A 57,671-nucleotide genomic window follows, 5' to 3' on the forward strand; every position below is an offset into this window, starting at 1 on the left:
TGCCGCTGTCTTCACCCAATCAGCTGGTTTCACTGGATTCTTCTCCTCTCATGCCGTTTCACTGTCTCTATCCGCCAGATGCCAACAAGGACCGACAGAGCTCAGCGCCTCCAACGGTCCTTGATGAGGCTCACCTGTCGTTGACAGTCAGCTTCCAGAATGCAATTCATCCCTTATCGTGATTTTTGTTATTTTCGTTATCATAAAAATGTTATTATTATATTCATAAACAGTCTAAGACGTTGTGAATAAAACGTCAATACGCAAAAAAGACACCCCTTAAGGGTGTCTCTCGCTTGGACCATATTTCAACCTATCCCACTATTTCCGCTTTGCCTTTGTCATTCGATTAAACATGATCAGAGCAGCAATCAACATGGCTACAATCGCGATATTACTTGCTGCATCATGCGACATGCCGAACAGAACGCCCAGATTGGTAACAAGGCCTCTCACAATCAGCGCCACCGCAATCAGCAGAATGGGGCTCCAAAAATTATACCTTCTCATCCTTCGCAACACTCCTGACCAGATTGTTCAGAAATTCCGGATCTCATAACACAATCATAACAGTCGTCCTGTTCAGTTACAACAGATCAGATGACTTGTGCGTTATACTTGTTTAAATTCGATCCAGTCGATCTGCAGACCCGGTTTGGTGAAGTCCAGCTTCAATTCGTACAATCCTGCTTCCAACTCTACTTTCACAAGTTTCTGTCTGATCCATTTGCCTTCAGTACCGTTCGTTTGAATGGTCGTCATCAATTGATCGTTAAGAATGACATTACACGCACTTTGAGCCAGCTCCGGCTCAGGAGACATGATCTGTACAATAATCCGGTACTGCCCAGCCTCATCTACCTTCATATAGACGGGTTGGCCCACAACGGGTTTGACCTGTGCATTGTCAGCCAGCACTTGTGCCTGTTCAGTGGAAAGTGAAGCATTCGCTTGGAATGAAGCGACGTTCTCTACAATCTCATGTTTTCTGGAGAAGACCGGCGCATTCATGATGAACTCACAGATATTCATGGCGGACCGCTGAAGCTCTCCACGTGTCAACGTCCCATTTTCCAGAGATTCGATGGTATTGTCATCCCAACCGTTAATTTCTGCACCATAGTTAGGTACAACCATGTACAGATCGTTCTGGGCACGAACCATCCAGTTGGTGTTTTTCCGATCTGCTGGTCCACCTTCAACGCCATCGTTCATAATAGCCCACCAGTCGGTCATCACGATACCTTGGAAGCCCCATTCTCCACGAAGAATGGTCGTGTTCAGATCATAGTTCGAAGCTGCCCAATGTCCATTAATCGGATTGTAGGACGTCATGATTGAATTCGCACCGCCTTGTTTCACGGCAATCTCGAATCCTTTCAAATAGATCTCACGCAATGCACGCTCGGATACAACCGCATCCACTTTACTGCGGTGTTTCTCCTGATTGTTGCAGGCAAAGTGTTTCAACGTGGCATTGGAGCCACCTTTCATAATCCCTTTGGTGCAAGCTGCAGCAAATACACCAGAAACCAGCGGGTCTTCAGAGAAATACTCAAAGTTCCGTCCGTTCAGCGGGCTACGACGAATGTTCAATCCAGGCCCGAGAAGTGCATCCACCTGATTTCTCAGCAATTCCTGGCCTTCCATCACATATAGCTCTTCGACAAGCTCTGCATTCCATGTTGCCGCGAGCAATGTTCCGATGGAGACTTGTGTCGCTTTCTCCCCGCTATCCATACGAATACCGGACGGGCCATCTGCGGTACATGCAACAGGAATTCCGTAATTAAACAGACTGTCGCTCACGCCGCCAAATGCGGAAGCTGTACCCGATGTAACGAGTGGGCTGCTCATGCCTTCGCCTCTCACGATTGCCGCCAGATCCTGATCACTCAGTTGGGCGATAAAAGCTTCCAGGCTGACTTTGCCTTCCTTCACGTCTCTCAGCTTGTAACCCTGATTGCCGGTCTGCTCCAGCGTTTGCGGCAAGCATTGTTCAATTCGTTCAGCCATGGATACTTGGCGTGTCGGTACATCTGCAAAGATCAACTCATACGAACCATCTTCCTTGCGCGCTCCCGGCTTCATTCTCGTAAAGCCTTCTGTCGGTGCCATTGCCTCCTGGAGCTGTTCCACGAGTTGAATCGTTTCTATGACATAACCATCCTGACCATCAATACGGACGTGTTCCACATTTTTGACACTGGTTCCCACGTATATGCGGTACGTGCCTGCCTCCAGCACATACGCCGATGCATGGCCCGTTACGCCAGCATCATCATACGATGCCATGGAATCCACAGTGAAGCTTACGGTCAGACGCTGAGACTCACCTGGCTGAAGCAGATTGGTTTTGCCAAATGCCACCAGAGCTTTCGCCGGTTTACCTAATTGGCCTTGTGGGGCTTCATAATAGATCTGTACCACTTCTTTACCAGCATAGGTTGTGCCCGTATTGGTTACGGTTACATTCACCTTAATACTGTTTTCTCCATCTTGCGAGATCCATTTTGCGTCTTCAGCCTTGGTTGTGAATGTGGTATAGGACAAACCATATCCAAATTCAAATTGTACTTTTCCAGGTCGAAACGTTTCGAAATAACGATAGCCTACGTAGATATCTTCTTGATAAAGGTTCTTGAACTCATTCCCGTAATTGCTTGTGGATGGATAATCTTCGATGGAATATGCAATCGTATCGGTTAATTTCCCGCTTGGTGTAACGTCTCCGGCCAGTACATCAGCAATCGCGTTACCACCCTCCATACCGCCATGCCACGAGTAGATGACACTTTGGATCGGATGAACGTAGCTTTCGTTATTCAACCAGCTCATGTCCATAATGTTTGATACATTCAGCACCACGATCGTTTGTTCAAAATGGTTCGTGACCTGCTTCAGCATTGCTTTCTCATCTTCTGTCAACTGGTAGCTGCCTGGGGCATCAACGTTGTCCTGATCTTCACCTGCTGTGCGTCCAATGACCACAATTGCTTTGCTGGATTTCGTTCTGGCCCGGGAGACCAATTCATCCGTTAAAGGCATCTCCTTCTGGTTCCAAGGCTCTGCCGCCCATACTTTTCCACCATCATCGAACGGATTTTCCTCAATCCACTTTTCATAGACAGCTGCAAGCTCTTCATTGACCGTAAGTCCCTTTTTGCTGCGCAGACCATCCAGCAAATTGGTCGTATACGCCACATGTACACTACCGCCCGACCCTGTACCACTCCGATAATAGTTCACTTGAATTCGGCCAAACACTGAAACGTTTTCGTTTTGTCGAATCGGCAGAGCTTGTCCTTCGTTCTTCAAAAGCACTGCGCCTTCAGCGGCAACCGTGCGGCTAAATTCTGCAAACCCTTCCAATGGAACTCCAATTTGATGTGTGCTCAAAGCTTCCCCTCCTGATTGTCATCTCCATCCCCACGAATCGCTATGTATATTCGTTAATCTGGTAGATTCACTGGTATCTAGTCTCATATTAACAGATTCTATAGTAGAAAATAAATCAGGTTAAACGTTTTTTCATATTGTGGACATGATTTTACAAATATCCAACTTAAAAAGCCACGAACGTTATCCGTTCGTGACTTTTATTCTTGTTCAACCCATGCATCAGGTCGTTAATTTGGCATAGACAAGGAAAAACACCATGTTCTCTCCCACAATTGCATAATTAGGCACCTGATAGATGAGATCCACAAGGACGAACGCGGCCAGTAGTCCCAGCATGATCGCCAAGTGCCGAGGACGAAGCCGCATATGGGCATGTCTGTAGCGATGGAACACAAGTGAGGTCGACAAGAAATACAGCAGCACGGATCCAAACATAAACCCGATCATGAACACATAGTTCAATTGATTCTGATACAACAACTGGATCGAAGCAGCGATCATGCTCATAGATATGTAGATGAACAGATGACCATAAATAATCGCTTGCCCGGCAGTCTGAATTTCCTTGCTTACCTTTTTCTCTACATTTTCGAAGTACTGCCACCACATCGCAATGACAAATATCGAAGTAAAAACGGCAAACAGGATCGACTTCATATCCCAATGGTCCGCTTGCAGCACAGCGATAATACTAACGACAGATTCACCCAGCAGAATAAGTGTAAAAAGTGCGAAACGCTCCAGCAAATGATGTGTCTGAACGGGTACTTTCACCAGATTCTTGCGTCCAATCAACGGAAGGATGATATCCACGGCAATTCCCGCATACAAAATCACATAGCGCAGCCAGGAATCGAAAAACAGAGAACCCGATGAAATCAATATACCAATGATGAAACAGGTGCCCAGGTAACGGGCTGCTTGTTGTTGATGTGTGCTTTTGGATTTATGAACAGTCAGGTACTGAATGGCCGTAAACGCCCTCGATCCAATATACCCGATAAAGAATGACAGGTAGTATTGATCAAAATGAGTCGAGAGGCTTGCTGTCATCACCAGAACAGACAAGAGCTGAAGGATGAGGAATATTCGATGGCTCATTATATCCTGACCATAACGGTTAATGAATAGGGTCTGACCGACCCATGCCCACCAGACAGGAATGAAAATCAACACAAATTTCATCAGATATTCAAACGTAATCACGCCATGTTCGGCATGCAGCAGGACATGCCCCGCTTTGGAAACTGCCGCAACAAAGAGCAAATCATAGAACAGCTCCAGCCAGGTAACCTTTTTCTCCATCATCCTTCAATGCTCCTTTATTTTCCTCATAATACAACACTGTTGCTTGTACCTTTACCTACCCGCTGGCTTGATGACGCGCCCAGAGTAAAACTCTGAGCGCCATCCACCTTACTCCATCACTGCTGTTGCAGGTACTAGCGTTCTTACCTGGATCGGCTGCAAATTGCCTTCGATTTGGGCACGATATGGTTCAAACCATTCAGGCAGCATGAGTTTTTGTCCAAGCGACTCCGCCGGCTCATCTTTTGTGAATCCAGGAGGATCGGTAGCAATTTCGAACAGGATACCGCCGGCTTCTCTGAAATAGATTGCGTTAAAATATTGACGGTCCCGAACCGGGGTCGGCTGATAACCATACTGTTGCACAGCCTCTCTCCATTGTGCATGCTCTGCAAAATCTTTGGCACGCCACGCGATATGGTGGACCGTTCCTGCTCCGCCAGCGCCCAGAGCCATGCGGGTCATCGGAACATCCACCACATTACCGATATCGCCGCTGGACCGGAAACGTACATATTCCTCGTTTTGATCTACTTTTGTGAATCCGAGTATTTTATCCAGCGCATCCATCGTTCTCTGCGGATTTACGCTGAACAGCACGGCACCTCCAAACCCTTTGATGGCTTTGTCTGCGGGAATTCCTTCATGCACCCAGGTGCTGGCTGCGCCCTCTTCACGTTCAACCAGTTCAAGACGCAAGCCCTCGCGGTCTTCGAACTGCAGCAGCTCTTCGTTAAAACGATTCGTTTTGGTTACCTCAATGTTATACTGTTCCAGCCGATCCTGCCAGAAGCCAATAGTCCCAGGCGGAATTACATATGAGGTTATGCCAACCTGACCGCCGCCAATTTTGCCTCGTGGTGATCCGGCTGATGGGAAGAATGTAATGATGGTGCCCGGACTTCCGTTCTCATCCCCAAAATACAGATGGTACACATCAGGTGCATCGAAGTTAATCGTTTTTTTCACGAGACGAAGTCCCAAAACTCCAGCATAAAAGTCGACATTGGCCTGTGGATCTCCCGCAAAAGCTGTAATATGGTGAATACCTGCAGTTTGAATAGTCATCATTATTTCCTCCTTGGTTTATCAAACATGTATAGTGGTCAAATATTATCTTTATATTAAGATATTTATTCGGAATAAGTTAGTTATTGTTCTGGTTAGATTGTTCCTGTTTCAATCGATCTGGAGTGACGTCGTCGCCGTTCGGATCATAGATGGTCACATTCAGCAGAATATCATTGATCGAACCGCGAAAGGTTTGCAGATATTCCTGGCGCAGACGAATTTGTTCCGCTCTCTCCATCTCCGTCAACCCTGCAGCTTTGGCTTTTCTTGAAAGTTCATTTATTCTGGTCAATGTTGGGATCATCATCTTGATCTCTCCTCGTAAATCGGATTTAAGATATTTACTTGTTCTCGGCTTTATTTATATTCAAATTAAATATCTTAATTTAAAGATAAATCATTAGAGCTCCGTTGTCAACCCTTTATCTGATATAAAAATCAAATACAAAAAAGGCTCACTCAAAAGTAGTTCACTTCTAAGTAAGCCTTCCTATATTTCAGTGCATTAAGCCAACTTCTGACCACAGTTTGGACAGAAATTTGCTCCTTCATTCTTGGCGCCACAGTTCGGACAGAAGTTCGGTTTTTTGTTGTCTCCCGAGGAAGAAGAAGCACCTGCATCACCGTTTTGGTTTACTGAAGGCTTTGAATCCGAGTTCTGGTTCTGACTGTTCTGATTCTGATTCATGTTTTTCATCATTTCATTTGCCATGTTCATGCCCATCATCATGCCCGCCATATCTGAAGCAGCCCCGCCACCCTGAACTTTACCAGATGAGATGCCGTCCGTCATGCTGACCTGCTGATATTTTTGCAAATTACCAATCATCTCATGTGAAGCTGTCTTCGTAATCATATCCTGGATTTCCTGCGGGTAATTGAAGCTCATCACCTGGAAACCTGTGATTCCGATCCCGATGTCCATCATTTGCATATCCAGATCTTCCTGAATGCCTTTCGCAATATCCGAAGCATTCGCCTGCAGGTTGAACATGTCCTTGCCCTCACGACTAATCCACTTCATCAGCAGCTGATCCAGCACAGACGTAATCCGGATTTTGACATCCTCAACCAGATAACTCTGTTTGATACCCGCGATTTTATCGATTAGCGTGACATAGTCACTCACTTTAAAATTAAACGTCCCATTCGCACGAATCGGCATCCCGCCTGGGAGTTGAGGAGTCGGAATCAGTACCGGGCTTTGCGTACCCCAGCGAACCGTAAACTCCTTCGTATTCACAAACAGCACTTCGACGCGCATACCGCTGTTGAATCCGAACTTGAACCCTTTTGAGGTAGACAAAAACGGTATAATCTCGGAATCAATATTAAACGATCCTTCGTCCTCGAAAATCCCTTCCACCTTGCCGTTATTCAGGAAGATCGCATCCTGCCCTGAACGAATAATCAGCTTACTTCCCTTCTTGATCTCCCGGTTACTCCACTTCCAGAAAATCATATCATCTCTGAACTCTTCCCATTCCACCACATTCGAAAATTGATTTTTGAAAAATCCCATACTCGTTCCCATCCCTTCTATAGTAAGCATTTTGCATCATCATGATATAAGCTGAATCGTTATTTCTCCTACTAGAAAGATCCTCTACTACCACTATGCGAATGACCGCCTCGGCTGGTACCTCCGCCCCCGCCGCCTCCGCCACCATTGTTGTTGTTCTTCTCAATTTTGCGTTTGGTTACGGTAGTACGGATATACCGATCCTGACGATCAATGACGCTGGAAGTACTCGAATCCTCATAGGTCGCCCGGTTGACCGTCACACGTCCGCCAGAACGGTAAGCCATAATCCCAACAGCAATGCCTCCGATCACTACAGATACGCCCAATTGGAACCAGCCATTAAATAAAATATTGTTCGGGTTTACACCCGGTTCATACCCCATATATTTGTAGGAAAGCTTAATATACTTCTCAAAAGCGAGCTTATAATCCCCATTGGATAATTCAGATGTAATCCTGCTTCGGATTGATTGCAGCCGATCATTGTCCAAATAATCTTCGGCTTTATAGAATCCAGCCAGATAGACTTCCCGATTATTCATGTCCATCGTCAGAATGACCGCATTTCCATGCGCTTTATCATACCCAAGAGCGTGTTCATCATAAAAATCCTCGGTCAGCAACTGTACATCCTGATTCTCAAAATTATTTGTTGTCAGAATAACGAAGTCCGTTTGCCTCTCCGCCCCATACTCATTCGCCAATGTGTTCAGTTCACTTTTCTCCTGCTCGTTCAGCAGATTAGCCTCATCGTAAATCAGATTTTTGCTATCTGCTGCCGATACCACTAGTATTGGCATCCATGGAGAACTGAGGGTGATCAGAAATAAGATGAGCGTCGCCATCCATGCCAGATGTATTCTTTTCCTCACAGGAATCCACCTCCCATCATCCAGGAGACCAGTTTCAATGACAACAAGGAAACCGCTGAAATTCCTGCGAACCATCCGGCAACTTTAGCTTTGCTAATGGGCGGTTTGCCCACCACTTTACCCGTCTGCCCATTCATCGCAAAGGTATACTGCGAACGGTTAAAGTCATAGTAAACCATCCACACCGGAAGCAGCACATAGTCCGCATTTTTCATCGTGGTATCAATCTGTTTGTCCGTGTAGCTCACACTGTTATAACCCGAAACTGTTGATGCAATATAAGAATCAATATAAGAGCTCGTTTTTTCTTTGGCGCGCGGGTATAGCTCCTCGTCGGTATAACTATACTTTTCCGCAATATACCCGGCGAGATACGGTGTTTTGAAAAGCTTCAACTGGTTATAAGGAAATGGCTCCAGCTTATCCATCAGTTCATCTTTCATCTTCTCCGAAGCATCAATGGGCAGATTCACATAATTAAGCCGAATCCTCCGGTAAATATCAAAATGCTGTGTTTCCGTATAATGATAATCCCCCTGAGTGTAGGTTCGGATCTTCGTGGCACGGCCGTGAACTTCGATTTTGTTATGTAACTCATATAGCCAAAAAGGTACGTATATCCCGGTAATACTCTGGACCCGGTCAGCCGTCATGAACCCGCTTGGCGTCAGCAGACCGTTTCTGCACCACTTTTTGAACGCCTGCTTGGCCTCATCCTTGCTGATCGAAAAGGGAAGAACCATGGCCGGTGCCAGATCTCCTGTCAACCGGTCACTTAGTACAACGGCAGCTCCGCAGAAGCTGCATGTCGTTGCACTTGTCTCCGGCTCAGTCACGATGTCCGCGCCGCAGCTGTTGCAGTGATACTCCTTGACCTCATTCTCCGTGAACACCTGTTTCTTCAATGGATCGGGGATCTGTTCAATATTATCCTGTCGTCCACAGCTAGGGCAGGACAACGCTCCAGTTGCACTATCAAAAAGCATTCCACTGCCGCAGTTGGGGCACTTGTATTCGATTACCGGCATTTGTTCACCTCCATGTTTAACGAAATGGGATTAAAATCGCATCGCTTCTCCGGCTTATTTCTGCCCTCTTCATAATTGTATATATTTCAACCTTCACCCTTCAATTTCTCCTGTATTGCCGCCAGCTCTTCCTCTGGATTCAGCGACACCTGCCCTTTATTACCCGCTTCAGCATTCATTTGCTGCTCCAACTGCGCAATTAGCACATCCAGATCATCGTCCTGTGCCCCAGCGCGCAGTTCAGCCAAAGCCTCAGCTTCGTTAAGCGCCTGATTTGCTTTGTCTTCCATAGCCTTAAAGGCAGCGTTCGCATTGGCAGCCGAGGCATTCCGTTCATTGGCCTGTTGCTGCGCATGGGCAGCCGCCATTCTGCCCTTCAGCTCCGCATGGCGAGCTTCCAATTGCCCCATATCTGCAACCAGCTTCTCATGCATATGCTTCATCATTTTCGCTTTGGCGGAGGCCCGGTCATAGGCGGCTTGCAACTCGTTCATTTTCTCCGCCTGTTTCACTTTTTTCTCAAGAAAACCACGTGCCTTGTCTTCATCACCGGACTCCGCAGATTTCTCTGCATATCGCTGTAACTTCTTAAGCTCGGAGCTGCATTCATCCAATGCCCGCTTCGCCCGGTTTTCCTCTGACAGCACTGCAGCCGTCTCTGCCTTCACCTGACCCAAATCACTGCTCAAGCTCCGCATATATTCATTCACCGTCTTCTCCGGGTCTTGCGCACGAGCCAGCACATGGTTCACATTGGCTTTCATTACGTCCCTAAACCTCGATAAGATTCCCATCATCCGTTCCTCCTTCGATCAGTTTATATGTACTATAATACATGAATATGAGGTTGAAGGTTTCATTTCCCTTATCCCTGTAAGTAGGGAGACAAATTCACACGCATACCATATCGGCGCCCCCCGCTTGCGGAGGACGCCATCTTTATAACGCAATTATAATTAGCTTGGATTAACTGATGAAGGAGCATCTTTGGCGTTCGTGCAGGAAAACATCCCGGAAGCCTTGCTGATGTGTATCTTCCCATTTGATTCTTTCATTTTCCCTTCCAAAAAAACTTTAAAGGATTGAGCGTCCTGAGGACTCATGACGTGCTTATCCTCTTCCAGCCCATTCATGGATAATACATATTCGACGATGGCATCCGAGTCTGTTATGGAAAGAGAATCTTCGTACACATGTAATTGCACATCCGTAAAGGCATGTTCAAGTTGTTGCTTTCCGTTCTCCATGGAAAATTTCGACTCAATCATGCCAAGAATACTGTCATATTGGCTATCAGGATTAAAGACTTTTACCAACTCTTTCATCTCGGCCATATTTCGTGAACCGATGGTACTGGCGTAAAAGGTCCCGTTCTTCTTAAGCACTCTCCCGATTTCGGACAATGCCCTCTCCAGATTCCCGATATGATATAACATATGATTAGCGATTACGATATCAAAGCTTTCTTCGGGATAATGAATTTTCTCTGCATCCATGACACTCCATTGGATATGTTCCCCAAGATGAGTAAGATTGCGTTGGGCATCCTGAAGCATCCCCGACGATTTGTCCGTAATGGTTATGTTCCAATGATTAGGAATGCGCTCGGCATTGGCCATCCACAACAATCCGTTTCCACCACCCAATTCTAAGACCCTGAGATGATCCTTCTTTGGAAATTGATCAAAGACCCAAAGAGGCCAGGGGTATGGATTCGTACTGTATGTTTTATGCAAATGAATTCTCGCATTGAATTTGCCCGAATTAGCATATTGCTTACTTTGGTCAGGGTTTTCTTTTTTGGCCGACATTTGAGTCCGCTCCTTTAGCCAGACGCCACGTACGCATGGAGTCCGCATAGTTTAATAACTGTTCGGCAAACGTCTGGATCTCACTGTCGTTCCAATCGCGCAAGATATGTGCCAAACCATCAATACTCACTTTCAGGAAATTAGACAATTCCTCTTCTCCCAATGGAGATAAGGTAACCAAACTGGACCGTAAATCATTCGGATCTGAGACCGCTACGATATGACCAGACTGTTTTAACACCTGAATTCTCCGGGTGATTGATGAGGGATTCAAATCTAGTTTGCTCGCAATATCCGTGATCCTCACAGCTCCCTGTTCCTTGACAAACAACAGAATCTCAAACGTTAAGCGGTCCAGATCTGATCGAAGATTTTGTGCATGCGTAAATTCTTTAACTATTCTTAACGTACCGTAAGCCAACTTCTCCAGCTCATCTCGATTGCTTGCCAAAAGTGATCACCTCCAATCTGATCATAATTTATTTGTTTGCGCAAAGCAAATAAATTTTCAATGCTATTTTCGTTCCTGAAGAGGTTTCGGTTATCTCCTTATAGCGAGCTCTACCGGATCCGACATGAGCCAAAGATGCCATTCCTCTGCAAGTTGGCTATAATAAGGGAAGTCTTCTCATTCCGCAGCACCCGAGATGACCAATGAACGATTTTTATAAAAGGCAGGAAAATGATGCGAACACGAGTCCATATTATCGCTCCTTATGAATCCATGACTACGATTATAGAAGAATCCATTCCGTTATTTCCGCAATTAGCCATTCAGTGTGAAGTAGGCGACTTAGTAAAAGGGGCCGAACTGGCGGCCCAAGCCGAACGAAATGGTGCGGATATTATTATTAGCCGCGGGGGAACCGCCCAGCTGATTAAGGAAGCTGTGACCATTCCGGTTATTGATGTGCAATTAACTGGATATGACATGATTCGCTCCCTTACGCTGGCCAGCCAGTTCAACGGCCTAACAGCCATCGTTGGCTTTTCCAACATTACTTCAGGTGCACAATCCATTATTGATTTGATGGACTTACCTTTAAAGGTATACACCATACGCAGTTCCGAAGATGTGGCACGATTGCTGCTGGAGCTCAAAGCTTCCGGGTACCGGCAGATTGTTGGAGATGTCATCACTGTAAATACGGCTAAAACTTATGGAATGGAAGGTTTATTGATCCAATCCGGTAAGGAATCGATTCTTAGAGCCCTTGAAGATGCACAGTTGGTATATCGTTATTTGAGCAAAAACCATGCGATATCGATCATCTTGAATGATCTGGTTACCAAGGAGCATCCTAATCTCATGATCCTGGACGATCAGAACGAAGTTGTATTCGAGAACTTGACGGATTTCGAGCAGAATCCACTGACGGATAATCACATCTATCTTACCAATACCAACCTGGAGTTCCACCAGTCCCAAGTTCAAAATGTGTTCATCGTTGACGATTACCAGCTGACGGTAACAGCCTACGAAACTGCGTTGGATAACAAAAGGTTCAAAGTATTTTTTCTTGAAAAAGGACAGCCTTATGCTTTTGCACAATACGGCATAACAGCGTATAACGACATATCCATGGAGCCGATTGTTGCCGAATCTCCTGCCATGCAGGCCGCATTGAGGAATATACGTACCCTGTATGAAAACCACGAACCCATTTATCTGCTGGGCGAAGCGGATTCGGGCAAATCTTTTCTGGTAAAACATATTCATCAGATGTACTCTGGCGGCGGGTTGCTTTTACAAATGGATCTGACACAAATGCCTCCAGGTCATTTGCACAGAATACCACTTTCCAAGGTTCGAAATGTGGAGATTAACCAGATGGAAAATCGCCTGGAGGATGAGGAATTAATCTCTTTTATCCAGAACTGCCTACAAAGGCAAATCGGTGTGTTTATCCTCGGTGAGCAGCGATTGAATCCAGATCGAACCCTCCATATTGAGCTGAATACGATCATTATGCCGAGCTTGGTGGACAGACAGGAGGATCTTGAACCTCTGATCCAGCATTTCCTTAGTGATTACTATCAGAAGTATGGTACGGTTGCCGTGAAAATGAAAGAGGACGCACTGCGGCTGATCAGAGATCAAGTCCCGTATATGACAGTCAACCAATTGAGGCATCTCATCAAACAGGCTGCACTGAATGAACAGGAATACGTGATCTCCGCTTCAACCGTGTCACTTCTGCTCGGTCAACATCCCTCATCCAATACGATGAAGTTAAATGGTACATTGAAAGAGATCGAAAAAGAGATTATTCAATACGTACTGCAAGAGGAAAACAATAATCAATCCAAGGCAGCCGAACGTCTGGGGATTAACCGGGCCACGTTATGGCGTAAACTTAAAGAGTAACTTTAGGTTTACGCTTTTTTTACAGCTTCATGTGTTGCATTATTAAACACTTAAACGTATTACTTAAAATTTACAATAAATAAGTGTTGCTAAAATAAACAATATGGGATAACATAGTCCCTGCAAGCGCTTTATAAAAACGATTACTTCATAAGGAGCCACTACTATGAACATTAAAGCAACATTAGATCGTATTCCTGGCGGTATGATGGTTGTTCCCCTGCTGCTCGGCGCAACCATTAACACATTCTTTCCGAATGCTTTGCGGATCGGCGGTTTCACCGAAGCCCTGTTCGTAAATAGCTCAAGCACACTGATCGCCCTGTTCCTGTTGATTGCGGGTACGCAAATCACGTTCAAGACGGCCGGTTCTTCGGTTGGTAAAGGCGTTACACTGCTTGTGTTCAAGTGGGCAGTTGGTGCAATATTAGGTTTGATCGCCATCTATTTTGCGGATTCCAATGGTTTATTCCTTGGTTTGGCACCGCTTGCCATTATCGCTGCAATGACGAATTCCAATGGTGGACTGTACATCGCGCTGGCCGGACAGTACGGCAAAGAAGATGACAAGGCGGCTTATCCGTTCCTCGCACTCAGCGATGGACCGTTCCTCACCATGGTTGCTCTTTCCATTTTCGGTGCGATGGGCTTTGCCAACGGCATGTTCTCCCCGATGTCTTTTGTAGCCGTTCTGCTTCCGCTTATCGTCGGCGTTGTTATTGGTAATCTCGATAGAAACATGGCTGATTGGCTGCATAAAGGCAGTGACAAGCTCGTTCCGTTCTTCGCCTTTTCACTGGGTATGGGCATCAACTTCTCGTCGATCATTCAAGGTGGATTAAGTGGGATCCTGTTGGGTGTCCTGACTGTACTGATCACGGGCGGCGTTGGATTCCTGCTGTTCAGAGCCATTGGCTGGAACCCGATTGTTGGAGCTTCCGAAGGTTCTACGGCCGGTAACGCTGTAGGTACGCCTGCTGCCATCGTGGCTGCAAACGCTTCTTTTGCCCCGATTGCCGAGATTGCTACGGTGCAGATTGCTGCAAGTGTGGTCACCACTGCCATACTGCTGCCGATCTTCATCGGATTCCTCTCCAAAAGGCTGGAGAAATCAGGCGGGGTCGAGAAATACAATCAAAGACCGTCCACATAAATGCACGGAATTTAATTGACCGGAATTATAACTATTTTGCTTTCCAAGGAGGGATGACTGCATGAAATTAGCCATTATTGCAGATGATTTGACCGGCGCCAATGACAGCGGGGTGCAGCTTGCCCGTCATGGATTGAAGACCAGTGTCCTGTTTAACATAAATGAGGATAATCTTACCGAATACGATGCGGTCGTATTTGATACCGATAGCCGTTCCATCACACCGGAGGATGCGTATCAGCGCGTAAGCAGAGCAGCTGAGCTGCTGTTGAAGAACGGATTTGGCACTATTTTCAAAAAAATGGACTCGACCATGCGCGGAAACATCGGCAGCGAGATCGATGCTTTGTACGACGTGGTCAAACCCGACTTCATGATGATTGCCCCGGGCTATCCCAAGAACAATCGCACCATTCTTAATGGCACGCATTATCTGAACGGCGTTCCACTGGCCGATACCGAGATTGCGAATGATCCGAAGACACCTGTGACCCTTTCGTATCTTCCGGATTTACTCAAACTCCAGACCAAGTATGAAGTGGGCGGGATTACGGTGCGGGATCTTGAATCGGGTAGGGATCATATGAAGACGCAGCTGGAATACTTTAAAGCTAACGGCATTCCCTATATCCTCGTCGACTCGACGGATGAGCAGCACTTGGAGCAGATTCTACGTATCACCAGTGAGCTGGACTATACCTTTGCCTGGGCAGGTTCAGCGGGAATCGCGAACTACCTGCCTACCCATTATGGCTTGGGAGCCAAGTCCTCGGAATTGACTATCCCAGCGAATCCGGGTCCAATCCTCACCGTTGTGGGGAGCGTAAACCGAAACTCGCGCGAGCAGCTCAAGCAGCTACTACAGAAAACCAATGTATCATCCATTCCATTCCACTCCTTCAAAGCCGTATCGGATTCGGCAGATCGTGAGCAAGAAATCGATCGTGTGTATGAGGAAGTGAAGGCCAAAGCGGTGGAAGGCAATGACGTTGTCCTCTATTCCACCGCCGAACAGGTCGATATTGAACTGGCACGTGCCACGGGCGAAGTCCGAGGGCTTAATCACACCGAGGTCAGCAATGAAATTGTACGAGCCATAGGTGAAATCTGCGCCAAACTGCTGGAGAATGGGTATTTCAAAGGGGTGTCCATGACAGGTGGAGATACAGCGAAACAAATCTGTATGAAGTGGAATATCAGCGGTTTTGAACTGCTCGATGAGCTTGAAATTGGCGTACCCATATCGAAATTTATTGGAATTGAGGATCTGCACGTGATCACCAAAGCGGGCGGATTCGGCAAGCCCGACGTCTTCATCCATGCGATTGAAAAATTAAAAGGAGGAGTTCCCGTATGAAACCAACCGTTGGAATTACAATGGGCGATGCAGCAGGCATTGGACCCGAGATCATTATGAAAGCACTGGGTCATCAGGAGGTCTACAACAACTGCAATCCACTCGTCATTGGCGATGCCAAAATATTGGAGCGTGTTCTGCCTGTCATCGGATCGAGTCTGAAGGTAAATGCTATTCATGAGCCATCCGAAGCCTTGTATGAATTCGGTACTGTAGACGTTATTGATCTGGACCTCGTTCCCGCAGATTTGGAATATGGTAAAGTATCTGCCGTTGCGGGAGATGCAGCCTTTCAATTTCTGGCGAAAGCCATTGATCTGGCCAAAAAACAGCAAATCCACTCCATCTGCACGGCGCCCCTGAACAAGGAAGCCTTGCACCTCGGTGGGCACCTGTATCCAGGTCACACCGAGATTTTGGCCGATCTCACCGATACCGAGGATTTCTCCATGATGCTGACGACGCCCAATCTGCGAGTGATTCACCTTACGACGCATATGGGCCTGATTGATGCCATCGCGAGCATCAACCCGGAAAGAACCTACACCGTGGTTAAACTGGCTCATGATACGTTAAAAAAAGCCGGCTTCGACAATCCGCGTGTAGCTGTTTGCGGGATTAACCCGCATGCAGGTGAGAACGGATTGTTCGGTAATGGTGAAGAGGAAGAAAAACTGCAGCCCGGCATCGAACGTGCACAGCAGGAAGGCATTAACGTCGTTGGTCCACTTCCGGCGGACACATTGTTCTTCCGAGCAGGGCGAGGCGATTTTGATATCGTTGTTGCCTGCTACCACGACCAGGGACATGCTCCGATCAAAGTTATGGGCATCGAAGAAGGCGTAAATATTACAGTAGGTCTTAAAGGTGGTATCATCCGTACCTCTGTAGACCATGGGACAGCCTTTGACATCGCTGGTAAAAATATTGCTGATGACAAGAGCATGCTGGCCGCCATCCGTTCTGCCATTGAACTTGCGCCAAAAACGCAAATTTAACATACGTATTCTCAGAAAAGAAATAAAAGCAGCGATTCTTCTGTAATGGCAGAATCGCTGCTTTTTATTTGTGGTCAACATGGTTTAATTCATCAGCAAAGGAATTTTTTCATGTACATTCTATTGGCGGTCATACCAATAGCCAGGAATGCCCCGTTCCAGCCGCATCAGTGCTTCAAGATAAAAATAATCGCCCCAGATCGTGTAGTCATCCGGTGAATCTCCACCTCTTACAGAGTAGGAACCATGCTTCAGCAGACCCTCCGCTGTATCGGAGCCTTGCGTAGAGTAATGACGAATTAGGGATTTCATGGACGATTCGGCTGCCTTTTGAAAAGCCTCCCGCTCTGGGTCGGCTTCATTTAGCTGTCCGGCAATCTCCAGCAGACCACAGGCAACAATGGCAGATGCAGAGCTGTCCCGTTTCGTGTCGGGCGCCTGCGGAGCATCAAAATCCCAGTACGCTACTTCATCCTCCGGAAGATGGGCAATGAAATAACGGGCGAGCCGCTTGGCTGTCTCCAGCATCTCTGTACTTTGCAGATAGCGGCTGCACAGTGCAAAACCATATATCCCCCATGCCTGTCCACGAGTCCAGGTAGAGCCATCATTGTATCCTTGATGCGTACCGCCTCGAATGGCCTCCCCGGTAGCCTGGTCAAAATAAAACGTATGATAACTGGAGTCGTCTCCACGAACGAGGAAACGGCGGCTTTTCAGCGCATGCAGCTCGGCAACGCGGCGATACTCCTCGTTATTTGTCTGCTCATACGCCCAGAACAGCAGCGGAAGATTGAGCAGGCAATCGATAATGATTCGCCCTCCGTTGTTCACATCGCCTTTCCGTCCCCAAGCCTGGATGAGTCCTGCTTCCTCCCGCCAGCGTTTCATCAGCATATCTGCAGCTTCCAACGTGAGTTTCCTTGCTGCGGCGTCATGCTCCACAATCCACTGCGCCTTGGCAGACAACGAATAGAGAAAGCCAATATCATGATGATCGAAAATGATTTTTTGCTCCATTCGTTTGCGGAAGTTATCGACGGTGCTTGCTGCTGCCTTACGAAACAACGGGTCTTGCGTGTACTCCGTGCATAACCACAGGATCCCCGACCAGAATCCGGCCGTCCACTCTGTATTGTCGTTCAACATATAATGCTCATCCCCGTTACTAACATGGGGAAAGCGCCCCTCGAATCGATCTATATTACGCCGGGTGACATGGAGTGCATCATCAATAGCCTTTTTCCACATGGAACTGTTCCTCCTCTAAGCAAGTAATATTCTTCAATCCTCTTGCTGGACCAGCCTGCTGTTTTGCTTATATTGGCCGGGTGTAATTCCCTCATATTTTTTGAAGACACGAATGAACGAATTGCTGTTCAGGAAACCCACCCGCTCGGATACGTCCTGGATCGTCAATTCCTCTGCCTGCAGAATTTTCTTGGATTGCTCAATTCGATATTGGTTGATGTAATCAATCACGTTGACTCCAGTCTGTTCCTTGAAGTACTTGGAGACATAGGTTGGATGAAAACGAAAACGTTCGGATAAGTGGGTCAAACCGAGATTAACATCGGCATAATTCTCATGGATAAATTCCACCAGTTGATCCCTCAATTCCTCACTGCGGGATCGCTTGCGCTCATGCACTGTCTGGCATACCGTCTCCAGTATCCGCAGCAATTCAGCCTCAATTTCCTCAAACGTCTCACATGCAAACAATTGCCGTACCAGCTCATTGCGCTGCGCCATCTCGTTCTGATCATCCGTCTTGATCTGTTCCGTAGCTTTCAGAAAAGTACCGATCAACTCAAACATCAGACAGCGAGCCAGTTCAACAGACAGGGGCTCTCCCGCAAAATTAGTCATGAGAATTTCGTTCATTACTTCCGTGGAACGGGCATAATTCCCTGTAGCGATATAATTGATGAGCTGTCTCTCCAGATCAAGAGGGTAATACAGCTCCTCCTTGGGCCGACGAATTCGGTTCGGATCAATAATTTGACCGATCCCCAGAATCAGCCTGTATTCCAGCGCTTCTTCCGATTCCCGGAAACAATCTGAGATCTCCACAATACGGTGATGAACATGGCTAACACCAACAGAGAAGTACACGCAGAATCGAGAGCTGATGAAACGCTGGGCTTCTTCGACTGCACGAATTAACCGATGACTGGTATCCGCCTCACACTCCCGAATATTAATAAGGAATGCAATTCTTCCATCAATGTCGGCAGAGTATACATGACCGATCGAGCCGATCATCTCCTCCAGCACATTGGTCAGAATCAGATGCACAAATTGATGCTTCTCCTCCTGGTCCTGCTCACGTACTCTGGAACGGAACAGTCCTTCAACATCCTCAATGTGCAGGAGCAATACGGCAAACGAATTCGTCTCGAACCGAATGCCCGAACGTTCCAGGGTCGAAGCAAAATCCTCACCCACCTGCACCCTTCCCTTCATCAGCTTGGAGAGCAGGCTGCTCCGTATAACGCTCTGCTGATCCTTAAGCCTGTTCGCAAATTGGTCCTGCTCCTCCCAGGCTTGGATTAGGACAGACTGCAAGATGCCATATTCATTATCTGGCTGCTCCAGTTTCCATTTGACCTTATCCGAGATAATGTTCATGATCCGTCCCAGCGGACGGTAATTCCGTCTGGCGAACCACCAGGCTGCCACCCCGCCGAGCATCAGTCCTGCCACAACACCTCCAAGCGTAATATTGCGGATGACCGTCAGCTTCTTGGCATAGATTCGGGTAGGGATGATGGATACATACTTCCAGTCCTGGATCTTGGAAGAAATCTGTGATACGGTCACGGATTCTCCGTTCCAATGGATCGTTTCCGTTCTTTTCCCAGCATCATCGAAAAGGTTAAGGTCCTCCCCATTCATGTAAGGGGTTTCAAGTGATCCGGTAGAAAATAACGTTTGACCGTCGTGATCCAGAATGAACACGGTGCTCTCTTTTTCCAAACGTACGTTGTCAATGGCTTGCTGGAATCGGTTGGGGTCCAGGTTAACGACGAAGGTCGCAGGGCTGTTGGCGCCATTTTGGATAGGAAACGGCTGAATATAGACTAGCGTGTCTTCAATCCGTCGGTCTTCACTCCGTACCTCCATCTTGCGGAACATGCTCTTACCGGAATCATGCATAAGCCGGGTCCACACTTCCTCGGTTACGTTCGTCCCCTGATGGAACAAGTCATAGAGATACTTTTTTTGAATGAGTGAAGAAGAGGACAACGCGATATCGGGTTGTTTGATATAGATATACAGTTCACTAATCAAGCCGTTTCCGACGCGTGTGGATTTCAGGTTTTTGATCAGATCAATCCCCATGAACCTCCAGCGGGCATCCTGTTCAGACGCATGATTAATGAAGCTCATGAGTTGGGAGTCGGCCATTAATTGATTGCTAATGCTGCCAATATCACCAATCTGGTTATCAATGGTTTCCTGCACCTGAGATAACAGCACCATGTTGGAACGATTCACTTCTTCCTCAAGCAACAGGCGAGACTCGGCAAAAACAGCAGCACCGATCACAATCGGTATGAGCAGAATGACCATGTAAGAAATGCCCCAGGATAACAGGATGCTTTTTCTCTTCATGCGTCTCCTCCTCACCGTGTGTTATTTGATATAGCTTGGCATAAGGCAACTCTATTCTTTGATTGCTCCGATCATAACACCTTTAACAAAGTATTTCTGCAGAAACGGATAGATGAACAATATAGGCAGGGTGGCTACCATGACCGTTGCGTATTTCACACTTTCCCCAATGGCCTCTTTGTCCATCGCGGTCGCTCCTGTCGTCATCGAGTCTGTACTATTCTGAATCAGAATTTCCCGCAGCACCAATTGAAGTGGAAACAGGTTCCGGTCCCGAATGTACAGGATCGCACTGAACCATGAATTCCAATGACCGACGCCATAAAAGAGGATCATCACCGCAATAACGGGCATGGACAATGGTACTACGATCCGCCACAGAATGAGCATCTCTCCCGCCCCGTCTATACGGGCCGATTCCAACAGACTTTCCGATATTTCCGCAAAGGAAGTCCGCATAATAATCAGATTATAGCTGCTGATCAAACCAGGTACAATTAGAGCCCAAAGGCTGTTGCCCATATGAAGCGTATTGTTGATCAACAGATAAGACGGGATGATTCCGCCGTTAAAAAACATCGTAAATACGATCGCCAGCATAATCGGATTGCGGAGCATAAAGCTTTTGCGGGACAACGTATAGGCCCCCAGAATGGTGAACAGCAGATTAAGCGCCGTGCCCACCACCACAATGAATATCGTATTCCGGTATCCGGACAGAATGTTGGGGTTGCTCAGCACCAGCTTGTAGCTCTCCATTGTAATCCCTTTGGGGAAAAGCAGCAGGCCTCTATGGGCCATGAGTTGACTTGAGTCGCTAAGCGATGCATTTAGCACATGCAGCAGCGGATACAAGGTTACGATAATCAGCCCTGTCATTAGAATCGCGTTGGCACCGCCAAACAGCCGCTCTCCAATCGATCTTTTCATTTGCAAAGAAATCCCTCCCTTCACCTCGTTCTTGGCTAGAACAGCTTGGTATTGGATATCACCTTGGACAGGCGATTGGCACCGATTAGCAGCGCAAAGTTAATGACTGACTGAAAGAGACCCACCGCAGTTGTATAGCTGAATTCGGCACTTTCACTAATTCCTTTGCGGTAGACAAACGTTGAGATTACATCTGCCGTATCATACACATTCGGGTTATAGAGCAGAATGATTTTCTCGAATCCAATCTCCATCAGTCCGCCAATTCGGAGAATCAGGAGAATCATAATCATCGGAATGATGCCGGGAAGCGTGATATGCCACACCTGGCGAAGCCGACTTGCTCCGTCCACGTTGGCAGCATCGTAGAGCTCAGGATTGATCCCGCTAAGCGCAGCCAAATAAATGATGCTGGAGAAACCAAGCTCCTGCCAGATCGATGAAGCGGTATAGATGGTACGGAAGTTGGCCGGATCGCTGAGAAGCGCGCTGCTCTGTCCGCCAAAATAATCAATAATGGTATTAAACAGTCCATCCCGGGAAGAAAAATCAACAATCATGCCGCAGATGACAACAATGGAAATAAAGTGCGGAATGTACGAGATCGTCTGCACCGTGCGTTTGAAGATTTGACTCCGAAGCTCATTGAGCAGGAGGGCAAGTAGAATGGGAGCCGGGAAACCGAACAACAGCTGGTAAAAACTTAGCAAAAGAGTATTCTTCAGAATTCGCCAGAAATAATAACTCTGAAAGAAATCACGAAAATGCTGCAATCCGACCCAATCACTGCCCCATATTCCTTTGCCCACCGAGTAGTCCTTGAACGCAATAATGGCTCCGTACATCGGCAGGTATTTGAAGATAAGAAAATATAATACGACGGGAAGAGCCATCCAATAGATCGCTTTATTCTTTTTGTAATTGAGCCATAACAAGGAAAGCTTGTGCGACACCTTCTCCATCCCCTTCCTTTTTCATTCGAAAGAAGGCGTCCACGGCAGCAAAGCCGTACAAAGGCTTCACCGCCCGTGAACATCTCTTCCTTATCTGGCGTTATAACGGTCCAGGGCAGCTTGCTGAATTTCAATAGCCCGTTTAACGTTAAACTTGTTGATCTGATCAACAAACTTGTCAAAGTTCTCAATCGGCTCGACCCCAATGACAAATTTGACGAACATCTCATCCCGGTAGGTTCCAATATCACTCATGATTTTGCTATACTCTGCAGATTCTTCTGTCGTCAGACTGGTCGGAGGAAGGCCTACCTTCAGCGTATTCTCGCTGTATTTGGAGAACAGAACCGCCGCATCCTTCTGCTGTTGGAGCTGATAATATTGCTCGTTGTACCGATCGTCATCCTCGCCCACGAAAGGATAGTTCGCAATAAAATGTTTGGCCATGGCTTGAGCAACCGACAGTCCGTCCGGATTTTTCAAAATCTCATCGGTATAGGTCGGGTAACCATCCTTCATCGTATAAGTGAGGCCCTCCACGCCGAAATTTTTGAGCATATGTCCTTCTTCACTGAAGAAATAATCGAGTGCTTTCACCGTCTCCTCGGGATGTTTGTTGCTATTGGTGATCACAACGCCGCTGCTGCTCCATTCCCAGGAACGTCCGGTAAACAGTGGTTCATCACCCTTATTCAGCACTGGATATTGGGTAGCTGTGAGGTTGGCGTTCGGATCCGTTTCCTGCAGAGCGGGCAGATAGCGGCCTACACCTCCACCAATGAAGGTGAAAAACGCACCAGCTTGACTGCTCAAAATTTTGGCGTCGTATGTTTTCTGGTCATTAGTAGCAAAATCGGGATCAATCAATCCCTCCTGATACCAGCGATGGAACATCGTCAGAAATTCTTTGTATTCCGGCTCTATTGGTCCGTAGACTACTTTGCCATCTTTCATAAACGTGTTATTCGTAATGCCGTAAGCCTCCAGATATGTCGGTGCGGCTGGTCCCATCGTGGTCATTTTGGGGGGTGCGCCGAACAACAGCGGCGCAGACACGCCTTTTTTCTCTTTGAAGGCCTTGAGTACCGTCTCCCACTCCTCCAGCGTTTCCGGTTTCTCCAGCTTAAGCTCATCCAACCAATCCTGACGGATGAACGTACCGCCGAAGGTTTTGTATTCCCCCAGACGCAGATGCGGTATTGCATAGATATCTCCGTTATCGGCTTTTAACTGTTTGGCAACCTCGGGATTCTCCTCCAGGATTTTTTTCAAATTGGGAGCGTATTCATCAATGAGTTCGTTAAGTCGAATGATGACACCATCCTTGAATAGCTTGGCGTAATCTCCATTTACAAACATGGCATCAGGGAGCTGATTCGAAGCAATCATGACATTGAACTGTTCGGTCTCGGCACCCACCGCAGGATGCTGGAATTCGATTTTGGTATTGGTTTTCTTTTCCCATTCCTTAATCGCCGTAATTTCATTCATACTCTTGAGTGTGATGGAAGCATTGGTATTCATCGACATCCAGATTGAAATGGGGGTAGGCCCATCTCCTCCTGCTTCACCTGCACTTCCGTTGTCTCCTGAACAGCCCCCAAGAGCAGCAATGCTCATCATTAGGCAGATTCCAATTGTTAGTCGTTTTCTCCATGACCGTTTCATCACTTCACGTCCCCCCATTGAATTTGTATCGTGGATCAGCTAGCCCTGTCTCCATAAAGTTACCGCTTGCCCGCTATAATGGCTATCCTCCATTCTTGCAGACATATCCAAAATTTGATATTTCCTTGTGCAGCGCAGGATTTGCATATGAATGCAAGAGATCAGGATCATATTTCCAGATGGAATGGTGAGCACAAGAAGGAAATCGATCAAGCCTGTTTCCAAAATCAGAGGGTGTTTGACCAGTCGCTAGGACATATATGGAATAAACTAATATCACTTCTTACTTGAACGTGTTCTTTCATAAGGAGCGTCCAACCACGTAAAGGAGGAAACAGGAATGGCGGTCCGCTACAGCATCATTATCCCGACCTATAACCGTGCCCATCAGTTATCGCTTACTCTGGCAGCCTTAGAGACACAAACCTACCCGAAGCACCTTTTCGAAGTCATCGTAGCTGATGACGGTTCCACTGATGGAACGAAAGAACAGATCCAGGCATTCCAGTCTTCATATCCTTTGACCTACGTATCGCAAACGGAGCAGCGTGGCAGATCAGCGATTCGGAATTTGGGGCTTCAGCATGCCAAAGGGCTATATGTTATCTTCTGTGATGCTGACTTTCTGGCATTACCCGAATTTATCCGAACAGTGCGTCAATATCATCGTAAAAATCCCAGAGCCGTCGTTTCTGGTTTTCCACATTCCTTTGCCGATGGTTATACCCACTACTATCCAGACTTCTCGCCATCGGAAAAAGAACATTGCCGTTCGATCCTTACCCCTTCAAACTTATGGCGTCCTGAATTGGACGCAGCGAATGAAATTGTTCCACTGGTCACACCGGAAGATATCATTCATCAGACAGATACATTGTCCAAAGTGATTTTCCCTTCCAAAATACCGCCTGGTGTCATCAAGCAATTTGCCAGCACCGATGTGGCCCCATGGATGCTGCTTGTCACTCGTTGTGTATCCATCCGCCGAAGCCTTCTGAATCGAGTTGGAGGTTTCAATGAACGGTTTGTACTCTACGGGCTTGAAGACTGGGATCTGGGCTACAGGCTGCATCGTTTGAAAGTGCCTTTCTACTGTATGAAGGAAGTCATAGGTTATCACCAAGAACACCCTACCCATTTCCGAGGGGAAGTGCTCAATACAGAGAATCTGAGAATCATGCTCGAAACCTATGGATTCAATGATTCCGCACTCAATTTATTCTGCGTTGTACCACCTTCAGCTGACCTCGAAACCTACAAAAAAACGCTGCGTATTTTGCGCAAAGGCTTCCGGTCTAGAACAACACGCTCTTCCGCAAGATTGTTAAAAAAAACATTACGGATTGCTGCCAAACACTTCGCGCTCCAAACAGATGTGGAAGCATATAAAAAATCTCTCGCAAGAATACAGAGAAAAGCAAAAGGCAGAAAAAGTAAGGTGGCACGCGTTTTACAGGATATGGCGCAGAGGTCTGAGAAACTGGTGGAGTAGTTAGCTGTATCCATAACTACGCCCATACTACTCTTGTTCCCATTGCTTTCGCTTATTTAATACAACAAAAAAGCCCCCTATCTACATCTTTTGTAGAATAGGAGGCTTCGTTTCCTTCATGCACGTCTTCCTCACCCTACGGTGAGTCGCACGTTTACAATTTCAGCAATTTAAAACTCTTCGTATTCACTCGGGTCCTGATTCCACAACCGTCCATCCTTACGATTATAAGAAGAAATGACTTCCATCTCCTTCTCACTCAGCTCGAAATCGAAAATATCGATATTCTCTTGCTGGTGTTGAAGAGAGCCTGCTTTAGGAATAGGAATTGACCCGAGCTGGGTATGCCAGCGTAAAATAACCTGGGTACCCGTTTTGCCATGAGCTTCGGCAATACGAAGGATCTTTTCATCTTTTACGATATCCTGTACAGCATCATTGCCACGCCCAATCGGACTCCACGATTCGTTAACTATACCATGCTGCGCGTCCTTCTCCCGCTGATCAGCCTGGTCAAAGAATGGATGAAGCTCAATCTGATTCAGACTTGGCGCTACTCCCGTCTCCTTAATCAGGCGGTCATTATGTTCTGGAAGGAAATTGCTAACCCCGATGGAACGGATATATCCGCGTTTTTTGGCCTCTATAAGTGCCTGCCAAGCTTCCACATACATATCCTGCTTGGGATTCGGCCAGTGAATCAGATAGAGATCATAATAATCCAGATCTGCTCTGTACAGGGATTCCTGGATGGCTACAATCGCCTTCTCAAAAGCATGGTAACGCCCTGGCAGTTTGGACGAAATCAGCAGCTCTTCTCTGGAAACCGAGCTCTGCTTGATCGCCTTTCCGACAGTCGCCTCGTTCTCATAGTTATACGCTGTGTCAATCAGTCGGTAACCTGCATCCATCGCGGATGCTATGGATTTAACACCTTCTTCCCCTTTTAAGCTATAGGTACCAAAGCCAATGGCTGGTACTTTTAAACCATCATTCAACGTATATTCCGGGATTGTATGAGTCATCTGAAAACTCTCCTTTACGAAAGATATACTAAAACGATATGGAAAAGGTGATATGCTCTCTCGTTTATTCTACCCCTCCCTACGCGGTTGAATCAAATAGAAGAGCCACCAACCCGTTTGAAGGGATAGTGGCTTTCTCATCTAGTTCTATTGGATGGAGTCCCCTCTTCATTCAAGCGAAGAGATGGTTGTGGCCGATAACGGCTGCTTGCCCATAAAATCCTTAATCGCCCTAGCAGCCTGCTTGTATCCGCCAGCTTCGCGAAGCGTTCTCCCAATAACCTCTGCCTGTTCCTTATAGGAGGCGTTACCAAGCACTTCTAATACCGCGTTTCTTAGTACGTCGGCTGTAAGGTTATTTTTATCCACAATGACCCCTGCTCCGAGCTCCTGCACCCGGCCTGCTACACGCGGCTGGTCTGAAGTTAACGGGAGCATAACCAACGGTACATTGTAATATAAAGCTTCGCTTGCACTATTCATACCTGCATGTGTCAGAAAAACATCTACATGCTGCAGCACTTCCAATTGCGGGAGATAGGGTCTGATGATGAAATTTTCAGGAATGAGATCTGCAATGGGTTCTATATCAGTATCCTTCCCCGAAGACAGTATAAACTGCACAGGCAGATCATGAAAAGCCGTAAAGCAAAGCTTATAAAAATCAAGATCCTTATTTAAAATGGTTCCCATCGAAATATAAACTGCCTGTTTATATAGAGCATGCAGAGATTCGCTTGAAAAAGATGGTGCATCCTTGCGAGGTGTAATAGATGGGCCGGTGAATACAAAGCTGTCGTCCAGCTTGTCCCCCATGGGTTGAAAATAACGACTTGTATAGACAATCTTCAATTGCCCTGAATGTCCTGAAAGTTCCGCCAGAGAAGGCACAGCCACATTGAACTGGGAAGCTATTTGCTGGGACATCTCCATGATTCCGTTATGCAGCTCCTTGACCTCCTCATCGTCATCCTTCAGTTGATTATCGAATCCGAGAGGCTCCACAAAAACAAAAGTGGTGGTTGAGCATACCGTTGGTATACCCAGCTTTTCGCCTAAAATTTGCCCTCCCCAACCTATTAAGGAGTCAAAAATTAAATAATCGTAGGTTTCATTTTCAATCAGATTCAGAACATCCGGAATAAATCGTTGAACAATTTTTTTCAAAACCATATATAAAAATTGATAAGGGTGCTTGAGTTCAAATGGCTTCAGATCTGGGTTGTTAAGCAGGGTTGCCTCGTTGAAGGAGTACGCTTTAAACTGTGCGCCTAACGCTTCAATCTTCATCCGGTATTTTTCCGTGCAACAGTAGACGACTTCATCCCCGTTCTCAACCAGTTCCTTGATTACCCCGAGCGACGGATTGATATGTCCTTCTGCAGGTATCATTACAACTAATACACGTGCCACAACATTCACCTCCATTAAATTTTCCAATCTTCAAAGCGGGACATTGTATTTCTAACTTCTAGATGATACATGTACAATAGGAACTGGAAATCATGCCCATATGAATATACTATTAATTATTTCCATTTTTGTAAATGGTATATATGTCACTTTTTAAACAAAAAAAAGCACCTGTACGGTGCTTCCTCTGTTCATATTCATTTGGATCAGTTACATTACATATCTTAATACCCTCTCGAATATTGGGGGGTTTCTTTGAGCTGCACGATATCATGTCCTGTTGGATTTTGGAAGGCACGAAGGCCAAATGTCGGCGCGACGGCAAAGATGTGGTCAAAAATATCCGCTTGAACCGATTCATACACACCCCAGGTGATATCATTGCTAAATGCATAGATTTCAAGTGGTAGTCCGTTATCTCCCGGCGCCAACTGTCTCACGATCAACGTCATATCCTTATGAATTTTCGGATGATTTCTCAGATATTGATGGATATATTCCCTGAATACACCCACATTCGTAAGCTGTCTACCGTTCACAATGCTTTCCGTATTAATGTGGTGTTCCATGTTGTATTCGTTAATTTCATTTAATTTTGACTCAAGATAGTCTGAAAGATAGTGAATCTTCTGAAATTCCCCAATCATTTCCTTGGTGCAAAAGCTTATACTGCTTGTATCAATATAGACGCTTCGCTTAATCCTTCTGCCGCCGGATACCTGCATGCCTCTCCAATTTTTGAATGAATCCGAGATGAGGGCATAGCTAGGAATCATCGTGATCGTTTTATCGAAATTCATAACCTTCACTGTGTTTAATGTAATATCGATGACATCGCCGTCTGCATTATACTTGGGCATTTCAATCCAGTCACCTACACGCACCATGTCATTCGATGATAGTTGCACGCCTGCCACCAGTCCCAATATGGAATCCTTGAAGACGAGCATCAGAACAGCGGATAAAGCGCCAAGCCCACTGAGAATAATCAACGGATTCTGACCGATAAGGCTAGAGATGACGATAATACCCCCAATGATAAAAAGAACGATTTTGGCCACCTGAATATATCCCTTAATGGGTCTGATTTTGGAGACTTCATAGGAACGATATATGGTGTCAAAGGCATTGAGCAGCGCATTTAATACCGTGATGGTTATGACGATCATATACGTTAACGCTGCTTTTTCAATCAAGGCTTGATAGGACGGAAAGATATACGCTGAATAGTAGATGATGATCGCAGGTACGAGATGCGAGAGCTTGTGGAACACTTTTTTCTCCACAATGATTTTATCCCACGTGTACCGATTGTTGTTGATGATTTGGATAATAATCTTCAATACGATTTTCTTGGCTATAAAATTGGCCAGTATGGAGACCACAGCGATAAATACCACCATGATCATATTCGCAAGATATCCAATGGTTTGTTCACTCATGCCCGTTCCGTCTAGTTGATGTTTGATAAAGTCCATTGTATCCTCCTGACGCAGTTTATATTAGCCTATTATTATAGATTAGATTCTAGTACGAAGTAAAATTTCAAAAAAAGTCCTTTAATCTACCCAAAAAGGGCCCTACCATTCTAAAGAATGAAGGGCCAGCACGTTCCGTTCCGTTTCGTTTCGTCAAACATCACTGGAGTTTGCCAACAATTCGCTTACCGTTACGAAACGGTACCCCGCTGCGGCCAGTTCCTCGACCAACACACGAATAGCCTCCACGGTCTGGGAGCGATCCCCGTATCCGTCATGGAACAGGAGAACGCTGCCAGGCTTCACCGTAGACCGGGTATGTTCCAGAATGTGATCGACACCGGGGTTGTCCCAATCCTTCGCACCGCCATTGACCGCACCAATTGATCGATATCCCCGCTCTGCAGCCAGATATAGAATGTCATCATTCACGCCAAAATACGGTGGTCTGAAACACTTCGTAGGTTCCCCCGTCACCTCCCGGATGAGGATTTCCGCACGTTGCAGTTCCTCTCCGGCTTGCTCCAGCGTCAGCTTGGTTAGATCCGGATGAGTATAGGTGTGATTAGCAATCTCATGCCCTTCACGTTGCACCTCAGCTGCTATTCCCGGGTATTCTTCCACTTCCTTGCCAATCATAAAAAAAGTCGCCCGCCCACCCACATTACGGAAAATCTCAAGCAATTGAAGCGTATATACAGGATGTGGTCCATCATCAAACGTGAAGGCCACGGCCTTTTCCCGGATAGAAACCTGCTCTATTAACGATATGTTGACCATGAAACCACGATCTCCTCTCCATTACAGCTCGGCTATGATATCCTCATTATTCCATGCACTTGAGTAATTAGTATCCAACGAGAACAGGATTAGACCAAGCAGGTATTGACTCCACACAATAGATCAAGTTACTCCGCATGATTTCCGCTACTATTAAAGGCTCGTATGTATTATCAATGATGATAACCTGATCTGCAATTGCTAGAGCTGGTTTAAGGTTCTGCAATGACTGACCATATCGAAAACGAATATCGTCCTCTGCAATCCAATGTCCACCTTGTTCGACACGGGATGCAACACGGTCTATATGCATTTGAACGTCCTCAAGGCCGATATAGTATACGACAATCTCATAATGGTGTTCCTTAGCAATTTGCATATGTTTCAAAACAAATGATCCAGATAATGTTGTTTCAATAGCAAAGTTCTCACCACTTTTTATGAGTGATCGGATTCTTTTCACAGCTTCCCTTCCAGCAGAAAGGTCAGCACTACGAGGATCCTCTGGCTTTAATTCCCTTGCAATCTGATCAGGATCAACCAGTTCACCAAGCCACTCTCTCATCTGCATGCTAAGTGTACTTTTCCCTGCTCCATTGGTTCCAGCAAACACAGTCATGACTGGTTTGGTTTCACTCATGATACTCAAACTCCTGGCGTTTCCCAGTAGCATCGAATATAATTTCGAATTTTTTACCTTCAGCATCCTCACGAACGCGTTTGTTATTCTTCATATAATAAATAGAGGCACCTGATTCTTTAGCTTGCTTCCGTGCATGTTGATTTGCTTTTTTTAAAATTTCTTGGAGCTGTTCTCGATTATTAAACACCTAGAGTCCCCCAATCTAAATTTATATCTATTATATCATAAACTGAAAAACCACCAGCCAGTGTCCTGGTTGGTGGTTTTTACTCTAATGGAGGCGAGGGGAGTCGAACCCCTGTCCGAAGATAACGACACATAAGCTTCTACGGGTGTAGTCACAGTTTTGATGTCACCCGAGTATCGCCCCGTAACCGGCTATACGTTGGGTCAGCCTGATTGTCTTCTTCAGCACACCCCAGGCGGAGATGTGACAGCGTATCCCACTACTTGTTAGCCCCTAATCCTGTCACATGGGCGATGCAGGTTAGAAGCACGCACACAGTTTCTTAGGCTGCGAAAGCGTAGTTTGTTTGTTGTTTGCCGTTTAATAGGCTTTAGCGTTGATGAAGTGGACGCGTCCCCACTACCCGCTACCCATGCTCGAACTATCCCCGTCGAATCCATAAACGCCCCCTCATATAAGAAGGGCTCCAGGATTAATCCGTGAACACGGAGCAAAGGTGCTGCACATCTTTTTCCTCCAAGGTAAAAAGATGCTTCTTTCAAACTCGGCATTCCTGCTTGCTACAAGAACATCATAACACAGGACCAATCACCGATATAGTACAGATTGCTGGAAGACGTTCCAGCAGGCTGAGCAACTGTGCAAATTTAACCAGTACAACAGCTGACTCAATCGTCTACATATTATAACGCTTCCCTCCAGGGAAGTAAAGTTGAGTACCTAAGTACTGAAAATCCATGAGCATGAACAGCTTTTCTTAACTATTTTACCCACGATTCGTACAAACTACGAGCCATCAGGCAAACCTTGAGATCCTTATTTCAACATGAGAGCTTATCACTAACTAACTTACCATACGCCAATCAACACATAGCATTCCCAATCAACGAGCAACCTTCTGCTTCTCGCGCAGTACCCGTTGAATATCACGTTGTGCGTCGCGTTTTGCTGCAGACTCCCGTTTATCGTACTGCTTCTTACCTTTACCCAGTCCAAGCAGCAGCTTCGCATAGCCGTTACGAATATAGATCTTCAACGGCACTATGCTGTATCCGTCCTGCTTCGACAGACCAAGCAGCTTGTGGATCTGTACTTTATGCATCAACAGTTTGCGTGTACGTGTTGGATCAATTGGATTATGACGGTTCCCTTGTTCAAAAGGACTAATATGCATATTATGAATATGAATCTCACCGTTCCGAATCGTGGCAAATGCATCACCAATATTCGCACGGCCGTTACGAAGAGATTTAATCTCCGTTCCGGTAAGCACCATGCCCGCTTCATACGTATCTTCAATGAAGTAGTCATGGGAAGCCTTTTTATTCTGTGCAAGCACTTTACTCTGTCCATCACTCTTGCCCATGTCCTCACTCCTTCTCCGTAAAATAAGCCGGTACCCATGCTCTACAGCAGCGTACCACATATTTCTTTTGGCACCACATACCAGACCTTAATTGTAGCAAGGACCGCTGTTAAAATCAAGAAAGAGGCGGTCTGCGCCGCCCCTTCTCATTACACTCATTTCATGCTTAGCGAAACGCAATTACTTTTTCTTCTTCCGTACAAAAGCCGCCGTTCCGTTGGCAGATGCACCTTTATTTTTCTTGCGCTTACGGCGTGGCGCTCCGCCTTCCTGAACACCGCCTGGTGTAGCTCCTTCTCCGATAAACACACCGCTAGGTGAGGTGTTTTTGCGCCCACTACCGCCTTTGCCACCTTTACCCCCGCCTTTACCGGATTTGAAGCTTCCTTCACCGCGGCTGCTGCCGCTGTTTAGACCATTCCCTTGTCCACCAGCCGAAGTGCCTTCCTGGCCACCCGCTGTAGAACTATAACCGCCTTTGCCAGAGCCAAAGCCAAAGCTTACCGCTCCCTTGCTCCGACCACCTGATCCGCCGGCATCTCCAGCACGACGCTCACCTCTCGGTTTACCGCCAACTTTGCTGCCTGCGCTTCCTGCTGTGTTCGAAGCTCCGCTACGCCCGCCACGGCCGCCTTTACTGCTCTCATCGGCTGATCTGCCACCACGGCTGCCTCCAGCACCAGTTGGGGCGCCTTTACCACCACGCGAGCCACTGAATCCACCGGAACCACTCTTCGCGCCACCGCGTCCTCCGCCGCCACCAGCAGGACGTCCACCTTTACCGCCACGTCCGCCACCAAAGCCGCCTGGGCGCTCGCCGCGAGGTTTCATGTCGACCATTTCAAAGTCAATCGTGTACTCTTCCATGCTCACACGCGCCACACGAATCTTTACCTCATCACCGATGCGGAAGACCTTGGAGGTACGTTCGCCAATCAGAGCCATATGTTGATCGTCAAAATGGTAATAGTCGTCCGTGAGTGCACTCAGGCGAATCAGACCTTCTACGGTGTTCTCCAGTTCAATGAACATACCGAAGCTGGTTACACTGCTGATCATGCCTTCAAACTCTTCGCCGACTTTATCGAGCATGTACTCCGCTTTCTTCATTTTCTCCGTATCCCGCTCAGCTTCAACCGCCACACGTTCACGTTCCGAAGATTGCTGTGCAATATCGGCCATACGTGCAGCCAGATACTCTTGACGGTTCTCAGGCAAAGCCCCATTGTTCTCAATCACTTCCCGTATAACACGGTGAATGACGAGGTCGGGATAACGACGGATTGGCGATGTGAAGTGACTATAGAACTCTGCCGCCAGGCCAAAGTGACCCGACATTTCAGAATCATACTTCGCCTGTTTCATGGAACGCAGCATCATCGTACTAATAACGGTCTGTTCCTTCGTTCCGTTGATATCCTCAAGCAGGGATTGAAGGGCCCGTGGATGAATGGCGTTGCCACGTCCTTTGACATGGTGTCCGAAATTCGCCGCAAAGGCGAGAAAATTTTGCAGTTTTTCCTGATCTGGGTCCTCATGCACACGATAGATGAACGGAACCTTCAACCAGTGGAAATGCTCTGCCACCGTTTCGTTGGCTGCCAGCATGAATTCCTCAATGATTTGCTCCGCAATCGAACGCTCCCGTTTCACGATGTCCACCGGTTTGCATTCTTCATCCACAATGATTTTGGATTCTTCAAAATCAAAGTCAACCGCACCGCGGCGCATACGCATCGCACGAAGTTTCAAGGCAATCTCTTTCATCAAGTGGAAATCATCCACCAGATCCTTGTAACGCTCCAACAGTTCAGGCTCTTCGCCTTCGAGAATTTTGCGTACGTTGGAATATGTCATCCGCTCTTTGGTCTTGATTACACTTGTGAAAATATCGTGTTTAACAACCTTCATCTGGTCGTTGAATTCCATCTCACAAGAAAGGGTCAGACGGTCTACCTGCGGATTCAAACTACAGATCCCGTTGGACAAACGTTGCGGCAGCATCGGAATAACCCGGTCCACCAGATACACACTGCATCCACGGTTATAGGCTTCCTGATCAAGCTTGGAGTTTTCCCGCACGTAATAGCCTACATCGGCAATATGAACGCCCAGACGGTAGTTACCGTTTGGCAGCTTCTCCACGTTGACGGCGTCATCCAGATCCTTGGCGTCTTCTCCATCGATCGTAACGATATTCAGCCCACGCAGATCACGGCGACCCTGCTGTACGATTTCTTCTTCCGTTATAGCATCTGGCGCTTTATCGGCTTCTTCCACCACTTCATCCGGGAAGGCTTCTGGCAGTTGATGCTTCCGGATTACAGACAAAATATCAATGCCCGGTTCATCCTTATGACCGAGAATCTCGATCACTTCACCTTCAGCTGCAGCTCGCCCTTCCGGGTAGCTGACAATACGTGCCACAACCTTTTGCCCATCAACAGCCCCATGAAAGTTCGTACGCGGGATGAAAATATCCCGGTTAATTCGCTTATCATCCGGTATAACGAAACCGTATACTTCGTGGCTTTGGAAGACACCAACAACCTGTGTGACCGCACGGGTAACAATGCGAACAATCTCACCCTCCAAACGTCCACCGGAAGGTCCTTGAGAAGTCACTTTAACCAACACCGTATCACCATTCATAGCGCTTTTCATATCATTCGCATGAATGTACACATCCGGGTGCTCCCGATCCTCAGGGATGAGGAAAGCAAAGCCTTTCGCATGAGCTTGTAACCGTCCGCGAACCAAGTCCATCCGTTCTGGCATGCCGTAGCGGTTGTTGCGGGTCAACAAAATTTTGCCGGATTCCTCCAGCGTATTAAGCATAATCAAAAAGGCTTTAAAATCAGCCGCATCTTCAATCTCGAAGTGCTGTTCCAGTTCCTGATAAGTCATTGGTTTATAGGCGGTTTCCCGCATGAAATCGAGCAATTGTTGTTCAGTTATCATTAATATATTCACCTCGGGAAACGTAAAAGTGTAATCTTGTCTCATCTCTCTCTATGTATCGGTTACCTTGCAGATATTTAAGCCTTTAACGGAAGGCCTCACTATCTCATACCCTAGTATACACGAATTCAATCCGGCCCATCCGTACCCCTGCAAAATAAACCAGGCCTGCGTGGTCCCTCGCATAATCGCGCTTTCATGCATCATACCAGCATTTTATGCTACATGTGATTTGCTCTCATCTGGTTAGCTCTTGCATATCAGAAATTTTTGAGATCTAAGGGCTCAAACATACATCATGGTTCGTTACTGAACAGACAGAAAAGAAACGGCCCAGAACAGGGCGAATATGTGGGAAGACACCGAATGGAAGTGAGAAAAAATCGAAGATCTGGTTCATGTGGATCATTGGAAAAGACTGGACATGAATAAATTTATTAAAAAACCTCCGTTTCTTCTCGAAACGAAGGTTAATCATTCAAGCATCATGCTCTTAACTATCTAGTTATGCATCGTATTCCATTTCTTACTTGGAGAACACTGTAACTACAATAGACAAAATGAAGAATCCTGCACCCAGTACAACCGTTGCACGTTGCAGGAAAAGATCCAGTCCGCGCGCTTTCGTTTTACCGAAAAGATGTTCCGCACCACCGGAGATGGCACCCGCCAAACCAGCGCTTTTCCCGTGCTGCAGCAATACTACAGTGATTAGACCGATCGAAAACACCACGAGCAGCAATTTCAAAGCAATATCCATTCTTTCCACCTCCTACCCATGTGGGCATAACATCTCACCATAAAAACAGTTACTTTAATTGTAACACAGCTATGCATGTGATACAAGTAGTGTCATCTCTACAATTCGATGAATCAAGCCTTCCGTTTCAACCCGATTCAAACTGAAGTTATGGATATGAATGAACTTAACAAAAAAGACAAGCCGGTTACCCGGCTTGCCCGTGAGTTGTCGTAAGACAACTTATTTTTTGAGGTTGTAGAAACCTTTAAGACCATTGTATTGAGCCAGTTCACCCAGTTGATCCTCGATGCGGAGCAATTGGTTGTACTTCGCGATACGGTCTGTACGGGAAGGAGCACCCGTTTTGATTTGACCTGCGTTTGTTGCAACAGCAATGTCAGCGATTGTGCTGTCTTCGGATTCACCGGAACGGTGGGAGATTACAGCAGTGTATCCTGCACGTTTAGCCATCTCGATCGCATCAAATGTTTCAGTCAATGTACCGATTTGGTTCACTTTGATCAGGATGGAGTTACCAATACCTTCATTGATACCTTTTTCCAGACGCTCTGTGTTGGTTACGAACAGATCGTCACCAACGAGTTGTACTTTGTCTCCCAATTTCTCAGTGAGCAATTTCCAACCATCCCAGTCGTCTTCGGACATACCGTCTTCGATTGTGATGATTGGGTATTTCTCAACCCATGAAGCCAGAAGGTCAACATACTCAGCGGAAGTGTAAGATTTACCTTCGCCAGCAAGTGTGTATTTACCATCTTTGTAGAACTCAGTGGAAGCTACGTCCATACCCAGGAATACGTCAACTCCTGGTTTGTAACCTGCTTTTTCAATTGCTTCGATGATTGTAGTGATCGCTTCTTCGTTCGAACTAAGGTTCGGTGCAAAGCCGCCTTCGTCACCTACAGCAGTGTTCAAGCCTTTGGAGCTCAGTACGGATTTCAGGTTGTGGAAGATTTCTGCGCCTACGCGAAGAGCTTCTTTGAACGTTGGTGCGCCAACAGGAAGAACCATGAACTCTTGAACGTCGATGTTGTTGTCAGCATGCTCACCACCGTTGATGATGTTCATCATTGGTACTGGCAGTGCTTTAGCGTTGAATCCGCCCAGGTAAACGTACAATGGCAGGTCCAAAGCGTCAGCAGCTGCGCGAGCTACAGCCATGGATACGGCCAGGATTGCGTTGGCACCCAATTTGCCTTTGTTTGGCGTACCGTCCAAAGCGATCATCAATTTGTCGATACCCAGTTGATCCAAAGCGTCCATACCGATCACTTCTGGAGCGATAGTTTCGTTTACGTTTTTAACAGCTTGCAGAACACCTTTACCCAGGTAACGGGATTTGTCGCCATCGCGAAGCTCAACAGCTTCGTGGGCACCAGTGGATGCACCGGATGGTACGATAGCGCGTCCGATTGCGCCGGACTCCAGGTATACTTCAACTTCAACTGTAGGGTTACCGCGGGAGTCGAGGACTTCGCGAGCGTACACGTCAGAAATAATAGTCATGAGTGATAATCTCCTTTTAATTTGGAATTTTATTTAAAATTAGAACCACTTGGGTTTACCCTTATCCACTGCGTCAGCAGAATCGTCTTCCGATCGCTGTTATCCCCTGATTCCTTGAACTTATTTTCATAAGTTGGAATCATGTGATAAAGGCGAAGCATATGCTTTCGATGCAGCTTTCTTTCAGAAAGCTTTTAGCGTTGCTTCTTCAGACTATTTCTGCTGCCTTCGTTCGGGGGTAAACTCCAAACTGCCCAATTTCATATATGTGGTTGCGTAACTTATTTACGGGTAGCGATGACGGATGTTCCTGTCATTTCTTCCGGTTTAGGCAATTGCATCAGGTCAAGAATCGTTGGAGCGATATCCGCGAGGATTCCGCCTTCACGCAGGGTAACGTTAGCATCTGTAACGATGAATGGAACCGGGTTCGTTGTGTGAGCTGTGAACGGACGCCCTTGCTCATCGAACACCATATCCGCGTTACCATGATCCGCAGTAATCAGCACAACGCCGCCTTTAGCGAGAACGGCATCCACAACACGGCCCATGCATTCGTCTGTTACTTCCACTGCCTTAATCGTAGGCTCCAGCATGCCGGAGTGTCCAACCATATCAGGGTTAGCGAAGTTCAGAATGATAGCATCATGTTTGTCAGCTTCAATCTCGCGAACACATGCATCAGCTACTTCATACGCGCTCATCTCTGGTTGCAAGTCGTACGTTGCAACTTTTGGTGAGTTAATCAGCACACGTGTTTCGCCCGGAAGCTCAACATCACGGCCGCCGCTGAAGAAGAAGGTTACGTGCGGGTATTTCTCGGTTTCTGCAATACGCAATTGTTTCTTATTGTTCTGTACCAGAACTTCACCCAGCGTGTTGTCGAGGTTTTTAGGCGAATACGCCACATAACCTTCAACAGTCTCACTGAACAAGGTCAGGCACACGAAATGCAAGCCCACGGGGAACTTCGGACCACGGTCGAAACCACGGAAATCCTGGTTCGTGAAAACTTGCGACAGTTGGATCGCACGGTCAGGACGGAAGTTGAGGAAAATGACGGAATCGCCGCTCTCCACCAAACCTACCGGCTGGCCATCCGCTTTAACGATAACCGTTGGTTCAACGAATTCGTCAAATACGGATTTTTCATACGATTCTTCAACCGCTTTGAGTGGATCAGTGTATTTGGGTCCATCACCATAAACGATGGCACGATATGATTTCTCAACACGTTCCCAACGTTTGTCACGGTCCATCGCATAATAGCGACCTTGTACCGTGGCGATTTGTCCCACACCAACTTCCTCAATCTTGGCAATCAGCTTCTGCATGAAGTCTTTACCGCTATCTGGCATAACATCACGGCCATCCATGAAGGCATGAATGTATACATCATTCATTTCTTCTTTTTTGGCGAGATCCAGCATAGCGAACAAGTGGTCGATGTGACTATGTACGCCGCCATCGGACAACAAACCATACAAGTGTAGTTTTTTGCCGCTTTGTTTTGCTTCGCGAACAGCTTTAACGAGTGTCTCATTATCGAAAAACTCACCGTCACGAATCGATTTGGAGATACGAGTCAAATCCTGATATACGATCCGGCCGGCACCAATGTTCAGGTGACCTACCTCAGAGTTCCCCATTTGCCCTTCAGGCAAACCTACAGCTTCACCGCAAGCAGTGAGTGTTGTGTGTGGGAATTGGCTCATAAAACGGTCATAGTTCGGTTTCTTGGCTTGCGCTACCGCGTTGCCTTCCACCGTGTTGCGCAGACCAAAGCCGTCCATGATGATCAATGCTACAGGTTTTGGAGCTGTCATTACTTCGCCCCCTCAACAAGTGCGATGAACGAAGCCGGCTGCAAGCTGGCACCGCCAACAAGCGCGCCGTCGATGTCGCTTTGTCCGAGGTATTCTGTTACGTTCTCAGGTTTAACACTGCCGCCGTATTGAATACGAACTGCATCTGCTACCTTCTGGTCGTACAGATCCTTCACCAGGCTGCGGATGTAAGCAATAACTTCATTCGCATCTTGAGATGTGGAGGATTTGCCTGTACCAATCGCCCAGATTGGTTCATAAGCGATAACCACTTGTGCTGCTTGATCTGCGGACAGACCTGCAAAAGCAGCTTCCGTTTGCACTTTGCACACGTCTTTCGTTTGATCAGCTTCACGCTCTTCAAGCGTCTCACCGAGACAAACGATTGGAGTCAATCCATGACGGAATGCTGCATGCGTTTTTTTATTAACAGTCTCATCAGTTTCCGCAAAGTATTGACGGCGCTCCGAGTGACCAATAATGACATAATCCACACCCAGGTCTTTCAGCATAACGCCGCTGATTTCACCTGTGAATGCACCATTGTCTTCAAAATGGAGATTTTGGGCACCAATTTTGATGTTTGTGCCTTTAACGGCTTCTACCAGGGATGGCAGATTCGTAAACGGTGCGCAAATAACAGTCTCTACGCCTTCAACTTCCGCTTTTCCTTTAACTTCCTGAATGAAGTCATTGGATTCGGAAACCGTTTTGAACATTTTCCAGTTACCTGCGATAATCGGTGTTCTCATGGTTTTCAACTCCTTCATGCTATAGCTTAAAGCTTACTTGTCGTTCAATGCAACTACGCCAGGAAGCACTTTGCCTTCCATGAACTCGAGTGATGCACCGCCACCTGTAGAGATGTGGTCCATTTTGTCAGCCAATTTGAACTTCTCAGCTGCTGCTGCGGAGTCACCACCACCAATTACGGTGTATGCTTCTGTCTCAGCACAAGCTTGAGCTACTGCGCGAGTACCGTGGGAGAAAGGCTCGATTTCAAATACGCCCATTGGTCCGTTCCATACTACGAGTTTGGAGTTTTTAACGACGTCAGCATAAATCTCACGTGTTTTAGGACCGATGTCGATACCTTCCCAATCCGCAGGAATGTCGCCAACTTCAACGATTTTGGTGTTTGCGTTAGCGCTGAAGTCATCCGAAATGACGATATCTACTGGCAGGTAGAAGTTTTTACCCAGTTTTTTCGCTTTTTCGATGAAGCCCAGAGCTACATCCAGTTTTGACTCGTCCAACAAGGATTGGCCTACCTCGTGGCCTTGAGCCTTCATGAACGTATAGGACAACCCACCACCGATGATTACGTTGTCTGCAATGTTCAACAGGTTGTCGATCACATCGATTTTGTCTTTAACTTTGGAACCGCCGATGATTGCTGTGAAAGGACGCTCAGGGTTGGAGATTGCTTTGCCCAACACTTCAAGTTCTTTCTCCATCAACAGACCGGATACTGCTGGCAACAGGTGAGCGATACCTTCTGTCGAAGCGTGTGCTCTGTGAGCTGCGCCGAATGCATCGTTAACGAATACGTCAGCCAGTTCAGCAAATTGTTTTGCGAGTTCCGGATCGTTCTTCTCTTCGCCTGCGTGGAAACGAACGTTCTCAAGCAACAATACGTCGCCGTTGTTCAGTTCAGCGATTTGAGCTTTAACAGCGTCACCAACGGAATCATCCGCTTTAACAACTGTTTTACCAAGCAATTCAGACAAACGCTCAGCTGCTGGAGTCAAACGCAAGGATTCAACCACTTCGCCGTTAGGACGACCCATGTGGCTTGCAAGAATGACTTTAGCGCCTTTTTCGATCAAGTAGTTGATCGTAGGAAGCGTTGCACGAATACGTTTGTCATCTGTAATTTTACCATCTTCGAGCGGCACATTGAAATCTACACGGACAAAAGCCCGTTTTCCTGTCAATTCGATATCGCGTACACTTTTTTTGTTCATTTGTATTTCCTCCGCACCCATGTATTTGGTGGACCAATCAAGGGCCCAAATCCCTTGTCAATCCTGGTGTTTTTGAGAAATTTGCAAAATATTGATATATAAAGAGCGGAAACAATAGCATCTGTTTCCGCTCTATGTTATTGCAGATATTACTTGATCATTTTTGCAAAGTGCTCCAAAGTGCGAACCAGTTGAGCAGTGTAGGACATTTCATTGTCATACCAAGCTACAGTTTTAACCAATTGTTGGTCGCCAACAGTCAGAACTTTAGTTTGAGTTGCATCAAACAGGGAACCGAAAGTGATACCTTGGATATCGGAAGATACGATTTCGTCTTCTGTGTATCCGAAAGTTTGTGGATCGGAAGCTTCTTTCATTACTGCGTTAACTTCTTCAGCAGTAACTTTTTTACCCAGAACAGTTACGAGCTCAGTCAGGGAACCAGTAGCTACTGGTACACGTTGAGCTGCACCGTCGAGTTTGCCTTGCAGTTCTGGAATAACCAAACCGATTGCTTTAGCAGCACCAGTTGTGTTAGGGATGATGTTTTCAGCTGCTGCGCGAGCACGACGGAAGTCACCTTTAGGGTGTGGAGCATCCAATGTGTTTTGGTCGCCAGTGTAAGCGTGAATTGTAGTCATCAAACCTTGAACGATTCCGAATTTGTCTTGCAATGTTTTTGCCATAGGTGCCAGGCAGTTTGTTGTGCAAGATGCGCCGGAGATTACAGTTTCAGTACCGTCGAGGATTTCATGGTTTACGTTGTAAACGATGGTTTTCATGTCGCCAGTAGCTGGTGCGGAGATAACAACTTTCTTAGCTCCACCTTTCAAGTGTTTCTCAGCTGCTTCTTTCGTTGTGAAGAAACCAGTACATTCCAGAACGATATCTACGCCCAGGTCGCCCCAAGGAAGTTCTTCCGGGTTACGGTTAGCCAATACTTTAACTTCTTTGCCGTTCACTTTGAAGAAGCCATCGTGTACTTCAACATCGCCATCGAAGCGACCTTGAGTTGTATCATATTTGAGCAAATGAGCCAGCATTTTAGCATCAGTCAAGTCGTTGATTGCTACAACTTCAATGCCCTCTACATTTTGAATACGGCGGAATGCCAAACGACCAATACGTCCAAAACCGTTAATACCTACTTTAATCATGAGTAAGTTCCTCCCAAGTTTTGATTGATTTTTTGTTGAAGCTTATATATTCAAGACAGACGGTGAAGTCCGTCAAGACAACAATAGTTGTGGTGCAAAATAAAACCTTATTCCATTTCCGCGACGATGACTTCAGCAGCAGCCTCATCAATAATCAGAATATCTTCCTGACCAAATCGCAGGACAGAATGTATGGCAGCAGCCTTGCTTTTGCCACCTGCAATCCCAATTACGACATCGGTTCGTTCAATATCCTGGAGTCGCATGCCCAGCGTAAGCATGGTATGTACCACCTCACCCTGATCATTAAAGTAGTAACCGAAGGATTCAGATACGGCCCCTTGCTCTTGAAGTTCATCTATGATCTCTGTTGCAAGTTTGCGGCGCCGTGCCATCTCTACGGCATCACCAATTCCATGAATGACGATCCGCGACTTACGGATCAGCTGCAGAATCTCCTGAACACTCGGGTCCTGGATGAGCGATTCATAAGCATGATCACTAAGCAAATCCGGTACATGAAGGAGTTTATATTGTGCTCCTACCCGTTTTGCCATCGTGGATGCGATCGTATTGGCCTGGATTTCGAGACTTTCTCCCAGCCCGCCGCGTGCCGGTACGAACCAGACACCTTTCAGCGATGTTGGCGGAGTCAGCTGCTCTGCGACTTCAGCCGTTGTTGAACCGCCAGTAACGGCGACAACATCGTTATCACTCATAACATTACTCAGAGCCTTCGCTCCGGCTCTGCCCAGTTCCCGTTTGGCAAATGGAGAAACATCCGAATCGCCAGGAACCACCACTACCTTTTGTAGACCGTAGGCTTGCTTGATGCGTTCTTCCAGTTCGGATAATCCGAACAGTTCTTTGGCGACGGGTTCCAACTGCTGCAGCAATTCATGCCCTGCCTCACTGATCTTCATCCCTGCACTGTCAATTTCAATAAGTCCCTGAGCCTTTAACAAATCGGTCTCAGCCCTCAGAACCCGCTCGGTCATCTGCATGGAATTAGCCAACGTTCTACGTCCGATCACATCCGATAACATGATCTGTTGCAGAATCGTATACCTCTTCTTCAAGACATCCATGAGATCAGGCAGAAGCTGCTTTTGCACTTCTAAAATCGTTCGCATGCTTTCCACTCCCGCAAGCTTCTCGTTCCAAGCTCTCTTTCATGGCCCTAAAACGTCCCGGGTTAACTTTTTAAGTCCCACGTCTATTCTACCTAAAACTGACGCGACATGCAAGTGTTTCAAAGTGATAATTCGACATGTTTCAGGCATTTGTACGCGCCTATTTTCACAATGTCAGCCTCCTATATTTGAGGATAACCTCCTGCATACCATATATAGAAGAAAAGAAAAAATCCTGTCTATATATTGCTTGATTTCACTTTTCATATAGCATGTCCAAAACTTCTCTTAGCATTTACCTAATTGCGCTCTTTATCCACATATCTTCATCATGATCTTTTTCAGTGCAATCCAAACCACAAGTATGATCATCTGCTTGCAATTAAACAACTCATGAGCTATAATCATTATTGCTGTCACATATTTGAAACTCATTTAGGTGTAAGATACTTGCTACATAATTGTAGCAGACAATCAATGTGCGCCCGTGGTCCAATGGATATGACGTAGGCCTCCGAAGCCTGAGATCCAAGTTCGATTCTTGGCGGGCGCGCCATACTTTATTAGCAGCTCATAACCCTTTTAACCAACGAAACCGAATAGGTTTCTTTTTTTTCAAACTTAGTTTGACTTTCTTTGACTTTTTGTTTGAAATTGTTTATGATGTGGGTAATACGGTAACAGTTTATATATAAACACCAATTTAACATTTACATTTCCGAGGAGGTTTTTCACGTGAGTTATATTCCAATGGTCGTTGAACAGAGCAACCGCGGTGAGCGCGCCTATGACATCTATTCCAGATTGCTGAAGGATCGTATCATCTTCCTTGGCAGTGATGTAAATGACGTTGTAGCGAATTCCATCATGGCACAGATGTTGTTCCTTACTGCGGAAGATCCGGAGAAAGACATTCACTTATACATCAATAGCCCAGGCGGATCGATTACAGCCGGTATGGCGATTTACGATACAATGCAATTCATTAAACCGGATGTTTCTACCATCTGTGTAGGTATGGCCGCTTCCATGGGTGCATTCCTGTTGAACGCGGGTGCCAAAGGCAAACGTTTTGCATTGCCTAACAGTGAAATCATGATTCACCAACCACTTGGTGGTGCGCAAGGTCAAGCTTCGGACATCGAAATCCGTGCCCGCCGCATCCTGAAAATGCGTGATACCTTGAACCGTATCATTGCTGAACGTTCAGGCCAACCGCTGGAGCGTATCGAGAAAGATACAGATCGTGACTACTTCATGAGTGCTGCCGAAGCTGCTGATTACGGTATCATTGATAAAGTTATCGAAAACGTAGGTTCCCAAGGCGTCTAAGCCGAGGAGAACGCCAATTACACTGAAATTCCATATAGCCAGTTCAAATGACAACTTCCAGTTGAGCTGGCTATATGAAAAAAGGACGCTCTCGTCAATATGACGAGGGCGTCCTTTTTTTTAGAAGTAACATAAAAAGAGCTTAATATCCATTTCAACGATTCACTTAACTCCCACGGCTTTCCCTATCAATAAATTTCTAGATAGCCTTATAAAGGTACCCCCTGTCCTTTTGACACTTTACTTGTCTGCCGTTAAACCACTGAACGGCTCTGTCCCTTTAGGAAGAAGTTCTTTATACGTGAATGGGAATTCCGGGAAACCCTCCGCATAAGCTGTGTACTCATACAACTGGAAGAATACGACCACACCTGTTGGTGTCACATAGAAATCCTGATCTTTATTCAGGCCTTTATAGCCTTCAAGGTAACCACCACGAGCTTTAAGCTGATCGCCCACTTTTTTGCTTACTGTTTCACGTACGGTTTTGTTATTTTGAATCACATCATCCAGACTCAATTCCTTACCGGAATCCAGAGCAAAGGTGTGACCTGCACGGAACGTCATGCCATGTGCGCCTGCATAGTCCTGATAACTTTGCGTAATGAGACCAAGCACACCATTTTCGTTGTATGTCACGACATAAGAACTCTCAAATGCATATGGACGGTTCGCTGTCGCAGCGCCGAATTCCTTGGTCTGTTTTTTGAAATCTGCCACAAAAGCATCCACTTCATCCTTCAGTACTTTGTTGATCGCTGCTTCTGCTTTATCGTTAGCCAGTCCGCTTACCTGAGGATATTGAATATCGACTTCAGCGTTTTTGATGCTGACCTTCACTGTTGCCGCTTTGACTGACACGCTATTCTGTTTCACTTTGCTCAGCGTAAGGGTCTTGGCTTTGCCTTCCCAGCTACCTTGAACACCCAGATAATCTCTCATTGCAGAGAATGGAATATACAATCGGCCATTGATCATCTTCGCTTCCACTTGCGGGTAGTAGTTGTTAATTCTAACACTCGGCGCACCATCAATCAGACTGATCACCATCGTGTTATTGGCTGCCGTCAAGGAGTACTCTTTAGCCTTTGCATCATATTTCAAGCTTCCCCCTGCAACATCTTTCACTGCAGTAAGCGATACCCAAGTAGAGCCGCCTTGAAGGAGCCCTTTTTGGGTAAGCGTTTTGCCTCCCGACTTCAGGGTTACCTCCGTAGGCGCTGTCACTTTCGTCGATACCGAAGCCGCCTGCACAGAACTATCCTGCCATACCGCCCCGCTCCCTACAATAATTCCTGCCGCCAACAATGCACTTGTCCATTTTTTCCATGATGTCATATATATAACTCCTCTCTCGAATTCACATTTGAGTGTCACTGCGTATGTATCCCGACCTGATCGTATGTCTCATACGCTCACCTCTTTATTATAATTAACCCAATTCCGGAAAGGTTTACAGCTCCAGTTACAATGTTGTTCAATCCAGGAGCTTATAATGAAGGTTTTGTTACGAACAAATGGACAAAAAAGATACCAAATAACAGCATTTTAGTCCCCATTATTCGAATCACGTCCACGTACTTCATCAAAGCTCGCTTTCATAACAAAAAAAGACCCTGCCCACAGGACAACGTCTTTGTCATTATTCTTTTGCCCGTCCAAGCATCACTTGAACGAGCATCAGGCCATATCTGATCATGTTTATTTCATTTCATAAGTAATATTTAGTGTTGTACTCACTTTGACCTGTCCTGTTTCAATAGCTGTACCGCCATCTGCCACTGATTTCGCCTGTGACATCAAAGATTCGGTTGCGTACATCACAGGCACATTAGCATCACCTTGGCTCACAGAAAGAACAGCACCCAGTTGACGTTTCACTGCTTTTGCAATAGCTCCAGCTTTCACATCGGCATTGGCAACAGCTTTCTCAATCACTTGAGCTTCGAAACTTTCAGGTTTTTCGATCGTAAAACGCACGTTTTCAATGTTGTTGGCACCCGCTTGGGAAGCGGCATCCAGAAGCTCACCGATCTTGTCCATATCACGGTATGTTACAGTCAGCGTATGATGCGCTGTGTACCCTTTGATCTTCTGTCCGTCTTTATCACTATACGTGTAGTTAGGCTGTACGTAGAACTGACTGGTTTGAATATCATCTGCACTGATTTTCCACGTATTTTTCAGCAGATTGGTTACCTTCTGAATTTTCGCCGCATTCGCTTTTTGGGCAGATGCTGCTGTTTCCGCAGTACTATTCACTCCAATGGAAAGATAAGCAATGTCCGGCTTTACCTGAATCTCCCCTGTACCCACAACGTTAATCACGTTTTGCTGTACTCCCTGTACTTCAGCAGCATACGCATAGTTCCCCGGTGCCACCCATGCCGTACCTCCAACAAGCAATGTCCCTGCAACCAATACCGCACCTAGCGGTTTCATCCATAGTTTACCCATCACGTTAGCCTCCTTAAGTTTTAACATCTCTAACTCAAATCGATTTGATACCTAACAGACGGGCTTAATTCCAGAATGTTGCACTTGACAGCCTCAAAACGCAAAAAAGCCCCTTTCGGGACTTCTTCATTGGCTTCAAATCATATCTTATTGGTTTTCAAGTTCTTCCTTGCTTACCAGACTAACTAAAGCGTTTACAGCCTGTTCGGCGTCCGCGCCTTCTGCACTAATCTGGATTTCCGTACCTGTGCTGATTGCAAGGCTCATGATCCCCATGATACTTTTTGCATTTACTTTTTTGTCGTCCTTCTCGACGAACACTTCAGATGAGTACTTATTCGCTTCTTGAACGAACAGTGCCGCAGGTCTGGCATGGAGACCCGTTTTCAAACGGACAACTACCGGGTGCTTTGTCATGGAAACTTACCCCCTATTATGAAATCTGGACATTAAATACACAATTATATTTATACAACATTATACCATTAACGCGTGCAGGACACTAGAAGAAAAACTCAAGGCGATTGAGATGCCTTTATTTTGACCTATTTCAGTCTTTTTTAGATCGTCCTTGCAGGTTGCCCTACCCTTAATTTAACCGTATCTCTCGTTACGAACCTTCTCAGCCAACTCATCAATCTTGCGGAGTCGGTGATTCACTCCCGACTTGCTGACTGTACCCTTAAGCAGCTCGCCTACTTCCTTCAGATTGATATCCGGATGGGCGAGTCTGACTTCAGCTACTTCACGAAGCTTTTCAGGCAACGACTCCAGGCCAACTTCCTTTTGCAACAGTTTGATATTATCAATCTGTCTGACTGCTGCTCCAATCGTTTTGTTCAGGTTAGCCGTCTCGCAATTGACGATTCGGTTAACGGAATTACGCATATCCCGCATGATACGCACATCCTCAAACTTGAAAAGGGCCTGATGCGCACCAATGATGCTGAGCAGCTCAATGATTTTCTCGCCTTCCTTAATGTATAGGATGAATCCTTTTTTACGTTCTATACACCGGGCATTAAGATGAAATTCATTTGCCAGGTCCACCAGAGCCTGACAGTGCTCCTCATACATGGACGCAATCTCCAGGTGGTAGGACGAACCTTCGGGATTATTGACCGAGCCTCCCGCCATAAATGCCCCTCGAAGATAGGCGCGTTTACAGCAGTTTTGTTTGAACAGCTCATCACTGATCCCTGGAGTAAACAGAAATCCTTCAGAAACAATGTGCAGATCCTTTAGAATCTCCTGTACCATAGTTGGAATACGGACAATATACACATTGTTCTTTTTCAGCCGCATTTTTTTGCGGACAAGCAATTCCGTATGCACTTGAAAATGCTTTTTAAGCAGAGAGTATGCCCGTCTTGCAATTGCGGCATTCTCCGTCGAAATATCCAAGATGACTTTTTTATTCGATAACTGCACCGCACCAAGCATACGGATGAGGGCTGAAAGTTCCGCCTTTTCGCAGCACGGTTCGCTTTCGATCATCGTTAATTCTTTTTTGGTCTGTGCTGCAAACGACATGGGACTTCACCTCTTCCGTAACATCCAATTTTGTACAAGCTGATAGATGTGATGGCTCAGCTTGTCGGCATCATGACGAAGATAGGTCCGGAATAGGACCAACGTATCCGCCACGACTTGATAGCCGGCACTCTTCAGCACATTCATATCCAGCACAACCGGTTTTGCTCCTTTTTCCGCATACTTATTCTGCACCTGCAGCGGAATATCACCATTATTCACAATGACATAGTCGAAAATTTGATGCCCCACATGCTCATGTACTGCTTTGAGATGGTCACTAACCGTGTAATTATCCGTCTCTCCCGGCTGGGTCATCACGTTGCAAATAAACATCTTCACGGCATCCGCCTCAACGACAGCCTCAGCCAGCTTAGGGACAAGCAGATTGGGCAAAATGCTCGTGTAAAGACTTCCTGGTCCAATCAGGATGGCGTCTGCCTGACGAATGGCCTCAACAGCCTCTGGCAACGGCTCCACGTGATCCGGTTCAAGGAAAACTCGTTTGATCCGTAAGCCAGCTTCAGGGATCTTGGACTCGCCCGTAACAATCGAGCCGTCCTCCATCTCTGCGTGCAGTATAACGGCCTGCCCAGCTGCGGGCAGTACCTCACCCCGAACGGCAAACACGCGGCTAAGTTCCCGCACAGCGGTCACGAAGTCGCCCGATATGTCCGTCATTGCAGCCAAAATCAAGTTACCCAGGCTGTGGCCTGCAAGCCCTGCGCCTGTATTAAAACGATAATTCAGCATATCCGACAACAACGGTTCTACATCAGCCAGCGCCGTGAGCACGTTACGAATGTCTCCCGGAGGCGGCATCTGCAGCTCATTACGAAGGATGCCAGAACTTCCTCCGTCATCCGCCACCGTCACGATGGCCGTGATGTCCAGCGGCTTTTCCTTCAAACCGCGCAGCATCACGGATAATCCGGTTCCGCCGCCCATGACTACAATTCTCGGACGTTCTCTTCGTGGTCCGGCTTCTTTCATCCCTTCACCCTCTTCAATGACGGTCCCGGTCGGCGTCGCGATGGCTCACGGTGACAGCCTCTGTCTCGCTGCTTCCCAACATTTTGCCCAAATATTCCGATATTGCTACCGAACGATGCTTGCCTCCGGTACAGCCGATTCCAATAATAACCTGGCTTTTGCCTTCCTTCCGGTATTGCGGAATCAGAAAATGCAGCATATCCAGCAGCTTGGTCAGAAACGCTTGCGTTTCCGGCCATTTCATAACATATTCGTATACATCACTATTCTGTCCTGTATTCGGACGTAAATGCTCAATATAATGCGGATTTGGCAAGAAACGAACATCGAACACCAGATCCGCATCGATCGGAATGCCGTATTTGAACCCAAACGAAGTAATATTTACCGACAGCATGTGACTTTCCAGATGGGAAAAGCGTGATATGATACGCTCTTTCAGTTGAGCAGGCTTCATCGTACTGGTATTTAAAACCTGAGTTGCGGAATTTTTGAGCTCCTCCAGCATTTTGCGTTCCAGCCGGATGCCATCCAGCGGCATGCCCTCAGGAGCCAACGGATGTCTGCGTCTGCTCTCCTTATAGCGCTGGACAAGTACAGAGTCTGTCGCATCCAGGAATAGTATTTCGCAATGAATGGTAAAATGATCTTTAATATAGTTCAGTGACTCGGACAAAGCCGTAAAGAACTCTCGCCCGCGCAGATCGATGACAAGTGCAACTTTGCCAATCTTGCCGTTCGATTGTTCGATCAACTCCGCAAATTTCGGAATCAATACCGGCGGAAGATTATCCACACAGAAGAAACCAAGATCCTCCAGGCTTTGTACTGCAATCGTCTTGCCTGCTCCGGACATGCCCGTAATGATAATGAGCGTGGCGCCTGTGCCCGGTGAAACTTCACCTTCAAGCATAAATGTCCCCTCCTTATCATATTGCTGTCGGATTTATACTGCTGCGAGGTTACTAGGAACGCAAGAGAAGACCGGCTGCGCCAACAATACCTGCATTGTTGCCAAGGGTTGCTTCAAGAATCTGAACCCCTTGCTGCAATGGCTCAGGTGTCAGTTCTGCAAAAACAGTGCGTACTTCATCAAACAAAATATTACCCGCTTTGGATACCCCGCCGCCAATAATAAACATCTCAGGGTTAATCACAGCCGCTACGGCCGCCATCGATTTGCCCAGATAGAATGCTGCACGGTTTACAATACGCAGCGCAACTTCATCGCCCGCCTTGGCTGCATCAAAGACTTCCTTGGCTGCAATCTTGTCGACAAGCGCCAACGATGTATGGTCCCCGCGCTCTACAGCGTCTTTGGCCATACGAATAATTCCGGTTGCCGAAGAGACGGTTTCCACACATCCCATTTTGCCGCATCCACACTGAATGGCTTCCAGATCAGGGACAACACTGACATGACCAAGCTCACCAGCCATACCGGAATAGCCCTGATAGATCTTACCGTTCAAGATGAGTCCACCACCAACGCCTGTACCCAGTGTATAGCATACACAATTGTCCACGCCCTTGCCGGCACCTGCCCAGGCTTCACCCAGCGCAGCCACGTTGGCATCATTATCTATTTTGACCGGCTTGCCCAGACGTTCTTCGAGAATCGAACGAATGGCTACATTCCGAAATCCGATGTTAGGGGCAAGAACGATAATTCCCTCGCGTACATTGGTGAACCCAGCCACGCCCGCGCCCACACCTTCAAGCTGTTCCCAGCTGTAAGGCGATTCGGCAACAATATGACGGACATACTTCTCGATGTTGGCAATGACCGTGTCAACGCCCTTATCCACTTCTGTCGGTCCTTCATACGTATGCATAAGCTGACCGTGTTCATCACATATACCGACCTTGATTGCTGTTCCGCCGAGATCGACCCCAACGTAGATTTTCTCAGACATGCTACAAGCCACCTTTATCTATCTAAAATAGTTTAATCCTACGTACCAACTATAATTGAAGGATACGCCTGGGTCAAGACGATAAGACCTTTGCTGTGATTAGCTTCCCCGCTATTGTGAACAACATCACAGGCTATTTTTGAATACGGATACAACCTCTTCTGTCTCTATTAAAAACGCAGGCTGCATTCCTTCCTCCATAGAGGAGGAAGCCTCAACTCATGATATTGCATATCCACTCGTTCCATGCGTAAAAGATGGCAATTGTCATCTGAATTTCATGACAACACTTACCAGCCGCGTCTCAGCAGCTCGCTAAGACGACGCAAAAAACGCCTCCCCGCTAACGGGAGGCGTTTTACCCTTTTTTGGACCCATTCTTGAACCGATCATTCAGCAGCTATTCAGCTGCAGGTCACAATTTCGATTCAACACGTACGGGCTCCTCCGTCTTTTCCATCTTGTTGACGTCCAGAATATCCAGCAGGAAGACAAAGATCGGAATACCGATAATGAGTCCCCAGATCCCCAGGAAATGTTGAGACAGAATCAGCACGATAAACGTGTAGAACATCGGCAATTTCGTTTTGTGTGCCATCAGCTTCGGATTCAGGAAATACGTCTCCAGCGCATGAATGATAATGATCATGATGACCACGATCACACTGAGCTGCAATCCACCCAATTGATAACCGATCAGACACAGCGGAACCAGTGAGATGATAACCCCTGCAACGGGTACCAGACTCAGCATGAATACCAGTATCGTCAGAGCGAACAAATACGGGAATCCGAGTATCCATAATCCCAGAATCGTCAAAGCTGTATTAAACACGGCAATCAACAATTGCGCCTCGATGACTTTACCAAAAGAAGATACAAATTTATCACCAAGGTATGCGACTTCATTATAGAACCAGCCGATCTTGCTTGTTTTGAACTTGGATGTAAACTTGGAGATCTCTTGCTTCTGCAACAAGAAGAACAAACTAAGGATGATGACCAGCAAAATAAACTCAAGCCATTTACTCAACGCAAAAATATATTTCAATGCATCATTGGTATAGTTTTTAATATCGAACGATTGCAGATATCCCGCTATTTTGGAGGCAAAGTTATCACCATCTGCGGTATCCAGAAACTTCATGATTTCATTGGTCAACTGAACGACCTGATCCACAATCCGTGGTGAATATCTGGAGATCCCCAGTACAATGGCTGCAATAACGATAAGATAGAGCAGGATGACGACGACTTTATAGTTAACCGGAAATAACCGATTCAACTTCCCCGTGATAAAATGCTGCAACCTGTTCATGACATACGTCACCAGAAATAACAGCAAAATCATGTGCAGCATACTCCCCATGCTGAAAAGCACCAAACAAAACAACAGCAGAATCAAAAATCGTCGCACTGTTGCATTCTGTAACCAATCTTTTATCATTTCCCCCAAAGTCTTCACCTCACAGCTAATATGCCCAATATGTATACGATCTCATGCCCATTTTGGTTTCAAAAAAAGAGAAGCCTTCCGGCTTCTCACATGATGAGACTTCCCGTTGTCTCTACTACCTAACTTATGCCAAATCATACACTCTTCATGCTTACTTATCCAGTGTTTCGCTCCAGTCATGAACAATGCTGCCCTCAAGGAACTTCTCGCAATCCATTGCAGCCATACACCCTGATCCTGCCGCCGTAATGGCCTGACGGTACTTCGTATCCTGTACATCTCCGCAGGCGAATACACCCGGAATGTTGGTCTCGGTCGTACCTGGTTTAACGACAACATAGCCGTGTTCATCCAGTGCAATTTGGTTGCCAAGGAATCCCGTGTTGGGAGTATGGCCAATCGCTACGAATACGCCATCTGCTTCAAGCAGTTCTTCCTGTCCAGTCTCGTTATTGCGTACTTTCAATCCCTTGACTCCCAGCGCTTCAGGCACAACTTCGAGCGGCGTCCGGTTCAACGCCCACTTCACCTTCTCATTGCTGCGAGCCCGATCCTGCATGATTTTCGACGCACGCAATTCGTCCCGGCGGTGAACCAGAGTAACGTCTGTTGCAAAACGGGTCAGGAAGCTGGCCTCCTCCATCGCAGAGTCTCCGCCCCCAACAACGACGATCTTTTTACCACGGAAAAAGAATCCGTCACATGTAGCACATGTGCTTACCCCGCGACCGACGTTCTCCTGTTCTCCCGGAATCCCGAGGTAACGGGCAGAAGCCCCTGTCGAGATGATAATTGAATCAGCTTCCAGTTCACCGATTCCACCGACCTTAACTTTAAATGGCGGTTTGCTGAAATCTACTTCTTCCACCCAGCCATTCTTGAATTCAGCTCCAAACCGCTCCGCTTGCTTCCGCATATTGTCCATCAATTCCGGACCCATAATGCCCTGTGGAAAACCAGGGAAATTCTCAACTTCCGTTGTCGTCGTCAATTGCCCCCCCGGCTGAAGACCTTCGATCACCAGTGGGTTTAGGTTAGCACGAGCCAGATATATCGCTGCTGTCAGACCCGCAGGTCCTGTTCCGATCACAATCGTTCTGTATTTAGACATATAGATACAGCCTCCTTGATAAGGTTGAGAGTGTGTTGAATGGCGATTAACTTGCTACTATGATGTTATCCTACAGGTTTGTCGAGACCTATTCGTTAAGTTTACCCGTTTTCCCGGCCAATGTATCCTTCATGCAATGAAGTCCATCCAGAAAAGAGCCAAAGCATGTACAAGCTACTGGATTGGTGGAGTGCTGTTGCACACTCGGTTGATCAGACGAGCATATTTGCTAACCGTTGCAGCGGATATGCCGTACCTCTCAGCTATACTTTGATAGGTGACCGGACGACTTTGGATTTTGGCAGCCAAATATTCTAGTCCCGCAGCCAATCCCTCAATTTGCTTGGTGCCCGGCACTTCAGGATGTACTCGAGATACATAGTCCGTCCACAGGCGCTCCATCTCCTGCTGCAATTCGGCTTTGGCTTCAGACATCTGTAACGCCCGATCTACTACTGCCTGCCAATGCGTAGAAGGTTTCATCTCCTTACGCTCCGTCAGCGGCCCGCTTTTCTGAATGGATCGTTTGCTCAGATTAGTCAGGGCCTGAAGAGCAGGAGAGTCATCCGGTTTAGAACCTTCTGAATGCAGATCGTTTAATACAGCACGTGCGACTTTCACCAGTTCCTCATCTTCACCAGGCTCCTGGATAAAGGATTGCAATGCCTGCTGCACCTCATAATCGCCAATCATGCCCAAAGCGTGAATAACCTGAAGTTTGGTTGCCCCATCACCATGTCGCAGCGCCCAGAAGAAGGAAGAACGGATCAGAGGATCGTTTTTCATCTCTTCTGGTATGCCGTTACCATAGTTCTCCCATTGTCTGAATTGCTCGTCAAACGGCAGATGATAGTGATAACTTAGCTTCTCCGGATCTTTCTCTCCCTGCCGTACAGCCTCAAGACCTGATAGATAGTACCGGGAAACCTCAGAACCTGGGTCCAGCTTACCCACATGACGCCACAGACGTTCAGCAGCATCATAGCGTCCCGTATTGTAAGCGGCCACGGCTGCATAATGCGCGAGCGCCGGATCAGCAGCGGTTTCTTCCTCTTTCAACAGGCGCCGAAAATGGATATAAGCCGTATCATGTTGACCCAGGATACCCATCGTGGTAGCCAGTTTATAGACCTGTTCGTGCTGGAAAGGCACGATGACACGCAATTTTTTGATTATAAGCAGCACTTGATCGGCCCGATTCTCATTCTGGTGAAAGATCGCCAGGTTACACAGCGCATGCAAATTGCCAGGCTCCTGTTCCAGTACTTCGGCAATCGTCTCTTTCGCTTTGGGGAACAGCCCCATATAATAATAGGCAAGCGCCAGATTGTTGCGAGCTGCCAAATAATCGGGATAATCCGGCGACATGTCTTCCAACAACTCCGCTGCCTGAGCAAACTTTCCTTGTTCCAGCAATTCTCGAGCCTGATCGTGCTCTACTACACCTTTACGTGATTTGATCCGGTTCAGTTTGGCTGGCCGATCCAGCTCGTAATACAGAAGCTCCATCATCTCTTCGGCTTCCGTCATGAACTGACCCTGGGTATCCTCCTCCAAATACGTAACAAGCGCCTGCTCGGCTTCCTCAAACCGATCCATATTCGCATAATTGTTTGCCATGTAGAAATAACATTCCGTCATGGACGGATCTACCACATCCAGCACATGCGCAAGAACGGCATTGGAAGCCTCGTAATCCCCCTTCTCTGATAATATACCCGCCATATTACAATGATTCACCGGATTTTCCGGTTCATATTCAACAGCTTTACGAAAATATTTTAATGCCTTGTCGACGTGATTACGGTCCAGCGAGCGGACAGCTCTCTCAAAAAAGAAAGAAGCATCCAAGTGAATCGGTATTACATTGGCAAGGTGTCCCTCAGCCCGCAGTAGCTTGCCCTTCATCTCCCAAGGCACCTCCTCTTTGAATTCATTCATACTCTCCAGTATACCACATCTTAAGGCCCACTTCTCAATATGTAGTTTCATGTCGTTTATGCCAAAAATGCACAAAAAAGATGACATCCAATCATTCACTTCGAATGAAATGTCATCTTGCTGCTTCACCCGCTCTTCCTTCTAAAGAAGGATTGAAATCAGCGCTTCAACGCCAGGGATGGCGAAAGTGAAATATGAATCGTCTTGTGAAACGGGGTCACAAAGTTGACTAGAACGACCTTGCAGTTGTCCGGCAGCTTCGCTTCACGTACGGTTACCGCCAGATGCCCCAGCTCACCGCCATTTAGCTCGATCCAATCTCCCCCACAGGAATAACGCAAGGTGCCGCCCTTCCACAGATAATGACCTTCATCCGTCTCAAGCAATTCTCCATCCGACAGTTTGCCCTCGCCTCCGAACACAAAGGATAGCTGCATCATGATCTGCTCCGGTTTATCTCCTGCGAGGCTCAGCATCCAGCCATTCTCAGTTCGTAATACCTCTGTCTGTACATGGAACGTCTGCTCATGGGTAAGCACCCGGGTCTGGTGAGGTAACAAATACCATGGACTGATGGCTGTTCTCGCCGTCTCTGGCAGTTGGCTCTCGGGGATCGGACCGTAGTAGCCCTTCTTCTGTTCACCCGTCAAAAGGTAGCCAGACGGCAATCGGGTCATCTGCTGCATCGGTACATAACCGGGATTAAAGTAGGAGGCCAGCTGCACTGCGAGCAGACGGGCTGCACCATGACGAAGGGCGAAGAATGAAGGGACTTCCGTCATTATGGTCGCGCTTGTACTTCCCGTCCGAATACGCGCTACAGGTGCGCCAAAGTCTGTATGCATCCGACTGTGTGAAATGCGCCCATGATGTCCTGCCGAATCCATCTGCTGCAAATAGCCCTCTCTAGCAAAATACTCGTTCAACATAACCTCATACTGCTCAGGTAACTCACCGCTTGCCTCGCCTACCTGCTGAAGCTCAGGCTCCAGCAAAAGCCGAACGAGTGCATTGACGGAGCAGACACCAGGATCTTTTAACGTATCACCTGCCCAATCGGCCATGCCGGCAAAGAGCGGATCCCCGTCCATGCGAGCCAAAATTGCATATGGCAGGTAGTATGGTGAGAGATCATGCATATTCCCCAGATCTTGACGACCTGAATAATCTGTG

Annotated in this window: 48 protein-coding genes, 1 tRNA gene and 1 other RNA gene (1 of these 50 only partly in view); 7 read left to right on the plus strand and 43 right to left on the minus strand. The window is 46.8% G+C overall.

Annotation, left to right across the window (positions count from 1 at the left end; translation table 11 throughout):
• Nucleotides 1–321: 321 nt before the first annotated feature.
• From PPA03S_RS24050 to PPA03S_RS24100, 11 genes are all read right to left on the minus strand, one after another.
• Nucleotides 322–510, minus strand: a complete 189-nt coding sequence (locus PPA03S_RS24050) for a hypothetical protein (protein WP_024629467.1) — start codon at nucleotides 508–510, stop codon at nucleotides 322–324.
• A gap of 102 nt (nucleotides 511–612) precedes the next feature.
• Entirely contained in the window at nucleotides 613–3,399 is a 2,787-nt protein-coding gene (locus PPA03S_RS24055) for a glycoside hydrolase family 3 C-terminal domain-containing protein (protein WP_062326610.1), read from the minus strand.
• A 222-nt stretch (nucleotides 3,400–3,621) separates the two neighbouring features.
• Entirely contained in the window at nucleotides 3,622–4,710 is a 1,089-nt protein-coding gene (locus PPA03S_RS24060) for a low temperature requirement protein A (RefSeq protein ID WP_062326611.1), read from the minus strand.
• A 108-nt stretch (nucleotides 4,711–4,818) separates the two neighbouring features.
• Nucleotides 4,819–5,778, minus strand: coding sequence for a ring-cleaving dioxygenase (locus PPA03S_RS24065; RefSeq protein ID WP_062326614.1), 960 nt, complete (start codon nucleotides 5,776–5,778; stop codon nucleotides 4,819–4,821).
• Between the two features lie 79 nt (nucleotides 5,779–5,857).
• Nucleotides 5,858–6,085, minus strand: coding sequence for a DUF896 domain-containing protein (locus tag PPA03S_RS24070; protein ID WP_062326736.1), 228 nt, complete (start codon nucleotides 6,083–6,085; stop codon nucleotides 5,858–5,860).
• A 201-nt stretch (nucleotides 6,086–6,286) separates the two neighbouring features.
• Nucleotides 6,287–7,303 carry an SPFH domain-containing protein gene (locus tag PPA03S_RS24075; RefSeq protein WP_062326616.1) on the minus strand — a complete coding sequence of 339 codons (1,017 nt, stop codon included), beginning with the start codon at nucleotides 7,301–7,303 and terminating at the stop codon, nucleotides 6,287–6,289.
• A gap of 71 nt (nucleotides 7,304–7,374) precedes the next feature.
• Complete coding sequence (locus PPA03S_RS24080) at nucleotides 7,375–8,151, minus strand: TPM domain-containing protein (RefSeq protein WP_062326738.1); 777 nt, start codon at nucleotides 8,149–8,151, stop codon at nucleotides 7,375–7,377.
• Nucleotides 8,152–8,174: 23 nt separating this feature from the next.
• The gene (locus PPA03S_RS24085) at nucleotides 8,175–9,206 is read right to left on the minus strand and encodes a TFIIB-type zinc ribbon-containing protein (RefSeq protein ID WP_062326618.1); all 1,032 of its coding nucleotides are present in this window, start codon (nucleotides 9,204–9,206) and stop codon (nucleotides 8,175–8,177) included.
• 86 nt (nucleotides 9,207–9,292) lie between these two features.
• Nucleotides 9,293–10,000, minus strand: a complete 708-nt coding sequence (locus PPA03S_RS24090) for a PspA/IM30 family protein (protein WP_174532156.1) — start codon at nucleotides 9,998–10,000, stop codon at nucleotides 9,293–9,295.
• Between the two features lie 162 nt (nucleotides 10,001–10,162).
• Nucleotides 10,163–11,017: a class I SAM-dependent methyltransferase gene (locus PPA03S_RS24095; RefSeq protein ID WP_062326621.1), complete on the minus strand. Its 855-nt coding sequence runs from the start codon at nucleotides 11,015–11,017 to the stop codon at nucleotides 10,163–10,165.
• The gene (locus PPA03S_RS24100; RefSeq protein WP_062326623.1) at nucleotides 10,992–11,468 is read right to left on the minus strand and encodes a MarR family winged helix-turn-helix transcriptional regulator; all 477 of its coding nucleotides are present in this window, start codon (nucleotides 11,466–11,468) and stop codon (nucleotides 10,992–10,994) included. Before PPA03S_RS24100 ends, PPA03S_RS24095 begins: the two co-directional genes overlap by 26 nt.
• Nucleotides 11,469–11,699: 231 nt before the next feature.
• Here PPA03S_RS24100 and PPA03S_RS24105 point away from each other — a divergent pair, with 231 nt between their 5' ends.
• The 4 genes from PPA03S_RS24105 (at nucleotide 11,700) to pdxA (ending at nucleotide 16,893) form a co-directional block, all read left to right on the plus strand.
• Complete coding sequence (locus PPA03S_RS24105) at nucleotides 11,700–13,385, plus strand: sigma-54-dependent transcriptional regulator (protein WP_245683713.1); 1,686 nt, start codon at nucleotides 11,700–11,702, stop codon at nucleotides 13,383–13,385.
• Nucleotides 13,386–13,551: 166 nt separating this feature from the next.
• Nucleotides 13,552–14,538, plus strand: coding sequence for a 2-keto-3-deoxygluconate permease (locus PPA03S_RS24110; protein ID WP_062326625.1), 987 nt, complete (start codon nucleotides 13,552–13,554; stop codon nucleotides 14,536–14,538).
• Nucleotides 14,539–14,599: 61 nt separating this feature from the next.
• Nucleotides 14,600–15,895: a four-carbon acid sugar kinase family protein gene (locus PPA03S_RS24115; RefSeq protein ID WP_062326627.1), complete on the plus strand. Its 1,296-nt coding sequence runs from the start codon at nucleotides 14,600–14,602 to the stop codon at nucleotides 15,893–15,895.
• Nucleotides 15,892–16,893, plus strand: a complete 1,002-nt coding sequence (pdxA, locus tag PPA03S_RS24120; protein WP_062326629.1) for a 4-hydroxythreonine-4-phosphate dehydrogenase PdxA — start codon at nucleotides 15,892–15,894, stop codon at nucleotides 16,891–16,893. The genes PPA03S_RS24115 and pdxA overlap by 4 nt, the downstream gene beginning before the upstream one ends.
• 120 nt (nucleotides 16,894–17,013) lie before the next feature.
• On the opposite strand, the gene PPA03S_RS24125 is transcribed toward pdxA, so the two are convergent.
• The 5 genes from PPA03S_RS24125 to PPA03S_RS24145 form a co-directional block, all read right to left on the minus strand.
• On the minus strand, nucleotides 17,014–18,144 hold the full coding sequence (locus tag PPA03S_RS24125; RefSeq protein WP_062326631.1) for a glycoside hydrolase family 88 protein: 1,131 nt from the start codon (nucleotides 18,142–18,144) through the stop codon (nucleotides 17,014–17,016).
• Between the two features lie 33 nt (nucleotides 18,145–18,177).
• Nucleotides 18,178–20,511 (minus strand): helix-turn-helix domain-containing protein, encoded by a 2,334-nt coding sequence (locus tag PPA03S_RS24130; protein ID WP_062326634.1) that lies wholly within the window; start codon nucleotides 20,509–20,511, stop codon nucleotides 18,178–18,180.
• A 51-nt stretch (nucleotides 20,512–20,562) separates the two neighbouring features.
• Nucleotides 20,563–21,447, minus strand: a complete 885-nt coding sequence (locus tag PPA03S_RS24135; RefSeq protein ID WP_062326636.1) for a carbohydrate ABC transporter permease — start codon at nucleotides 21,445–21,447, stop codon at nucleotides 20,563–20,565.
• A gap of 29 nt (nucleotides 21,448–21,476) precedes the next feature.
• A complete protein-coding gene (locus PPA03S_RS24140) occupies nucleotides 21,477–22,403 on the minus strand; it encodes an ABC transporter permease (protein ID WP_062326638.1) in 927 nt (308 codons plus the stop codon).
• Between the two features lie 81 nt (nucleotides 22,404–22,484).
• On the minus strand, nucleotides 22,485–24,017 hold the full coding sequence (locus PPA03S_RS24145) for an extracellular solute-binding protein (protein ID WP_217998968.1): 1,533 nt from the start codon (nucleotides 24,015–24,017) through the stop codon (nucleotides 22,485–22,487).
• 385 nt (nucleotides 24,018–24,402) lie between these two features.
• Between PPA03S_RS24145 and PPA03S_RS24150 the strand changes: the two genes are divergently transcribed.
• Nucleotides 24,403–25,554, plus strand: a complete 1,152-nt coding sequence (locus PPA03S_RS24150) for a glycosyltransferase family 2 protein (protein ID WP_062326643.1) — start codon at nucleotides 24,403–24,405, stop codon at nucleotides 25,552–25,554.
• Nucleotides 25,555–25,724: 170 nt separating this feature from the next.
• Here the strand turns inward: PPA03S_RS24150 and PPA03S_RS24155 are convergent, their stop codons facing one another.
• The 16 genes from PPA03S_RS24155 to PPA03S_RS24230 all read right to left on the minus strand — a co-directional run bounded on the left by PPA03S_RS24155 (nucleotide 25,725) and on the right by PPA03S_RS24230 (nucleotide 43,759).
• Nucleotides 25,725–26,579: an aldo/keto reductase gene (locus PPA03S_RS24155; RefSeq protein WP_062326644.1), complete on the minus strand. Its 855-nt coding sequence runs from the start codon at nucleotides 26,577–26,579 to the stop codon at nucleotides 25,725–25,727.
• A gap of 168 nt (nucleotides 26,580–26,747) precedes the next feature.
• Complete coding sequence (locus tag PPA03S_RS24160; RefSeq protein WP_062326646.1) at nucleotides 26,748–27,992, minus strand: macrolide family glycosyltransferase; 1,245 nt, start codon at nucleotides 27,990–27,992, stop codon at nucleotides 26,748–26,750.
• Nucleotides 27,993–28,216: 224 nt separating this feature from the next.
• Complete coding sequence (locus tag PPA03S_RS24165) at nucleotides 28,217–29,470, minus strand: mechanosensitive ion channel family protein (protein WP_062326648.1); 1,254 nt, start codon at nucleotides 29,468–29,470, stop codon at nucleotides 28,217–28,219.
• Between the two features lie 153 nt (nucleotides 29,471–29,623).
• Nucleotides 29,624–30,250: a polysaccharide deacetylase family protein gene (locus PPA03S_RS24170; protein WP_062326650.1), complete on the minus strand. Its 627-nt coding sequence runs from the start codon at nucleotides 30,248–30,250 to the stop codon at nucleotides 29,624–29,626.
• Between the two features lie 67 nt (nucleotides 30,251–30,317).
• Nucleotides 30,318–30,890: an ATPase gene (locus PPA03S_RS24175; RefSeq protein WP_062326652.1), complete on the minus strand. Its 573-nt coding sequence runs from the start codon at nucleotides 30,888–30,890 to the stop codon at nucleotides 30,318–30,320.
• Nucleotides 30,883–31,080, minus strand: a complete 198-nt coding sequence (locus PPA03S_RS24180; RefSeq protein ID WP_062326654.1) for a hypothetical protein — start codon at nucleotides 31,078–31,080, stop codon at nucleotides 30,883–30,885. The genes PPA03S_RS24175 and PPA03S_RS24180 overlap by 8 nt, the downstream gene beginning before the upstream one ends.
• Nucleotides 31,081–31,165: 85 nt before the next feature.
• Nucleotides 31,166–31,530: a transfer-messenger RNA gene (gene ssrA, locus PPA03S_RS24185) on the minus strand.
• Between the two features lie 433 nt (nucleotides 31,531–31,963).
• A complete protein-coding gene (gene smpB, locus PPA03S_RS24190) occupies nucleotides 31,964–32,446 on the minus strand; it encodes an SsrA-binding protein SmpB (RefSeq protein WP_062326656.1) in 483 nt (160 codons plus the stop codon).
• 180 nt (nucleotides 32,447–32,626) lie between these two features.
• Nucleotides 32,627–35,407, minus strand: a complete 2,781-nt coding sequence (rnr, locus tag PPA03S_RS24195) for a ribonuclease R (RefSeq protein ID WP_062326658.1) — start codon at nucleotides 35,405–35,407, stop codon at nucleotides 32,627–32,629.
• A 526-nt stretch (nucleotides 35,408–35,933) separates the two neighbouring features.
• On the minus strand, nucleotides 35,934–36,167 hold the full coding sequence (gene secG / locus PPA03S_RS24200; RefSeq protein WP_053782964.1) for a preprotein translocase subunit SecG: 234 nt from the start codon (nucleotides 36,165–36,167) through the stop codon (nucleotides 35,934–35,936).
• Nucleotides 36,168–36,389: 222 nt separating this feature from the next.
• A complete protein-coding gene (eno, locus tag PPA03S_RS24205; RefSeq protein ID WP_062326661.1) occupies nucleotides 36,390–37,676 on the minus strand; it encodes a phosphopyruvate hydratase in 1,287 nt (428 codons plus the stop codon).
• Nucleotides 37,677–37,957: 281 nt separating this feature from the next.
• Nucleotides 37,958–39,502: a 2,3-bisphosphoglycerate-independent phosphoglycerate mutase gene (gene gpmI, locus PPA03S_RS24210; protein WP_062326662.1), complete on the minus strand. Its 1,545-nt coding sequence runs from the start codon at nucleotides 39,500–39,502 to the stop codon at nucleotides 37,958–37,960.
• Nucleotides 39,502–40,254 (minus strand): triose-phosphate isomerase, encoded by a 753-nt coding sequence (gene tpiA / locus PPA03S_RS24215; protein ID WP_062326663.1) that lies wholly within the window; start codon nucleotides 40,252–40,254, stop codon nucleotides 39,502–39,504. Before tpiA ends, gpmI begins: the two co-directional genes overlap by 1 nt.
• Before the next feature lie 33 nt (nucleotides 40,255–40,287).
• Nucleotides 40,288–41,469, minus strand: coding sequence for a phosphoglycerate kinase (locus tag PPA03S_RS24220; protein ID WP_062326664.1), 1,182 nt, complete (start codon nucleotides 41,467–41,469; stop codon nucleotides 40,288–40,290).
• A 149-nt stretch (nucleotides 41,470–41,618) separates the two neighbouring features.
• Nucleotides 41,619–42,626, minus strand: coding sequence for a type I glyceraldehyde-3-phosphate dehydrogenase (gene gap, locus PPA03S_RS24225; protein ID WP_056695277.1), 1,008 nt, complete (start codon nucleotides 42,624–42,626; stop codon nucleotides 41,619–41,621).
• Nucleotides 42,627–42,733: 107 nt separating this feature from the next.
• Complete coding sequence (locus PPA03S_RS24230; RefSeq protein ID WP_062326665.1) at nucleotides 42,734–43,759, minus strand: sugar-binding transcriptional regulator; 1,026 nt, start codon at nucleotides 43,757–43,759, stop codon at nucleotides 42,734–42,736.
• A gap of 481 nt (nucleotides 43,760–44,240) precedes the next feature.
• On the opposite strand from PPA03S_RS24230, the gene PPA03S_RS24235 reads away from it, so the two are divergent.
• Together PPA03S_RS24235 and clpP are read left to right on the plus strand one after the other, a co-directional pair.
• A tRNA-Arg gene (locus PPA03S_RS24235) sits at nucleotides 44,241–44,315 on the plus strand.
• Nucleotides 44,316–44,494: 179 nt separating this feature from the next.
• Nucleotides 44,495–45,091, plus strand: coding sequence for an ATP-dependent Clp endopeptidase proteolytic subunit ClpP (gene clpP / locus PPA03S_RS24240; RefSeq protein WP_062326666.1), 597 nt, complete (start codon nucleotides 44,495–44,497; stop codon nucleotides 45,089–45,091).
• 240 nt (nucleotides 45,092–45,331) lie between these two features.
• Here clpP and PPA03S_RS24245 read toward each other — a convergent pair whose 3' ends face one another.
• The 11 genes from PPA03S_RS24245 to PPA03S_RS24295 form a co-directional block, all read right to left on the minus strand.
• Nucleotides 45,332–46,429 carry a PdaC/SigV domain-containing protein gene (locus PPA03S_RS24245; protein ID WP_062326667.1) on the minus strand — a complete coding sequence of 366 codons (1,098 nt, stop codon included), beginning with the start codon at nucleotides 46,427–46,429 and terminating at the stop codon, nucleotides 45,332–45,334.
• A gap of 363 nt (nucleotides 46,430–46,792) precedes the next feature.
• The gene (locus PPA03S_RS24250; protein WP_062326669.1) at nucleotides 46,793–47,548 is read right to left on the minus strand and encodes an SIMPL domain-containing protein; all 756 of its coding nucleotides are present in this window, start codon (nucleotides 47,546–47,548) and stop codon (nucleotides 46,793–46,795) included.
• Nucleotides 47,549–47,695: 147 nt separating this feature from the next.
• Nucleotides 47,696–47,965 carry an HPr family phosphocarrier protein gene (locus PPA03S_RS24255; RefSeq protein ID WP_017691248.1) on the minus strand — a complete coding sequence of 90 codons (270 nt, stop codon included), beginning with the start codon at nucleotides 47,963–47,965 and terminating at the stop codon, nucleotides 47,696–47,698.
• A 177-nt stretch (nucleotides 47,966–48,142) separates the two neighbouring features.
• Nucleotides 48,143–49,081: a DNA-binding protein WhiA gene (gene whiA, locus PPA03S_RS24260; RefSeq protein WP_062326671.1), complete on the minus strand. Its 939-nt coding sequence runs from the start codon at nucleotides 49,079–49,081 to the stop codon at nucleotides 48,143–48,145.
• Between the two features lie 6 nt (nucleotides 49,082–49,087).
• Entirely contained in the window at nucleotides 49,088–50,074 is a 987-nt protein-coding gene (mgfK, locus tag PPA03S_RS24265) for a gluconeogenesis morphogenetic factor MgfK (protein WP_053782950.1), read from the minus strand.
• Between the two features lie 13 nt (nucleotides 50,075–50,087).
• On the minus strand, nucleotides 50,088–50,987 hold the full coding sequence (rapZ, locus tag PPA03S_RS24270; RefSeq protein ID WP_053782949.1) for an RNase adapter RapZ: 900 nt from the start codon (nucleotides 50,985–50,987) through the stop codon (nucleotides 50,088–50,090).
• Nucleotides 50,988–51,039: 52 nt separating this feature from the next.
• Nucleotides 51,040–51,990, minus strand: a complete 951-nt coding sequence (locus PPA03S_RS24275; protein WP_062326673.1) for an ROK family glucokinase — start codon at nucleotides 51,988–51,990, stop codon at nucleotides 51,040–51,042.
• Nucleotides 51,991–52,405: 415 nt separating this feature from the next.
• Nucleotides 52,406–53,437, minus strand: a complete 1,032-nt coding sequence (locus PPA03S_RS24280; protein ID WP_068964214.1) for an AI-2E family transporter — start codon at nucleotides 53,435–53,437, stop codon at nucleotides 52,406–52,408.
• Between the two features lie 160 nt (nucleotides 53,438–53,597).
• Nucleotides 53,598–54,557: a thioredoxin-disulfide reductase gene (trxB, locus tag PPA03S_RS24285; protein WP_062326675.1), complete on the minus strand. Its 960-nt coding sequence runs from the start codon at nucleotides 54,555–54,557 to the stop codon at nucleotides 53,598–53,600.
• A 174-nt stretch (nucleotides 54,558–54,731) separates the two neighbouring features.
• Nucleotides 54,732–56,465, minus strand: coding sequence for a tetratricopeptide repeat protein (locus PPA03S_RS24290; RefSeq protein ID WP_062326745.1), 1,734 nt, complete (start codon nucleotides 56,463–56,465; stop codon nucleotides 54,732–54,734).
• A gap of 191 nt (nucleotides 56,466–56,656) precedes the next feature.
• Nucleotides 56,657–57,671 carry the 3' portion of a hypothetical protein gene (locus PPA03S_RS24295; protein ID WP_062326677.1) on the minus strand. 737 nt of this gene lie beyond the right edge of the window, so 1,015 of the gene's 1,752 nt are visible here — the last part of the coding sequence; the start codon falls outside the window, past its right edge; its stop codon occupies nucleotides 56,657–56,659.

The organism is Paenibacillus pabuli NBRC 13638, from assembly GCF_001514495.1.
GTDB lineage: Bacteria > Bacillota > Bacilli > Paenibacillales > Paenibacillaceae > Paenibacillus > Paenibacillus pabuli.

Bases quoted from the DNA above. Each gene is read 5' to 3' on its own strand.
- PPA03S_RS24050 (WP_024629467.1), bottom strand. From the start codon at position 510: ATGAGAAGGTATAATTTTTGGAGCCCCATTCTGCTGATTGCGGTGGCG.
- PPA03S_RS24060 (WP_062326611.1), bottom strand. From the start codon at position 4,710: ATGATGGAGAAAAAGGTTACCTGGCTGGAGCTGTTCTATGATTTGCTC.
- PPA03S_RS24065 (WP_062326614.1), bottom strand. From the start codon at position 5,778: ATGACTATTCAAACTGCAGGTATTCACCATATTACAGCTTTTGCGGGA.
- PPA03S_RS24070 (WP_062326736.1), bottom strand. From the start codon at position 6,085: ATGATCCCAACATTGACCAGAATAAATGAACTTTCAAGAAAAGCCAAA.
- PPA03S_RS24075 (WP_062326616.1), bottom strand. From the start codon at position 7,303: ATGGGATTTTTCAAAAATCAATTTTCGAATGTGGTGGAATGGGAAGAG.
- PPA03S_RS24080 (WP_062326738.1), bottom strand. From the start codon at position 8,151: ATGGCGACGCTCATCTTATTTCTGATCACCCTCAGTTCTCCATGGATG.
- PPA03S_RS24085 (WP_062326618.1), bottom strand. From the start codon at position 9,206: ATGCCGGTAATCGAATACAAGTGCCCCAACTGCGGCAGTGGAATGCTT.
- PPA03S_RS24090 (WP_174532156.1), bottom strand. From the start codon at position 10,000: ATGGGAATCTTATCGAGGTTTAGGGACGTAATGAAAGCCAATGTGAAC.
- PPA03S_RS24095 (WP_062326621.1), bottom strand. From the start codon at position 11,017: ATGTCGGCCAAAAAAGAAAACCCTGACCAAAGTAAGCAATATGCTAAT.
- PPA03S_RS24105 (WP_245683713.1), top strand. From the start codon at position 11,700: ATGATGCGAACACGAGTCCATATTATCGCTCCTTATGAATCCATGACT.
- PPA03S_RS24110 (WP_062326625.1), top strand. From the start codon at position 13,552: ATGAACATTAAAGCAACATTAGATCGTATTCCTGGCGGTATGATGGTT.
- PPA03S_RS24115 (WP_062326627.1), top strand. From the start codon at position 14,600: ATGAAATTAGCCATTATTGCAGATGATTTGACCGGCGCCAATGACAGC.
- pdxA (WP_062326629.1), top strand. From the start codon at position 15,892: ATGAAACCAACCGTTGGAATTACAATGGGCGATGCAGCAGGCATTGGA.
- PPA03S_RS24125 (WP_062326631.1), bottom strand. From the start codon at position 18,144: ATGTGGAAAAAGGCTATTGATGATGCACTCCATGTCACCCGGCGTAAT.
- PPA03S_RS24130 (WP_062326634.1), bottom strand. From the start codon at position 20,511: ATGAAGAGAAAAAGCATCCTGTTATCCTGGGGCATTTCTTACATGGTC.
- PPA03S_RS24140 (WP_062326638.1), bottom strand. From the start codon at position 22,403: ATGGAGAAGGTGTCGCACAAGCTTTCCTTGTTATGGCTCAATTACAAA.
- PPA03S_RS24145 (WP_217998968.1), bottom strand. From the start codon at position 24,017: ATGATGAGCATTGCTGCTCTTGGGGGCTGTTCAGGAGACAACGGAAGT.
- PPA03S_RS24150 (WP_062326643.1), top strand. From the start codon at position 24,403: ATGGCGGTCCGCTACAGCATCATTATCCCGACCTATAACCGTGCCCAT.
- PPA03S_RS24155 (WP_062326644.1), bottom strand. From the start codon at position 26,579: ATGACTCATACAATCCCGGAATATACGTTGAATGATGGTTTAAAAGTA.
- PPA03S_RS24165 (WP_062326648.1), bottom strand. From the start codon at position 29,470: ATGGACTTTATCAAACATCAACTAGACGGAACGGGCATGAGTGAACAA.
- PPA03S_RS24170 (WP_062326650.1), bottom strand. From the start codon at position 30,250: ATGGTCAACATATCGTTAATAGAGCAGGTTTCTATCCGGGAAAAGGCC.
- PPA03S_RS24175 (WP_062326652.1), bottom strand. From the start codon at position 30,890: ATGAGTGAAACCAAACCAGTCATGACTGTGTTTGCTGGAACCAATGGA.
- smpB (WP_062326656.1), bottom strand. From the start codon at position 32,446: ATGGGCAAGAGTGATGGACAGAGTAAAGTGCTTGCACAGAATAAAAAG.
- rnr (WP_062326658.1), bottom strand. From the start codon at position 35,407: ATGATAACTGAACAACAATTGCTCGATTTCATGCGGGAAACCGCCTAT.
- secG (WP_053782964.1), bottom strand. From the start codon at position 36,167: ATGGATATTGCTTTGAAATTGCTGCTCGTGGTGTTTTCGATCGGTCTA.
- eno (WP_062326661.1), bottom strand. From the start codon at position 37,676: ATGACTATTATTTCTGACGTGTACGCTCGCGAAGTCCTCGACTCCCGC.
- gpmI (WP_062326662.1), bottom strand. From the start codon at position 39,502: ATGACAGCTCCAAAACCTGTAGCATTGATCATCATGGACGGCTTTGGT.
- tpiA (WP_062326663.1), bottom strand. From the start codon at position 40,254: ATGAGAACACCGATTATCGCAGGTAACTGGAAAATGTTCAAAACGGTT.
- PPA03S_RS24220 (WP_062326664.1), bottom strand. From the start codon at position 41,469: ATGAACAAAAAAAGTGTACGCGATATCGAATTGACAGGAAAACGGGCT.
- gap (WP_056695277.1), bottom strand. From the start codon at position 42,626: ATGATTAAAGTAGGTATTAACGGTTTTGGACGTATTGGTCGTTTGGCA.
- PPA03S_RS24230 (WP_062326665.1), bottom strand. From the start codon at position 43,759: ATGCGAACGATTTTAGAAGTGCAAAAGCAGCTTCTGCCTGATCTCATG.
- PPA03S_RS24245 (WP_062326667.1), bottom strand. From the start codon at position 46,429: ATGACATCATGGAAAAAATGGACAAGTGCATTGTTGGCGGCAGGAATT.
- PPA03S_RS24250 (WP_062326669.1), bottom strand. From the start codon at position 47,548: ATGGGTAAACTATGGATGAAACCGCTAGGTGCGGTATTGGTTGCAGGG.
- PPA03S_RS24255 (WP_017691248.1), bottom strand. From the start codon at position 47,965: ATGACAAAGCACCCGGTAGTTGTCCGTTTGAAAACGGGTCTCCATGCC.
- whiA (WP_062326671.1), bottom strand. From the start codon at position 49,081: ATGTCGTTTGCAGCACAGACCAAAAAAGAATTAACGATGATCGAAAGC.
- mgfK (WP_053782950.1), bottom strand. From the start codon at position 50,074: ATGAAAGAAGCCGGACCACGAAGAGAACGTCCGAGAATTGTAGTCATG.
- rapZ (WP_053782949.1), bottom strand. From the start codon at position 50,987: ATGCTTGAAGGTGAAGTTTCACCGGGCACAGGCGCCACGCTCATTATC.
- PPA03S_RS24275 (WP_062326673.1), bottom strand. From the start codon at position 51,990: ATGTCTGAGAAAATCTACGTTGGGGTCGATCTCGGCGGAACAGCAATC.
- PPA03S_RS24280 (WP_068964214.1), bottom strand. From the start codon at position 53,437: ATGATAAAAGATTGGTTACAGAATGCAACAGTGCGACGATTTTTGATT.
- trxB (WP_062326675.1), bottom strand. From the start codon at position 54,557: ATGTCTAAATACAGAACGATTGTGATCGGAACAGGACCTGCGGGTCTG.
- PPA03S_RS24290 (WP_062326745.1), bottom strand. From the start codon at position 56,465: ATGAAGGGCAAGCTACTGCGGGCTGAGGGACACCTTGCCAATGTAATA.